General features: G+C 73.2%; 55 protein-coding genes and 2 pseudogenes (1 of these 57 running past the window's edge). 29 read left to right on the top strand and 28 right to left on the bottom strand.

Annotated elements, in window-relative coordinates; genetic code table 11:
- The 8 genes from LG634_RS09240 to LG634_RS09205 all read right to left on the bottom strand — a co-directional run.
- Positions 1-2287, bottom strand: the 5' portion of a protein-coding gene (locus LG634_RS09240) for a fumarate reductase/succinate dehydrogenase flavoprotein subunit (protein ID WP_264202913.1). It extends 434 nt beyond the left edge of the window; 2287 of the gene's 2721 nt are visible here — the first part of the coding sequence; it begins with the start codon at positions 2285-2287; the stop codon falls past the left edge of the window.
- A gap of 62 nt (positions 2288-2349) precedes the next feature.
- On the bottom strand, positions 2350-3108 hold the full coding sequence (locus LG634_RS09235; protein WP_372482396.1) for an ABC transporter ATP-binding protein: 759 nt from the start codon (positions 3106-3108) through the stop codon (positions 2350-2352).
- Entirely contained in the window at positions 3105-4028 is a 924-nt protein-coding gene (locus tag LG634_RS09230) for an ABC transporter permease (RefSeq protein ID WP_226733184.1), read from the bottom strand. The genes LG634_RS09235 and LG634_RS09230 overlap by 4 nt, the downstream gene beginning before the upstream one ends.
- Entirely contained in the window at positions 4025-5383 is a 1359-nt protein-coding gene (locus LG634_RS09225) for an ABC transporter substrate-binding protein (protein WP_226733183.1), read from the bottom strand. Before LG634_RS09225 ends, LG634_RS09230 begins: the two co-directional genes overlap by 4 nt.
- A 14-nt stretch (positions 5384-5397) precedes the next feature.
- Complete coding sequence (locus LG634_RS09220) at positions 5398-5625, bottom strand: 4Fe-4S dicluster domain-containing protein (RefSeq protein WP_226733182.1); 228 nt, start codon at positions 5623-5625, stop codon at positions 5398-5400.
- 132 nt (positions 5626-5757) lie between these two features.
- On the bottom strand, positions 5758-6525 hold the full coding sequence (locus LG634_RS09215; RefSeq protein WP_226733181.1) for a GntR family transcriptional regulator: 768 nt from the start codon (positions 6523-6525) through the stop codon (positions 5758-5760).
- Between the two features lie 170 nt (positions 6526-6695).
- Complete coding sequence (locus LG634_RS09210) at positions 6696-7229, bottom strand: AMIN-like domain-containing (lipo)protein (RefSeq protein ID WP_226733180.1); 534 nt, start codon at positions 7227-7229, stop codon at positions 6696-6698.
- A gap of 172 nt (positions 7230-7401) precedes the next feature.
- Positions 7402-7818, bottom strand: a complete 417-nt coding sequence (locus tag LG634_RS09205; RefSeq protein WP_226733179.1) for a hypothetical protein — start codon at positions 7816-7818, stop codon at positions 7402-7404.
- Between the two features lie 371 nt (positions 7819-8189).
- Here LG634_RS09205 and LG634_RS09200 point away from each other — a divergent pair, with 371 nt between their 5' ends.
- The gene (locus tag LG634_RS09200; RefSeq protein WP_226733178.1) at positions 8190-8738 is read left to right on the top strand and encodes a hypothetical protein; all 549 of its coding nucleotides are present in this window, start codon (positions 8190-8192) and stop codon (positions 8736-8738) included.
- A gap of 21 nt (positions 8739-8759) precedes the next feature.
- Here LG634_RS09200 and LG634_RS09195 read toward each other — a convergent pair whose 3' ends face one another.
- A complete protein-coding gene (locus tag LG634_RS09195; protein WP_226733177.1) occupies positions 8760-9179 on the bottom strand; it encodes a VOC family protein in 420 nt (139 codons plus the stop codon).
- Positions 9180-9363: 184 nt separating this feature from the next.
- Between LG634_RS09195 and LG634_RS09190 the strand changes: the two genes are divergently transcribed.
- From LG634_RS09190 to infA, 3 genes are all read left to right on the top strand, one after another.
- Complete coding sequence (locus tag LG634_RS09190; protein WP_226733176.1) at positions 9364-10407, top strand: hypothetical protein; 1044 nt, start codon at positions 9364-9366, stop codon at positions 10405-10407.
- Between the two features lie 175 nt (positions 10408-10582).
- Positions 10583-11413 carry a S1 family peptidase gene (locus tag LG634_RS09185; protein WP_372482395.1) on the top strand — a complete coding sequence of 277 codons (831 nt, stop codon included), beginning with the start codon at positions 10583-10585 and terminating at the stop codon, positions 11411-11413.
- Positions 11414-11564: 151 nt separating this feature from the next.
- Complete coding sequence (infA, locus tag LG634_RS09180) at positions 11565-11789, top strand: translation initiation factor IF-1 (protein WP_226733175.1); 225 nt, start codon at positions 11565-11567, stop codon at positions 11787-11789.
- Here the strand turns inward: infA and LG634_RS38550 are convergent.
- Both LG634_RS38550 and LG634_RS09170 read right to left on the bottom strand, forming a co-directional pair.
- Positions 11777-11997 (bottom strand): annotated as a pseudogene (locus LG634_RS38550) (CocE/NonD family hydrolase C-terminal non-catalytic domain-containing protein); the annotation flags it as partial. The gene infA and the pseudogene LG634_RS38550 overlap by 13 nt on opposite strands.
- A 47-nt stretch (positions 11998-12044) precedes the next feature.
- The gene (locus tag LG634_RS09170; RefSeq protein ID WP_226733245.1) at positions 12045-12710 is read right to left on the bottom strand and encodes an HSP18 transcriptional regulator; all 666 of its coding nucleotides are present in this window, start codon (positions 12708-12710) and stop codon (positions 12045-12047) included.
- A 138-nt stretch (positions 12711-12848) separates the two neighbouring features.
- Between LG634_RS09170 and LG634_RS09165 the strand changes: the two genes are divergently transcribed.
- The 4 genes from LG634_RS09165 to LG634_RS09150 all read left to right on the top strand — a co-directional run bounded on the left by LG634_RS09165 (position 12849) and on the right by LG634_RS09150 (position 15659).
- The gene (locus tag LG634_RS09165) at positions 12849-13283 is read left to right on the top strand and encodes an Hsp20/alpha crystallin family protein (protein ID WP_226733174.1); all 435 of its coding nucleotides are present in this window, start codon (positions 12849-12851) and stop codon (positions 13281-13283) included.
- Between the two features lie 136 nt (positions 13284-13419).
- Positions 13420-13815 (top strand): DUF2267 domain-containing protein, encoded by a 396-nt coding sequence (locus LG634_RS09160; protein WP_226733173.1) that lies wholly within the window; start codon positions 13420-13422, stop codon positions 13813-13815.
- 60 nt (positions 13816-13875) lie between these two features.
- The gene (locus tag LG634_RS09155) at positions 13876-14319 is read left to right on the top strand and encodes a DUF2267 domain-containing protein (RefSeq protein ID WP_226733172.1); all 444 of its coding nucleotides are present in this window, start codon (positions 13876-13878) and stop codon (positions 14317-14319) included.
- A gap of 59 nt (positions 14320-14378) precedes the next feature.
- Positions 14379-15659 carry a cytochrome P450 gene (locus LG634_RS09150; RefSeq protein ID WP_226733171.1) on the top strand — a complete coding sequence of 427 codons (1281 nt, stop codon included), beginning with the start codon at positions 14379-14381 and terminating at the stop codon, positions 15657-15659.
- A gap of 7 nt (positions 15660-15666) precedes the next feature.
- Here the strand turns inward: LG634_RS09150 and LG634_RS09145 are convergent, their stop codons facing one another.
- On the bottom strand, positions 15667-17472 hold the full coding sequence (locus LG634_RS09145) for a thiamine pyrophosphate-requiring protein (protein WP_226733170.1): 1806 nt from the start codon (positions 17470-17472) through the stop codon (positions 15667-15669).
- Between the two features lie 173 nt (positions 17473-17645).
- Between LG634_RS09145 and ku the strand changes: the two genes are divergently transcribed.
- On the top strand, positions 17646-18602 hold the full coding sequence (ku, locus tag LG634_RS09140; RefSeq protein WP_226733169.1) for a non-homologous end joining protein Ku: 957 nt from the start codon (positions 17646-17648) through the stop codon (positions 18600-18602).
- A 97-nt stretch (positions 18603-18699) separates the two neighbouring features.
- The gene (locus LG634_RS09135; RefSeq protein WP_226733168.1) at positions 18700-19119 is read left to right on the top strand and encodes a CBS domain-containing protein; all 420 of its coding nucleotides are present in this window, start codon (positions 18700-18702) and stop codon (positions 19117-19119) included.
- Positions 19120-19145: 26 nt separating this feature from the next.
- Here the strand turns inward: LG634_RS09135 and LG634_RS09130 are convergent, their stop codons facing one another.
- The gene (locus LG634_RS09130; protein ID WP_226733167.1) at positions 19146-19733 is read right to left on the bottom strand and encodes a hypothetical protein; all 588 of its coding nucleotides are present in this window, start codon (positions 19731-19733) and stop codon (positions 19146-19148) included.
- 208 nt (positions 19734-19941) lie between these two features.
- On the opposite strand from LG634_RS09130, the gene LG634_RS09125 reads away from it, so the two are divergent.
- Positions 19942-20601, top strand: coding sequence for a UdgX family uracil-DNA binding protein (locus LG634_RS09125; protein ID WP_226733166.1), 660 nt, complete (start codon positions 19942-19944; stop codon positions 20599-20601).
- 163 nt (positions 20602-20764) lie between these two features.
- Here LG634_RS09125 and LG634_RS09120 read toward each other — a convergent pair whose 3' ends face one another.
- Positions 20765-22312: an FAD-dependent oxidoreductase gene (locus LG634_RS09120; RefSeq protein ID WP_226733165.1), complete on the bottom strand. Its 1548-nt coding sequence runs from the start codon at positions 22310-22312 to the stop codon at positions 20765-20767.
- 184 nt (positions 22313-22496) lie between these two features.
- Between LG634_RS09120 and LG634_RS09115 the strand changes: the two genes are divergently transcribed.
- The 7 genes from LG634_RS09115 (at position 22497) to LG634_RS09085 (ending at position 29651) form a co-directional block, all read left to right on the top strand.
- Positions 22497-23501: an ATP-dependent DNA ligase gene (locus tag LG634_RS09115; RefSeq protein ID WP_226733164.1), complete on the top strand. Its 1005-nt coding sequence runs from the start codon at positions 22497-22499 to the stop codon at positions 23499-23501.
- A 157-nt stretch (positions 23502-23658) separates the two neighbouring features.
- Positions 23659-25893 carry a catalase gene (locus LG634_RS09110; protein WP_226733163.1) on the top strand — a complete coding sequence of 745 codons (2235 nt, stop codon included), beginning with the start codon at positions 23659-23661 and terminating at the stop codon, positions 25891-25893.
- 89 nt (positions 25894-25982) lie between these two features.
- Positions 25983-26669, top strand: a complete 687-nt coding sequence (locus tag LG634_RS09105; protein WP_226733162.1) for a HemK2/MTQ2 family protein methyltransferase — start codon at positions 25983-25985, stop codon at positions 26667-26669.
- Complete coding sequence (locus tag LG634_RS37805) at positions 26653-26940, top strand: CDGSH iron-sulfur domain-containing protein (RefSeq protein ID WP_372482394.1); 288 nt, start codon at positions 26653-26655, stop codon at positions 26938-26940. The genes LG634_RS09105 and LG634_RS37805 overlap by 17 nt, the downstream gene beginning before the upstream one ends.
- On the top strand, positions 26940-27983 hold the full coding sequence (locus LG634_RS09095) for an iron-containing redox enzyme family protein (protein ID WP_226733161.1): 1044 nt from the start codon (positions 26940-26942) through the stop codon (positions 27981-27983). Before LG634_RS37805 ends, LG634_RS09095 begins: the two co-directional genes overlap by 1 nt.
- A complete protein-coding gene (locus tag LG634_RS09090; protein WP_226733160.1) occupies positions 27980-28930 on the top strand; it encodes a YihY/virulence factor BrkB family protein in 951 nt (316 codons plus the stop codon). Before LG634_RS09095 ends, LG634_RS09090 begins: the two co-directional genes overlap by 4 nt.
- Positions 28931-29153: 223 nt before the next feature.
- Positions 29154-29651 carry a hypothetical protein gene (locus LG634_RS09085; RefSeq protein WP_226733159.1) on the top strand — a complete coding sequence of 166 codons (498 nt, stop codon included), beginning with the start codon at positions 29154-29156 and terminating at the stop codon, positions 29649-29651.
- A 27-nt stretch (positions 29652-29678) separates the two neighbouring features.
- On the opposite strand, the gene LG634_RS09080 is transcribed toward LG634_RS09085, so the two are convergent.
- From LG634_RS09080 to LG634_RS09070, 3 genes are all read right to left on the bottom strand, one after another.
- A complete protein-coding gene (locus LG634_RS09080) occupies positions 29679-30668 on the bottom strand; it encodes a helix-turn-helix transcriptional regulator (RefSeq protein ID WP_226733158.1) in 990 nt (329 codons plus the stop codon).
- A 117-nt stretch (positions 30669-30785) separates the two neighbouring features.
- Complete coding sequence (locus LG634_RS09075; RefSeq protein WP_226733157.1) at positions 30786-31634, bottom strand: hypothetical protein; 849 nt, start codon at positions 31632-31634, stop codon at positions 30786-30788.
- 155 nt (positions 31635-31789) lie between these two features.
- A complete protein-coding gene (locus LG634_RS09070) occupies positions 31790-32131 on the bottom strand; it encodes a HopJ type III effector protein (protein WP_226733156.1) in 342 nt (113 codons plus the stop codon).
- 223 nt (positions 32132-32354) lie between these two features.
- Between LG634_RS09070 and ligA the strand changes: the two genes are divergently transcribed.
- Positions 32355-34409, top strand: a complete 2055-nt coding sequence (gene ligA, locus LG634_RS09065) for an NAD-dependent DNA ligase LigA (protein ID WP_226733243.1) — start codon at positions 32355-32357, stop codon at positions 34407-34409.
- 66 nt (positions 34410-34475) lie between these two features.
- Here the strand turns inward: ligA and LG634_RS09060 are convergent, their stop codons facing one another.
- A complete protein-coding gene (locus LG634_RS09060; protein WP_226733155.1) occupies positions 34476-35099 on the bottom strand; it encodes a DUF6000 family protein in 624 nt (207 codons plus the stop codon).
- A 619-nt stretch (positions 35100-35718) separates the two neighbouring features.
- On the opposite strand from LG634_RS09060, the gene LG634_RS09055 reads away from it, so the two are divergent.
- The gene (locus tag LG634_RS09055; RefSeq protein WP_226733154.1) at positions 35719-35967 is read left to right on the top strand and encodes a protealysin inhibitor emfourin; all 249 of its coding nucleotides are present in this window, start codon (positions 35719-35721) and stop codon (positions 35965-35967) included.
- A gap of 15 nt (positions 35968-35982) precedes the next feature.
- Here the strand turns inward: LG634_RS09055 and LG634_RS09050 are convergent, their stop codons facing one another.
- Positions 35983-38262, bottom strand: a complete 2280-nt coding sequence (locus LG634_RS09050; protein ID WP_226733153.1) for an MMPL family transporter — start codon at positions 38260-38262, stop codon at positions 35983-35985.
- A 293-nt stretch (positions 38263-38555) separates the two neighbouring features.
- Between LG634_RS09050 and LG634_RS09045 the strand changes: the two genes are divergently transcribed.
- The 5 genes from LG634_RS09045 (at position 38556) to LG634_RS09025 (ending at position 42834) form a co-directional block, all read left to right on the top strand.
- A complete protein-coding gene (locus tag LG634_RS09045) occupies positions 38556-39755 on the top strand; it encodes a sensor histidine kinase (protein ID WP_226733152.1) in 1200 nt (399 codons plus the stop codon).
- Positions 39752-40468: a response regulator gene (locus LG634_RS09040; RefSeq protein WP_226733151.1), complete on the top strand. Its 717-nt coding sequence runs from the start codon at positions 39752-39754 to the stop codon at positions 40466-40468. Before LG634_RS09045 ends, LG634_RS09040 begins: the two co-directional genes overlap by 4 nt.
- Before the next feature lie 31 nt (positions 40469-40499).
- Positions 40500-40811, top strand: coding sequence for a hypothetical protein (locus LG634_RS09035; protein WP_226733150.1), 312 nt, complete (start codon positions 40500-40502; stop codon positions 40809-40811).
- On the top strand, positions 40808-41179 hold the full coding sequence (locus LG634_RS09030) for a hypothetical protein (protein WP_226733149.1): 372 nt from the start codon (positions 40808-40810) through the stop codon (positions 41177-41179). Before LG634_RS09035 ends, LG634_RS09030 begins: the two co-directional genes overlap by 4 nt.
- A 146-nt stretch (positions 41180-41325) precedes the next feature.
- Entirely contained in the window at positions 41326-42834 is a 1509-nt protein-coding gene (locus LG634_RS09025; protein WP_226733148.1) for a DUF4246 domain-containing protein, read from the top strand.
- Between the two features lie 72 nt (positions 42835-42906).
- On the opposite strand, the gene LG634_RS09020 is transcribed toward LG634_RS09025, so the two are convergent.
- Complete coding sequence (locus LG634_RS09020) at positions 42907-43569, bottom strand: M15 family metallopeptidase (protein ID WP_226733147.1); 663 nt, start codon at positions 43567-43569, stop codon at positions 42907-42909.
- A gap of 52 nt (positions 43570-43621) precedes the next feature.
- Positions 43622-43990 carry an HGxxPAAW family protein gene (locus LG634_RS09015; RefSeq protein ID WP_226733146.1) on the bottom strand — a complete coding sequence of 123 codons (369 nt, stop codon included), beginning with the start codon at positions 43988-43990 and terminating at the stop codon, positions 43622-43624.
- 146 nt (positions 43991-44136) lie between these two features.
- On the opposite strand from LG634_RS09015, the gene LG634_RS09010 reads away from it, so the two are divergent.
- A complete protein-coding gene (locus LG634_RS09010; protein ID WP_226733145.1) occupies positions 44137-44616 on the top strand; it encodes a MarR family transcriptional regulator in 480 nt (159 codons plus the stop codon).
- A 194-nt stretch (positions 44617-44810) separates the two neighbouring features.
- Here LG634_RS09010 and LG634_RS09005 read toward each other — a convergent pair.
- Both LG634_RS09005 and LG634_RS09000 read right to left on the bottom strand, forming a co-directional pair.
- Positions 44811-45296 (bottom strand): annotated as a pseudogene (locus LG634_RS09005) (YbaK/EbsC family protein); the annotation flags it as partial.
- A 98-nt stretch (positions 45297-45394) separates the two neighbouring features.
- Entirely contained in the window at positions 45395-46132 is a 738-nt protein-coding gene (locus LG634_RS09000) for a hypothetical protein (RefSeq protein WP_226733144.1), read from the bottom strand.
- A gap of 290 nt (positions 46133-46422) precedes the next feature.
- Between LG634_RS09000 and LG634_RS08995 the strand changes: the two genes are divergently transcribed.
- Positions 46423-46911, top strand: a complete 489-nt coding sequence (locus LG634_RS08995) for an SCO4225 family membrane protein (protein WP_226733143.1) — start codon at positions 46423-46425, stop codon at positions 46909-46911.
- 40 nt (positions 46912-46951) lie between these two features.
- Here LG634_RS08995 and LG634_RS08990 read toward each other — a convergent pair whose 3' ends face one another.
- Positions 46952-47293, bottom strand: a complete 342-nt coding sequence (locus tag LG634_RS08990) for a hypothetical protein (protein ID WP_226733142.1) — start codon at positions 47291-47293, stop codon at positions 46952-46954.
- Between LG634_RS08990 and LG634_RS08985 the strand changes: the two genes are divergently transcribed.
- On the top strand, positions 47206-48234 hold the full coding sequence (locus tag LG634_RS08985) for a CPCC family cysteine-rich protein (protein WP_308072380.1): 1029 nt from the start codon (positions 47206-47208) through the stop codon (positions 48232-48234). The two genes, LG634_RS08990 and LG634_RS08985, sit on opposite strands and share 88 nt — an antisense overlap.
- 22 nt (positions 48235-48256) lie before the next feature.
- Here LG634_RS08985 and LG634_RS08980 read toward each other — a convergent pair whose 3' ends face one another.
- A complete protein-coding gene (locus LG634_RS08980) occupies positions 48257-49333 on the bottom strand; it encodes a tetratricopeptide repeat protein (protein ID WP_226733140.1) in 1077 nt (358 codons plus the stop codon).
- Positions 49330-50751: an ATP-binding protein gene (locus tag LG634_RS08975; RefSeq protein ID WP_226733139.1), complete on the bottom strand. Its 1422-nt coding sequence runs from the start codon at positions 50749-50751 to the stop codon at positions 49330-49332. The genes LG634_RS08980 and LG634_RS08975 overlap by 4 nt, the downstream gene beginning before the upstream one ends.
- 182 nt (positions 50752-50933) lie before the next feature.
- On the opposite strand from LG634_RS08975, the gene LG634_RS08970 reads away from it, so the two are divergent.
- Entirely contained in the window at positions 50934-53537 is a 2604-nt protein-coding gene (locus tag LG634_RS08970; RefSeq protein WP_226733138.1) for an FG-GAP-like repeat-containing protein, read from the top strand.
- A 59-nt stretch (positions 53538-53596) separates the two neighbouring features.
- Here the strand turns inward: LG634_RS08970 and LG634_RS08965 are convergent, their stop codons facing one another.
- The gene (locus LG634_RS08965; protein WP_226733137.1) at positions 53597-54064 is read right to left on the bottom strand and encodes an SRPBCC family protein; all 468 of its coding nucleotides are present in this window, start codon (positions 54062-54064) and stop codon (positions 53597-53599) included.
- 106 nt (positions 54065-54170) lie between these two features.
- Complete coding sequence (locus tag LG634_RS08960; protein WP_226733136.1) at positions 54171-55547, bottom strand: FG-GAP repeat domain-containing protein; 1377 nt, start codon at positions 55545-55547, stop codon at positions 54171-54173.
- Between the last annotated feature and the right edge of the window lie 44 nt (positions 55548-55591).

Raw genomic sequence — 55591 nt, 5'->3', positions numbered from 1 at the left:
CCGCCGCCAGCTGCGGCACCGCGTCCACGGAGACCAGGCCGCGGACGGCGCAGGTGCGGACCTCGACGTCGGGGTCGGCGAGCGCGGCGGCGTACACGCCGGCATCGCCGAGCCGCAGCGCCCGCAGGACGTCGAGCACCGCGGCCCGGACGGCGGCGTCGTCGACTCCCAGGGCCGTCCGCAGCCCGTGGCCCAGTTCTGCCTCCGCAGGGAGCACTTCCACGAGTTCTCGCAGCGCGGCCGCGGCGGCCGTCCGGACGCGCGGTGCCGCGTCCTGAAGGCACCGGGCGAGCACGGGCCCGGTGCCCGCAGGCGCGGTCTCGCCGAGGACCGCCACCGCCGCCGCCCGCACCGCCGCATCCCCGTCCTCCAGGTAGGGCACGAGCGCATCCAGGCCCGGGGACTCCTCCGCGAGGGAGAGCAGACGCAGGAGGGCGGGGCTGGGCGCCGAGACGTCGCCGGCACCGGCCGGCGCAGGCACCACGGGTGCGGCAGGGCGGGCGGCAGGGACCGCGTCCCGCGGCCCGGCCGTCGCCACCGGGACCAGTGCCACCTCGCCCAGCAGGCGCTCCGGTCCCGCCACCGGCGTGAACTCCGGCACCGGGACCGCGTACGGCTCCACGGGTCGCGCGGTGAACACCATCGCTCCCGAAGCCGACTTGCGCAGGTCGAGATGGTGCAGCCAGTCCGCGTCGTCCCGCCGGGGATGGTCCGTCCGCTCGTGGTACAGGCCCCAGCGGGACTCCGTACGGGCGAGCGAGGACCGGGCCGCCATCTCCGCGCAGTCCCGGATGAAACCCACCTCGGCGCACCGCATCAGCTCGTGCGCCGTCCGCGCCCCCATGCCGGCGATCTCCCTCGACATGCGGGTGAACGCCTCCACCGCCAGGGACAGCTTCGCGCCCGTCTTCGGCGGCGCCACGTAGTCGTTGACGAACCGCCGCAGTTTGTACTCGACCTGCGGCTGCGGAGGCCCGTCCGGATGGCGCAGTGGCCGGTAGACGAGCTCGTGGGCGGCGGCCAGCTGGTCCTGCGGCAGCTCGCCCTCGTAGGCGGTGTACTGCGCGGCGTCCTCGCCGGCAAGGTCGCCGAAGACGAAGGCGCCGATCATGTAGTTGTGCGGGACGCAGGCCAGGTCGCCGGCCGCGTAGAGCCGGGGCACCGTGGTGCGGGCGTGCGCGTCCACCCGTACCCCCGAGGCGGAGTGCCCGCCGCACAGCCCGATCTCCGAGATGTGCATCTCGACGTCGTGGGTGCGGTAGTCGTGGCCCCGGCCCTCGTGGAACGTGCCGCGGGTGGGCCGTTCCGTCGTGTGCAGGATCGATTCGACGCCGGCGATCGTCTCCTCGGGCAGGTGGCTGAGCTTGAGGTACACCGGTCCCCGGTCGGAGGCCAGTTCGGCGGCGAACTCGGCCATCATCTCCCCGGACCAGTAGTCCGACTCCACGAACCGCTCGCCGTGCCGGTTCACCTGGTAGCCGCCGAACGGGTTCGCCACGTACGCGCAGGCGGGCCCGTTGTAGTCCTTGATCAGCGGGTTGATCTGGAAGCACTCGATCCCGGTGAGCGCGGCCCCCGCGTGGTACGCCATCGCGTAGCCGTCACCGGCGTTCGTCGGGTTCTCGTACGTCCCGTACAGGTAACCGGAGGCGGGCAGCCCGAGCCGGCCGCAGGGCCCGGTGGCCAGGACCACCGCACCCGCCCGTACGGTCACGAACTCCCCGGTGCGGGTGTTGAACCCGGCCGCGCCGACCGCCCGGCCGTCGTCCGGGTGGGTGAGCACCCGCACCGGCATCACCCGGTTCTCGATGCGGATCCGCTCCCGCATCTCGCGCCGCCGCAGCTGCCGGTAGAGGACCTTCTTGACGTCCTTGCCCTCGGGCATCGGCAGCACGTACGACCCGGAGCGGTGCACCTGGCGGACCGCGTACTCGCCGTGCTCGTCCTTCTCGAACTTCACCCCGTACGACTCCAGGCGCTGCACCATCGCGAAGCCGCGGGTGGCGGTCTGCCGGACGGCCGACTGGTCCACGATGCCGTCGTTCGCGCGGGTGATCTCGGCGACGTAGTCGTCGGGCTCGGCCCGGCCCGGGATGATCGCGTTGTTCACCCCGTCCATGCCCATGGCCAGCGCACCGGAATGCCGTACGTGCGCCTTCTCCAGCAGCAGTACCCGTGCACCGCGCCCGGCCGCGGTGAGCGCGGCCATGGTGCCGGCGGTCCCGCCGCCGATCACGAGGACGTCGCAGGACAGTTCCCTCGCGTCGGCGAGGGAAGGGATGGTCAGGGGAGCGTCCACCAGGGTGTCCACGGGGGGATGCCTTTCGGATGGTTCCGGAGGGGTTCGTTCTAGAGCGAGTCGAGGATGTGGCGCCGCAGCGCGTTCGTGCCGGGGTCGTGCTGCGCGTCGCGCCGGCGCGGGTGCGGTACGTCGAGGACCTCGCCGGTGCCCGGCAGGGCTACCCGGTCACCGAGGTGGAGGGCCTCGTCCACGTCGTGGGTGACGAAGACGACGGTCGCTCCCGTGCCCCGCAGGATGTCCACCAGCAGGTCCTGCATCCCGGCGCGGGTGTGGGCGTCGAGCGCACCGAACGGCTCGTCCATCAGCACCGCACGGGGCCGGCCGGCCAGCGCACGGGCCAGCTGGACCCGCTGACGCTGGCCGCCGGACAGGTGCTGCGGCAGCTTGCGGGCGTGCCCGGCCAGACCCACCCGGTCCAGCCACTCCGCCGCGGCCGCACGCCGCTCGGCGCGGGGCACCCGGCGGATCGCCAACGGCAGTTCCACATTGGCGCGGACGGTACGCCAGGGCAGCAGGGCGTCCTCCTGGAAGACCAGCGCCCGGTCGGCGGAGGGCCCGGTGACCGGTACGCCGTCCTGGGTGACCTGCCCGTCCAGCGGGGGCAGCAGACCCGCGAGGGTGCGCAGCAGGGTGGACTTCCCGCAACCGGACGGCCCGACCACGGCCAGGAGTTCGCCCGGAGCGATGCGCAGCGTGACGGTGCCGGGCAGCGCCACCCCGTCGGCATGGCCGAGCCGTACGTCCTGGAGGGTCAGCGCGGCACCGGTGGCCGGGGGCGCGGCGAGCAGACGAGCGGAGGTGGTCACGGGACCGGCTCCTTACGGGGAACGGCGGCCGGGGCCGCGGAACGGTCGGCGGAGATGCCGTCGGAGGCGGCTGCGGCGGACTTCCCGCCGCGCGCGGCAGCACGGCTGCCGCTGCGGAACGCGGCCGGACGGCTCCTCCCGGAGGCCACCCGTCCGGCCGGACGCGGCAGCCAGACGGTGGCCCGACGGCCCGCCAGCTCCACCGCGGTCGAGGTGAGCCATCCCAGCGATCCGATGGTCACCATGCCGACGAACACCCCCGGGTAGTCGACGACGGTGTAGTCCTGCCAGGTCCGGTACCCCACCCCGTACTCGCCGGAGATCATCTCTGCGGAGATCACGCAGATCCACGAGACGCCCATGCCCACGGACAGGCCGCCGAAGACGCCCGGCAGGGCGCCGGGCAGCACCACCGAGAACAGCACCCGCAGCCGGCCGCCGCCCATGGTCAGCACGCCCTCCTCCCACACCGGACTCAGCGCCCGGACCGCGTGCCGAGTCGACACCACCACCGGGAAGAAGGCGGCGGTGAACGTGATGAACACGATGCCCTGCTCGTTCGTCGGCAGGAGCAGGATGGCCACCGGAACCAGCGCGATGGCCGGCACCGGCCGCACCACCTCCACCAGCGGACCCAGCAGGTCCGCGGCCCACCGCGACCGGGCGATCGCCGTGCCCAACGCCACCCCCAGCACCGCGGCCAGCAGGAAGCCCAGCACGATCCGGCGGAGGCTGTGGCCCAGATCCTGCCAGTACGCGGCCGTGCCGAGCCGGTCGGCCAGCGCGGAACCCACCTCGCCCACCGTCGGGAACTGCTCGAACCGCAGCCACAGACTCACGTCCCACGAGGTCAGCAGCTGCCACAGCCCGAGCGCCGCGCCCAGCGCGGCCACGCGCAGCAGCCGGCGCCCCGCCGTCATGACGCGAGCCCCACGGCTTCCGCGTAGCGGACGACGCGCGCCCCCGCGTGCGCGCCGACGTACCGCTGCGCACTGGCCGTGGTGACGAAGGCCCGCAGCTCGGACCCGTCCGCCACCCACACCGCCTTGTCGGCGAACCACAGGGTGCCGGTCAGCGCGTCCGGCACGTACGCCGCCCGCACCTGAGCACCCTTGGCGGCCTTCAGCAGCTCCTTGGGACTGTCGAACGTACGGGTGGTGGCCTGGCCCTTCAGCCACAGCTCGGGTCTGGCCGCGCCCGCCGGGGGATACGCCGGGGCCTGCACGGCGCGCTTCAGCGGCTCCGGGTCGACGAAGGCGTCCACGTCGACGTCGCCCACCAGCGCCGCCGACTTGAGCACCGGCACGTCCTGCTTCAGTGCGGCGATCAGCTCCGGGCGGAGCGCCGGGTCGAAGGTGGCGATGCCGTTGGCCCCGTTGTAGAGGTAGACCACTTCCGCCGGCAGCCCGGTCTCCTTCGCCACCGACTCGGCGGCTGCGACCGGCTGCTCGCGGAGGTAGTCCGTGGCCCGCCGCTGCGCCTTCAGGAAGTCGTCCAGCACCCCGGCCCGTTGCTCGGCGAACTTCTCCCGGACGGTGACGCCGTGGAAGGTCGGAAGGTTCAGCTCCGCTCCGTCGTACAGGGCGGTGGCGCGCCCTTCGAAGGCCAGCTGGCCGGGCCAGGCGACGAACTGGGAGAGCGCGTCCACGCTGCCGGCCGTCAGGGCCGACGCCCCCACGCTGGGCTGCTGGTTGAGCTTCTTGACGTCCTTGCCGGCGTCGATCCCCGCCCGCTGGAGAGCCCGTACCAGGGTGCCGTCGGCGGCTGAGCCGACGCTGGTGGAGACCCGTTTGCCGCGCAGGTCGGCCAGGGAGCGGAGCGGCGAAGAGGGCGCGGTGACCACGGTGTTCAGCCCGCCCCGCAGGTTGTATCCGGTGACCGCGACCAGCCGGGTCGGCTGCTTGAGCTGCTTCCCGCGGGCCGCATTGATCAGCAGCGGGAAGTCGCCCATCGAGCCGATGTCGACCTTCCCGGCGGTCATCTGTGCGGTGATCGGGGCGCCGGTCGCGTAGTCCTGCCAGTCGACCTCGTACGTGGTGCCGTCCCTCTTCCCGCGGGCCTTCAGCTCCTCCTCGAAGTAGCCCAGGGAGCGCAGCAGGGTGCCGGCGGTGACGGTGTTGATGGTCTTCGACTGGTAGCCGACCGTCACCGTGACCGTCTTCGGACGGGCCGTGCCGTCCGCGTCGGCCGACGTGCCGCAGGCGGCGAGCAGCGGGAGCAGCACGGCGAGGGGGACGAGCGGGCGGCGTCGCAGGTGGGGTCTCTGCTTGTTCATCGGAGTTCGGCCTTTCACCGGAGCAGGTAGGGCATGTTGACGGTCACCGCGCCGGTGGGGCAGCGGGCTGCGCAGGGGCCGCAGTACCAGCACTCGTCCACGTGCATGTACGCCTTGCCGTTGTCCTCGCGGATCGCGAGGGAGTCGAGCGGGCACATGTCGACGCAGAGCGTGCACCCGTCGATGCACCGGGATTCGTCGATGGTCACGGGCACGTCGGCGCGCTGGGGAACAAGGGGCATGACGGTCTCCAAGGCCCGGCAGGGCGGCATGAGGGGAGGGTGGGAAGGGGGTGGGAAGGGTGGGCAGCCCGGGAATCCGGGGAGCCGGGAAGCAGGGCGCCCGGGAATCGGCACCCGGGTCCCGAGCACTCGTCAGAGGGAGCGGTGCAGCACGCCGTTCATGGTGATGCGGTCGCCACGGAACCGGATGAATTCCAGGTCCACCGGCCGGCCGTCCTGCAGGCAGGTCAGGCGCTCCAGCATGAGTACGGCGGCCCCGCGCGGAGCCTGCAGCACCGCCGCGGAGTGGGCGTCGGCGTTGACCGCCTCCAGCGTGATCTCGGCATGGCCCAGAGGGCGCCCCGTCAGCGACTCCAGCAGCCGGAAGACGTCGGTGTTCTCCAGGTCGCAGCCGAGCAGCTCACTGCCCACGTCCATGGGCAGGTAGGACAGGTCGAGTGACAGCGGCAGGCCGCCCAGGCGGCGCAGCCGCTCGATACAGAGCACGTCGCTGTGCTCGGGAAGACCCAGCCGGTGCGCCACCGGACCCGGGGCGGTGACGGGTCCGACGGCCCGGACCTCGTTCGTCACCCGGCCGTGCTCGTGCAGCGTCTCCGCCAGACCCTGGAGGCGGTCCAGTCCGTGCCGGAACTTCTCACACACCACCACGGTGCCCACCCCCGGCTGACGCTCGATGAGCTGCTCGCCGCGCAGCAGGTCCAGCGCGTGCCGGACGGTGTTCCGGCTGGTCCGGTGGTCGGCGGCAATGGCGTCCTCCAGGGGCAGGACACCGCCCGGGAACCCGCCCGCCAGGATCTGGTGGCGCAGCAGATCCGCGACCTGGCGGGCCCGGTCCGCCCGCAACCGCCGACGGCGCGCGGCGGCGAGCGGTCGGGCGGCGGAGGCGGATTCAGCGGGCATGGGAGGAACGTACCGGCAGCGCCACCCCGATGGTGTTGCCACAGTATTGCGCCACCACCCGCCGCCCGCACACCTCCCTGACCTGCACTTTCGCGGCGGGAGGGGCGACTTCCGCCACGGCCCCGCCCACATGCCGGACAGGGGCGCCGCCGACGGCGGCGCCCTGCCCGTCAGCGGTAGACGTCCACGACCAGGCGGTTGGGGTTGGTCAGGGTGAAGACGCGGTGGCGGGTGTGGTCGCCGAGGGCGAGGCCGAAGGAGTAGTAGCCCTCGTAACCGCCCAGCATGGCGTAACCCTTGATCGCAGGCAGTTTGAGGGGCTGGGTGGTGGCGCCGGTGAACGAGTTCGCGCCGGTGGTCGTGTAGTTGTTGACGCCGAAGAAGTCCAGGGTGAGGAAGCGCTTCCCGGTGAGCGGGACCGGCTTGGATTCGCCGCTTCCGCCGTCGTTGTAGCTGAGGCCGCCGTCGCCGATGTGCTCCGTCCACGTCGGCAGATTCGGGCCGCCCAGGTCGATGACCAGCCGGTCGTACGTGTCGTGTGTGGCGGTACGGACGCCGAGGAAGCAGGCGCTCTCACAGGTGGTGGCCACGGCCGGGGCCGCCGGGGCGGCGGCCGCGGCGGGCACCGTGGCACCGAGCAGGCAGACGGCCAGTGCGGCACCCATGGCGACCGACCGGGCACGCGGGGGGAGAGACGTCTTCATGAGCAAGATCCTTCCGGGTGGTTCGGGATGTGATGGTGTGGAGTGATGTCGTCCGTGCGAGCGGGAGAACGACCGTCCGTCGTCCGCGGAGGAGGACGCGGGCCCCGGTCGTCGCCGGGGCCCGCGCCACTCGTCCTCCTGCCCGCTTGCCCGCCGGACGTACGGGCGGTCGCTACGGCGTCGTGTTCACCGTGAAACCGGACGCCAGGTCGTCGCAGTGTCCGACCCGGGTCGGGCGGTTGTCGGGCCCGTCGCCGATGAGCGGGACGGGCGGGGCGATGCTCCAGGGGTTGTTGCCGCCGCTGCCGCGCGCCGCCACATCGCACGTGCCGAAGGCGTTGCCGCCGCCCGGCTCGGACAGCGTTGCGGTCGTCTGCCACGCGTACCCGTCGCGCTCCCGCGCGGTGAGCAGGTGGAACCCCCGCGCATCGCCGCTGGTCGTCCAGGCCGTATCCCCTGACCTTCGGTAGTCCGCCCCCAGTACGGCCGTGCGCTGCGCGTCCGGCCCGGCGGCCCGGCCCTCGGCCCAGGCCGACGCCGGTACGAGCCCGCCCAGCACGACGCCCGCGGCCAGGGCGGCCAACGGCACCCGCGCTCTCCTACGTGATCTCAACACACTTCCCTCGACGCGTTCTTCGGTCCCACCGGACGGTGCGACGGCGCATTCGGCGAAGGCGGGGACCATCGGTGGCAGCAGCCCCGGAAGCCCCGCTCGGCAGCGAGCGCCTGACCATTGAAAACGCCGGAAGAGCTGCGGCAACGCCTGGGACGTCCCGGGATCTCCCCCGGGATCTCCCACGGGACCGGCGGGACCGGTGGGACCGGTGGGACGCCCCGGGACGCCCGGGAACCGCCCGGCCGCGGGACGGCGGACCGGGCGGAAGCAGGCCGTCCCACCGGCCGCGGCCCGCCGTAGGATCAAGGAAACGCATCCCCCGGACCCGAAGGAGCGGTACGACCATGGCGATCGACAGGCCGGGCAGGCCGGAGGACCTGCCCTCAGCCGAAGTGCTCTGGGCCCGCTGGGCCTTGGTCGCCGAGCTGGAGGCCACCCCGGAGAACGAGGGCCGCGGCGTCCACCGCACCGGCACCTGGCTCGACGAAGAGGGCCTGCACCTCGACGACTGCGGCTGCACCTGGTGGACCTTCGCCCCGATGGGAGAGGGCCGTTACGTCCTGTACGGCGAGGACGAGTCCAGCGGCGTCAAATGGCACGAGCCGCGGATCGACATGCTGGCGCAGGCCCCCGACTGGCTGCCCCACGACCGTCTCCGGGAACTCCTCGAAGGCTGGGAACTCGGCTGCGTCTACTGGTACGAGAACGGGACGTGGTCCCGCGCCCCCTACCCGGACGACCTGGAGGACGACGGCCTCGACTGCGGCATGAGCCGCTTCGTGGTCCGGGAGAAGACGCTCGCCCTCCTGACCGGTGCCGACCACCCCCGGCGCCTCTCGCCGGCCGGGGCGTCCGACCGGCTCACCGCCGCGGAGTCCCTCGCGTCGCGGTGACGGGCCCGGGCGGGCGCCCGGTCAAAGGACCAGGTCGTCCTGGTCGTCGAAGATCCAGCCGTCCTCGTACAGCACCTCGAAGAGGTGGCCGTCGGGGTCGGTGAAGTACCCGCTGTGCCCCCAGGGGTTCGGGCCGGCCGGGCGGGTGACGGTCGCGCCCAGCCCGGCGGCCTTGGCCATGACCTCGTAGACCTCCTCGGCACTGCGGGCCACGTACGCCAGCGCGAAGCCGGCGAAACCACCCGGCTCCCGGTCGGCCAGCCCGGCATCGGCCGCGAAGGCCGCACGGGACTGGAACGCGATCGCCACCCCGCCCAGTTCGAACAGCGCGAACCCGTCCGATCCCGCCGTGGACCGCCGCCAGCCCAGCGCTTCGTAGAACGCGACCGAAGCGGCGACGTCGCGCACACCGAGCAGGATCAGATTGAGCCGCTGCCGCATGTCGTCGTCCTCCTGGGAACCGGCGTCCGGCCCGCCATCCTGCCATGCACCCTCCCGGCACCACCATGAGCGGTCCGGATGCCGGTACCCGCAGGCCCTTACCTCCGGGGTAATCGCGTGCCCACGCGCCTGACCTGCATGGTTGTCCCACTCAAGCGGACAACGGGAAGAAGAGGTAAGGGACATGTACCGGTTCGTGGGTCGGCGTGGTGCAGTGGGTGCGGCCGTTGCGGTGCTCGCCGTGGGGGTCTCCACCTCCGCCGCGGCATTGGCGGGTGCCGGCGGGTCCGGCCCGGGCGAGTGCCCCGACGTCCGGGCGAAGGTCGAGCGCCTGGAGGGCAGGATCACCCCGAACGCCTGCGCGTTCATGCAGCGGCAGATCGCGTTCGGCGAGATGCCCACGGGCACCCCGCCGGCCCCGGGCGACCTGACCCACCCGCGGGTGCGGGCGTACCTCGACATCTTCGACGAGGACGCCTCCCTCTGGGAGGCCGGCGGTGACGCGCAGCACGGCCGGAGCACCATCGGCACCTCCATCACCGGCTCCCTCCGCCTCGTCCCCGACCTGCGCTACCGCGGGACGGACGTGGTGGCCGACGGCAGCACGATGATGTTCGGCCAGTGGAACGAGGTCACCCTCAAGGGCCGTACGGTCGCCTACCCGCAGATCGCCCGCAACCTCCTCGCCGACGACGGCAAGACCCTCCAGGCACGCCGCTACTACGACCGCCACGTCCTGTTCCGCGACACGGTCCCGACCGCCCCGCAGGGCCTGTTCGACGGTGTCGCCGACGTCGACGCCGGCGCCGCCCCGGCGGGCGGGGGCCGCCGTGCGGAGCGGTTCCGCGCCGACGAGATCCCGGCCCGGCTGGCGATGTGGAACGGCGAGGACGCGGCCGGTCTCGTGGACCGCCTCGGCAACGCGCACCTTTCGGGTCCGGGACTCGACGCACCCCTGCGGACCGCCGCCGGCAAGCGGGCCTACCTGGAGCGGCTCTTCGCGGCCGCCGACGTCCGCTTCAAGGCCGGCCAGGTCGCCTTCGGCCGCACCACCACGTACGTCGAGTGGCACGGCACGGCCACCACCGCGAAGGGCGGCACCGTCCGCTTCGGCATCGTGGAACGCTTCGGTCCGGGCGGCGAGTGGGAACTGTACTTCGACACCCTTCCGTTGATCGCCGACCAGGACACGATCAAGGCGCTGTTCCGCGAGCTGGCCACACCGTAACGACGGGTCCGGGGGCCCGTGCGTACGGGCGATGTCGGGTTATCCCCCCGTGCCGGGGCCGGGTACCCGGATGGCCCGGTGGATCTTGAACGGACAGGCTGGGACGTATCCGACGCACGGAGCTGCGGCCAGGAGAGGCCTGCGGACGTGCACACCCACCAGCGATGGAGCCCCTGTGTTCAACCGGAAGCCGACCTCTGCCACGCCGCTCCACCGACGCGCGGCACGTGCCACCGCCGTCGGTGCCCTCGCCCTGGCGGTCTGCGCCTCGGCGATGACCGGCAGCGCCGGAGCGATCGTCAACGGGGTTGATGCCACGGAGCGTTACCCCTTCATGGCGTCGATCCCGGAGTGGGCCCCGAAGCACGGGCTGTACGACGGCTCCTGCGGCGCGGTGCTCGTCCACCCCCGGTGGGTGCTGACCGCGGCCCACTGCGTGCAGGGCGACGGCCTCGAACTGGACGGCATCGTCCGGATCGGCAGCGAGCACCGGAAGTCGGGCGGAACGGTCCGGTCCATCGAGCGCACGGTCGTCCACCCCGGCTACGTGAACGGCGGCGGCGAAGGCCCCAACCGCCACGACATCGCGCTGGTGCGCCTCGACCGCGCGGTCGCCCGGCAGCCCGTCCCCCTCGCGGCGCAGCCCGGGCGCCCGGGTACCCCGACCCGGATCCTGGGGTTCGGCAGCACCTCCGACAGCGAACTGAAGTTCGCGGAGCGGCTGCAGGAGCTGGACACGCGCCGGGGCGCCGAGGCCGAGTGCGCGCCGGGCTACGCGGACCGGACCCGGCTGTGCACGATCAGCCGGGTACCCCGGGCCATGGCCTGCTTCGGCGACTCCGGCGGGCCCCAGCTGCGCAAGGGCCGGCACGGCCGCTGGGAACTCGTCGGCATCACCTCGGGCCCCGGCGCCCCGGGAGTCGACTGCTCGGCCGGGCCGGGCCTCTACGCGAGTGTGCCCGCCTACGCCGACTGGATCCGCACGACCGTCCGGCGCACCTCCTGACGGGCGGCGCGGCCGGGACCACGGCGGCCGGCGGACGAAAACCGGTTGGGCGGGACACCGCAGGTCGCTAACGTGCGGAGCGGGCCACGGCCGCCGGTCACCCGATCGCCGGCCGTCCCGCACCCACTCCTTGATTCCGGAAAGAGACACATTGACGAAAACGGCAAGCGGTCTGGAAGTCGAAGGCACCGTCGTCGAGTGCCTGCGCAACGCCACCTTCAAGGTGGAGCTCCCGAACGGCCATCAGGTACTCGCGCACATCAGCGGCAAGATCCGCAAGCACCGCATCAGGGTGCTCCCCTTCGACCGGGTCCTCGTCGAAGTCAGCGCGTACGACCTCACCCGCGGCCGGATCCTGTACCGCTACCGGACCTGACCGGCAGGCCCGCTGCCGTGGGCGGGCAGCGTAAGCGCCGAGCCGGCATGGAGCGTGATGCGCACCGGGGTGAAGCCGGTGGCGTCGGCCCGTGATTGCCGTTGCCGGGGTTGCGGGCATACCGCGGATGGGCGCCTCCGCTAATCTGCCAACGGATCCGGTGGCCGACGGCGAACCGGTGGGCCGTCGCGCTCATCGGTACCTCAACCGCCTGATCGACGGCCTCGACACCGACTGATCCCGAGGCCCCGCCGGTCAGTTGCCGCGCTGGTCGTGGGTGTCCCGGCGGAGGCGGTCGGTGTGCTCGGTCATGGCGTCGATGCGGTCCGCGAGGTCGGCGTCCTGGGCGCGCAGGTGGGCCCGGCTGTCGGTCAGGGGGCGGACGAGGCGGGCCGCGTCGTCGTCGGCGAGGGCGAGGTTGAGGTCGTCGACAGCCCCCTCGGCGCCGGCGGGAAGGCCGGTCAGCGCGGTGACCTGGCCGGCGAGCCGGCGCAGGTCGGCCGCATTGTCCCGGGCCCAGGCGCTCACGCTGCGGTCGGCGGCGCGGGAGGTGCGGGTGGCTTCGACGCGCTGCTCGCGGGTGGAACCGGCCGCTCCCGGGCGTCGGCGCAGGTAGCGGCGTTCGGCTGCCTGACGGCTGGCGACCCCGAGCGGGCCGGCCAGGTCCGCCCAGCTGGCCCCGCGGTCGCGGGCGGCTTCGATCAGAACGCTCTCCCAGTCGGCGAGCTCTTCGCGGACCACGCGCAGCAGGAGGAGTGCGGCGAGCGCGGCGGAGCGGTCGGAGGCCGGATCCGGTGTCCCGGTCGCGGGACTCGCCCCCGAGGACGCCTGGGCCTCGCGTACGGCCCGCCCGATGCCCTCCAGGGCCGCGGCTGCGGCCGGGAAGGACACCTGGGGAGCCGGTGTTCCGGCCTCTTCCATGGAGCTCATCCTCACGTCGTTGCTGTCGTCATCGTTTGGATGACGAATTGCTTGTCATCGATTGGATGACATGTTACAACGGAAGCACGTTGAAGCGCATTGGCAGTTTCTGCCTGAACCAACTGGAGGTGTTTCGCGATGTTGATGCGCACCGACCCGTTCCGCGAGATGGACCGCATCGTCCAGCAGCTCTCTGGCACGTCGGGCACGTGGTCCAAGCCGTCCGTGATGCCGATGGACGCCTACCGGGAGGGCGATGCGTACGTGATCGCCTTCGACCTTCCCGGAGTCAGCACCGAGGCGATCGACATCGACGTCGAGCGCAACATGCTGACGGTGAAGGCCGAGCGCCGGCCCGCGCAGAGGTCCGACGGTGTTCAGATGGAGCTCTCCGAGCGGCCCCTGGGCGTCTTCTCCCGCCAGGTCATGCTGGCCGACACCCTCGACACCGAGCGCATCGAAGCCGACTACGACGCCGGTGTCCTGACCCTGCGGATCCCGATCTCCGAGCGCGCCAAGCCCCGCAAGATCGCCATCCGCGGCGACTCCGGCCGCAAGCAGATCTCCGGCTGACGGCGCCCGCAGAGCGGCGGGGGCGGGGAGACCGACCCCCTCCGGCGCCCCGCCCCCGCGCCCCTGCGCCCGCACTGCCGTCCCGCCGTCCTGCCGTCCCGCCGTCCACACTCCGTCCCCCGGAGGTGATGACCCGATGCCGATACGCGCGGACGCGTTCCTGGCGCACGTCCAGGAGGCCGGGGAGTACCGCACCCGTGCAGAGGCCGAACGGGCCGCCCGCGTCGTCCTGGCCCTGCTGGGCGCACACCTGGCCGGCACCGTACGCGCCGAACTCGCCGCTCGCCTCCCCGAGACGTACGCCCTGATCCTGCTCAATCCCCTCCAGGCCGCCGAGCCGCTCTCACCCGAACGCTTCGTCCGCGCGGCGGCGGCCTGGATCGAGGGAGCCACCGAGGCAACGGCCCTGTGGGACGTCGGCGCCGTCCTCTCCACCGCCGCCGCGGCCGCCGGCGACCGGCTGACCCACGAGGTCCTGCTCCAGCTCCCGCCCGGCTACGACGCCCTGTTCGGCCGCCCGCCGTCCACCTGACGTGGGCGAGCCGCGCCCCACCACCCACACCGACCCGTACCGAGAAAGGCCATCGCAGTCATGTACCACCAGCCCCGACCGGCAGGGCGCTCCGCTGCCCCGACGTTCGACGAGATGCTGGCCCGCGTGCGCTACGAAGGCGCCTATCCCACCCGTGACCGCGCCGAGGAAGCCGTCCGCAACGTCCTGGCCGCCCTGGGCCGTCAGATCACCGGCACGGAACGCGTCGAACTCGCCCGACTGCTGCCCGTCGAAGCCGCACTCGTCCTGACCGCCCAGATCCCCGCCGCCGAGCCGCTGACCGGCTGGGGCTTCGTCAAGGACCTCGCCGCCCGCACCGGCGCCGGCCCCGCGGTCGCCCGCTGGGACACCGGCGCCGTACTGTCCGTCGTGTCGCGCCTGGCCGGCCCCGACCTCCTCGCCCGACTCCTCGACCACCTGCCCACCGGCTACGCCCTCCTCTTCGGCCAGGCCGAACTGCCCCGGCCGAGCTACGCCGCCTGACGCCGAGCCGTCCGGGCGGCGCCGGGCATGCGCACCCGGCGGCCGGGTAGCCGCGGTGCATGACACTGCTCGACCGCACGATTCCGTTGCTGCTGCGCGGTTACGCCTGGCTGCCCGCGCAGCCCCGTGATGCCGCCGGGCTGGTGCACACCAGGCTGCTGGGGAAACCCGCGGTGGCCTTCGGCGGGCCGGACGCCGTGGCCTTCTTCTACGACGAGGACCACGTGCACCGGCAGGAAGCACTGCCCGGACCCGTACTCGACACCCTGTTCGGGCGCGGGGCCGTGCACACCCTCGACGGGCCGCCGCACCGGGTCCGCAAGTCCCTGTTCACCGGCATGCTGATGGACGCCGAGGAAAACGGGCGGCTCACCGACCTGGTGCTGCGGCACTGGCGCGAGCAGGCCGCCGAGTGGGCTGAGCGCGGCCCGGTCGTGCTGTTCGACGAAGCGGCCGTGGTACTCGCCGCGGCCGTGGGCGAATGGGCGGGCGTGCCGCTCGCCGCGCCGCTCGCCCGCGGTACCGCCGAGGACTGCGTGGCCATGGTCGACGGTTTCGCAGCCCCCGGGCCGCGCCACGCGCGGGCCCGCCGCGCCCGCGCCCGTCAGGAGGCACGGCTCGCCGGGACCGTCACCCGGTGCCGGTCGCGGGACACCGCAGCCGTGGGAGCGGACTCCGTTCCGGCGGGCCGTTCCGGCGGCCAGAGCGGTTCCGGAACGGTCCTGGAGCGGATCGCCCGGCACCGCGACGCCGACGGACACCTCCTGGACCCGCACACCGCCGCCGTGGAACTGCTCAACGTCATCCGCCCGACCGTGGCCCTCACCTGGTTCGTCACCTTCGCCGCACACGCCCTGCACCGGGAACCGGCCCTGCGGGACGAACTCCGTGCCGCCGACACCCCCGCCCACGAAACCGCCTTCGCCCACGAAGTACGCCGGTTCTACCCGTTCGCCCCGTTCACGGCGGGCCTGGCGGCCGCCGACCTGGACTGGCACGGCCGGCCGATCGCGAAGGACACCCTGGTGCTGCTCGACCTCTTCGGCCAGAACCACGACCCCGAGCTGTGGCCGGATCCGTACCGCTTCGAGCCGGCGCGCTTCCTCGGACACCCGCCGGCCCGTGACGCACTGGTCCCGCAGGGCGGCGGAGACCCCCGGCACGGCCACCGCTGCCCCGGGGAGGACATCGCGGTGCGCGTCCTGGCCGCTCTGTGCACCGAGCTGGCCCGGACCGAGCTCCGGGTGCCCGCACAGGACCTGCGGATCCTGCTCCACCGGGTTCCCACCCGCCCGCGCAGCGGCTTCGTCTTCACCCCACTGCCCGCCGCAGGCACCTGACGGACCCTCACTGCGGTCCGCTGCCCGGCAGGAACTCCTGCACCTTGGACCTGAGCCCCTGGCGGACCACCGAACCGCGGTCGCCGTCGCCGCGGAGCAGCGCCCCGGCAGTCGCCTTCGCCTGCGCGAACGTGGTGTGCGGGGGGATCGGCGGAAACGCCGGATCGGTGCGGAAGTCGAGCACGTACGGCCGGTCCGCCGCGAGCGCGCGCCGCCAGGCCGGCGCCACGCCGCCGGGTTCCTCCACCCGTTCGCCCGCCAGGCCGATCCCGACGGCGAAATCGGCGTACCGGACGTCGGGCAGCGACTGCGACTCCTCGAACTGCGGCGACCCCTCGAACGCCCGCAGATCCCACGTGACCTGGTTGAGGTCGCCGTTGTTGAGGACCGCGACGACCAGCCGCGGATCGGTCCACTGCCGGTGGTACTTCGCGATGGTGATGAGCTCGGCCATCCCGTTCATCTGCATCGCGCCGTCGCCCACCAGCGCGATGGCCGGCCGCCCCGGGAACGCGAACTTGGCCCCGACGGCGTACGGGACACCCGGCCCCATGGTGGCCAGCGTGCCGGAGAGCGTGCCGCGCATCGAACCGCGGATCCGCAGGTGCCGGGCGTACCAGTTGGCGACCGAACCGGAATCCGCAGCCAGCATCACGTCGTCCGGCAGCAGTGCGTCCAGCGCGTGCACCACCAGCTCCGGGTTCACCGGATCCGCCGCCACCTGCGCCCGCCGCTCCATCACCTCCCACCAGCGCTCGTTTGCCTGCTCGATCCCATCGCGCCAGCTCCGGTCGGTCTTCCGCTCCAGCAGCGGCAGCAGCCGCTTCAGGGCCTGCGCCGCATCCCCGACCACGTTGACCTCGAACGGATAGCGCAGCCCGACCAGCGACGGTTCCACGTCGATCTGCACGCCCCGGGCCCGGCCGAACTCGGGCAGGTACTGGCTGTACGGGAAACTGGAGCCCACCACGAACAGCGTGTCGCAGTCGCGCATCATCTCGTACGACGGCCGGGTGCCGAGCAGCCCGATGGAGCCGGTGACGTACGGATGGGTGTCGGGCAGCACGTCCTTGCCCAGCAGCGCCTTCGCCACGCCCGCCCCCAGCAGCTCCGCGACCTCCTCCACCTCGGCACGCGCGTGCCGCGCACCCTGGCCGATCAGCATGGCGACCCTGGCACCGGCGTTGAGGACCTCGGCGCAGCGGGCCAGGTCGTCGTCGTCCGGGACCGGCGCGTAGCGGCCCATGCCCTGGCTGGAGGGCACCATTTTGAACTCGTGCGTGGGTGCCTCGTACGGCAGGTCCTGCACGTCGGCCGGAAGGATCACGGCGGTGACGGTGCGCCGCGCGGCCGCCACCCGCATGGCCCGGTCCAGGACACCGGGCAACTGCTGGGGAACGGTGACCATCTCGCAGAAGTCGGAGGCCACGTCCTTGTAGAGGGACAGCAGGTCGACCTCCTGCATGTAGGCGCCGCCCATGGCGGTGCGGGCGGTCTGCCCGACGAGGGCGACGACCGGCACGTGGTCGAGCTTGGCGTCGTAGAGACCGTTGAGCAGGTGGATCGCGCCGGGCCCGGAGGTCGCGGCGCACACGCCGACCCGTCCGGAGTACTTCGCGTACCCGACGGCCTGCAGGGCCGACATCTCCTCGTGCCGTGACTGGACGAACATCGGCCGGTCGCCGGCGCGGACCCAGGCCGCGAGGAGCCCGCCGATGCCGTCACCGGGATAGCCGAAGACGTGCTCCACCCCCCACTCGCGCAGTCGCTCCAGCACGTGATCGGAGACCTTCGCCGCACTCCTCGCGCTCATGCCGAACCCCGTCTGCCGCCGGTCCGGCCCGCGGGGTCCGGGAGCCGGGGGCGCGGAAGGCACCCTGTCAGGCGTCTGACCCCCGGCACGCCGGGCAAACACCCGGCGGGCCGCCGTTTCCGGCACGCGCGGGGCGGGCAGACGCCCTACTTCGCAGCAAGGCGGTGATCAGCATGGCCAGACCCGTCTGGACCGGCGTACTGAGCTTCGGGCTGGTCAGCGTGCCCATCGGGATGTACACCGCGACCGACAGCCACACCCTCCGCTTCCACCAGCTGCAGCGCGGAACCTCCGACCGGATCCGCAACCGGCGCGTCAACGAACGCACCGGCAAGGACGTCGGTCCCGACGACATCGTCAAGGGCTACGACACGGGCGGGGAGTACGTCCTGGTCGAACCCGCCGAGCTCGACGACATCGCGCCGGGCCGGTCCAAGGTCCTGGAGATCGCCGGCTTCGCCGACCTGGACGAGATCGACCCGGTCTTCTTCGACCGGACCTACTACCTCGGCCCCAAGGGCAAGGAGTACGCCAAGGTGTACGCCCTGCTGGAGCGGTCCCTCGCCAGGACCAACCGCGCCGGTGTCGCCACCTTCGTCATGCGCGGCCGCGAGTACCTCGTCGCCCTCAAGTCCGAGAACGGCATCCTGACCCTGCACACGCTGCACTGGGCCGACGAGATCCGCGACCCCCGTCAGGAGGTCCCCGACCTGCCCGCCGCCTCGGCCAGGACGAGCGCGAACGAGATGAAGATGGCGGAGCAGCTCATCACCGCGCTCGGCATCGACTGGGACCCCGAGGCCTTCCACGACACCTACCGGGAGAAGGTCACCGCCCTGGTCAAGGCCAAACAGGCCGGCGAGACCGTGGAGAAGGCCGAGCTCCCGGCGGAGGCGACGAACGTCATCGACCTGACGGAAGCCCTGCGCGCGAGCATCGAAGGAGCCCGGGGTGGAGGCAAGCGCTCCGCGAAGGGGCGCAGCCGCGCCGAGCCCGGGAAGTCCGCACTGGAGTCGCTCACCAAGGCCGAGCTGTACGAGAAGGCGGCCTCCGCCGGCATAGCGGGCCGCTCCGGCATGAACCGCCGGGAACTCATCGACGCCCTCACGCGCGGAGCCGAGGCCGCCTGACCGGACCGGACCGGACCGGACCGGCGCCCGCCCGGTCGTTTACGCCGCGCCGGCCCGGGCAGCGGCGGCGACGGAGGCCCGCGAGAGGGAGGAACCCATGTCCGAGAAGATCCGCGAAGTCATGACCGGGCGTCTGGTCACCGCCGCACCCCAGCTGTCGGTGGCGCAGGCCGCCCGCCGCATGCGCGACGAGGACATCGGCGACGTCCTCGTCGTCGACGACGGCCGCCTCAAGGGCGTCGTCACCGACCGCGACCTCGTCGTACGGGTGCTGGCCGAAGGCAAGGAACCCGAGGACACGACCGTCGCCGACGTGTGCAGCGAAGCAACCGTCACCATCGGCCCGGACGACGACGTCGACAAGGCCGTCGAGCTGATGCGCACCCATGCGCTGCGCCGGCTGCCCGTGGTCGAGCAGGACCGACCGGTGGGCATCGTCTCCCTGGGCGATCTCGCCATGGACCGCGACAGCACGTCCGCCCTCGCGGACATCAGCGCCGCCGCGCCGAACGCGTAGTCCCCCGTCCGCCGGTGCCGCAGGCTTCAGTCGACGTGGGGCTCGTCGGCCCAGCGGACCACGTGGTCCCTCCGAGGACGGTCGGCATTGGCCCGGTCCACCCGCTCCGCATCGAGCGGCTGCCCCGCCGCACCACTGCCGGTCCGCGACGGCACCCCGGGCGGGCGGCCGTGCTCGTCCACCATCCGCCCCTCGTGCGGGAGCAGCAGCCGCTCCCGCCCGGCCTCCCCGCCGGAGTCCACAGACTCCCCGGGCGCCTCGGGCATCGCCGCGCGCACCACCCGCTGGGCCTCCTCGGCGTCGGCAGCGCGGACGGACACGGCCACTTCGCGGAACGGCGCACCGGCACCCAGTTCCATGCAGAGCACGGGCCCGCCCGCCTTCAGAGCGACGAACTGCTCGCCGTCGGCCGCCTGCCGGACCCCCACGCACCGCCCCGGCGCCCACCGGCCCCGCCCGGCCTCACCGCGGAGCGCGCGCCACCAGTTGGTCTCGATCCGGACGCCGCGCACCGTCGAGGCCGGCACGCGGATCTCGCGCCGCCGCGCCGGCAGCCATTCCCCAAAGCCCAGCCGGACGACGACCTCGTCCCCTTCCACCGTCACCCGTGACATGGCGTACTCACCACCGTTCCCATTTCCGCTTTCGGGCCCCCGGCCGGTCGTCGCCGCGCCGTCGCCGGCACGGCACCGGCGGGAAGGCCGGCCACGACCGTGCGCCTACCCCGCTCGCCCGTCCGGAACCCCACGCCCGGCCGTCCGCAGCCCCGCCGGTCCTCTGCGCGCCCCGTTTCGCCGGAGCCGCTCCGGGCAGCGGCCTGGCGTGTACGACGCGACTCCCTTCCTGCCGCAACGCGGCGGACTGCCCGGCCTTCGGAAGGCGGCGGCGGACTGCCGGGGTTGCCCGCTGTACGAGAACGCCACCCAGACCGTGTTCGGGGCGGGCACCGGCCACGCCCGCCTCTTCCTCCTGGGGGAACAGCCCGGCGACCAGGAGGACCTGCGCGGCGAGCCCTTCGTCGGCCCCGCCGGGCGCCTGCTGCGCCGGGCTCTGGAGGAAGCCGGGCTCGGCGACGAGCAGCCGTACGTCACCAACGCCGTCAAGCACTTCAAGTTCACCCGATCCGGCCCGGGCAAGCGCCGCATCCACAAGGCACCCAGCCTGCGCGAGATGACGGCGTGCCGGCCGTGGCTGCTGGCCGAGCTGCACCTCGTCTCCCCGGACGTCCTGGTCCTCCTCGGCAGCACGGCGGGCAAAGCCCTGTTCGGCAGCTCTTTCCGGGTGGGCGAACACCGGGGTGTACTGCGCCCGATGCCCGACCTGAACGGTGGGGCACCGGGAGTCGGCGGGGCTGCCGACGCACCGCGCGGCCGGCTGCTGGCGACCGTCCACCCGTCCTCGGTGCTCCGTTCCGGCGACCGCGAGACGGCCTTCCGCGGCCTGGTGGCGGACCTGGCGGTGGCGGCGGGCGCCCTGGGCTGAGCACGCCCGCGTCACCCGACCACCGGCCCCGGCGCGCGGCGGACCGCCGCCTGTGGGAGGGTCCAGCTGTGAGCCGCGGTGGCTCCGCCATGAGAACAGGACCCGGCCGGGCCCGTAGTCACCTCGGCCGGGTCCTGGCGCGCGACGGCCGTCCGACGTCACGTCACAGGAGGTCGCCCGGATCCCGCCGCTCCAGCGGGCTCAGTGCCGGACCTTGCAGGACGGTGCCGTCGATGCCGAAGCGGGAGCCGTGGCAGGGGCACTCCCAGGTGCGTTCGGCGTTGTTGAATGCGACCAGGCATCCCATGTGGGTGCAGACGGCGGACACGGCGTGCAGCCCGCCCTCATCGTCGCGGTGCACGGCACAGGCCCCGCCGCCGGCGCGCACCACCGTCGCCCCACCCGGCCGCAGGTCCCGCACGGGACCGTGCGTGCCGTCGCCGAGCGCGTCCAGACGGTCCTTGACGAAGTGCCTGCCGGTGTCCCACTGCGCCTTGAGGTACGACGGTGCGGTCCGTACGACGGAACCGAGACGGCCGGGGTCGTAGAGGCCCGCCCACCGCTGCGGAGCCCCGGCGACGAGCGAGGCGACGAGCGCCCCGGCCATCACCCCGCCGGTCATTCCCCAGCCGGCGAAGCCGGTGGCCACGTACACGTTCCCGCCGCCCATCGGCAGCCTGCCGACGAGGGGCACGTCGTCCGTGGCGCTGTTGTCCTGCGCCGCCCACCGGTGGGAGACCGTCACCCCGGGGAACTGCTGCTCCGTCCATTCCTCCAGGCGGGCGTACCCGGCCCGGGTGTCCGCCCCGGTGCCCGGCGCGAACACCTCCCCGGTGACGATCAGGAGCCGGCTGCCGTCCGCGAGCGGCGCAGTGCGCACCGAGCGCTTGCCGCCCTCCCGGGTGATGAACATGCCGCCCGGGTCCCGGTCGGCGGGCAGCGGCCCCGCGACCACGAGATCGCGGTGCTGGGTGAGCCGGGTGGCCAGGACGGCGTGGTCGAAGACGGGATGGTGGGTGGCCACGACGACGTGCCCGGCGGTGACCGTCGCCCCGCCCTCCGTGGTGAGCCGGCAGGGATCACCGTGCGAGAGGCCGGTGACCCGGGTTCCCTCGAAGACCCGGCCCCCGTGCGCCACGATGTCGGCCACGAGACCGCCGAGGTACTTGAGCGGATGGAACTGCGCCTGGTCCTCGACCCTGACCGCGCCGGAGACGGGGAAGGGCAACCCGGTCTCGGTGACGAACGACGCGTCCAGACCGGCGGCCCGCGCCGCCTCGGCCTCCGCCCGCAGCGCGCCGACGCCGTCGGGCTGCCTCGTGTACGTGAGGGCGGGGCGCGTCTCGAGTTCGCAGTCGATGCCCAGCCTCCCCGCCACCTCGAAGACGTGCCGCAACGCGGCGCTCTGCGAATCCGCGTAGTCGCGGGCGGCGTCCTCACCGTGCCTGCGGCGCAGCATGTCGTACACGGAGGTGTGCAGGACGGTCAGCTTTCCCGTCGTGTGCCCGGTGACACCGCCCGCGACGCGGTCCGCTTCGAGCACGATGACGCGCAGCCCCGCCCGGGCGAGTTCCCAGGCGGTGGACAGCCCCGCGATACCGCCGCCGACGACCGCGGCGTCCGCCTCGGCGTCCTCCGCGAGGGGGGCGAAGGACGGCAGGGCGGCCGTCTGCATCCAGTAGGACCCTCCGGGGTCGGGACGTGAGTTCATGCTCGGCACGTGCCCAGGGATCCGAGCCTGATGCGCACCCGCTCCCGGGGTCCGCCGACGTGCCGGCCCGCTTCCCCGACGGCTCCCGGCCGGACGGGCTGCCGGGCCGGCGGGCACGTCGTTTGCCGGCAGGTGACCGGGGGCAGCCGCTGCACGACCCCATGGGCAAGGAGGCCGCAAGAAGGTGACGCTGCAGCCGCCCGTCGCGCCGATGCTCGCGCAGGCCGTGGAATCGGTGCCCGGCCCGAGCGTACAGGGAGAACTGGCCTTCGAGCGGAAGTTCGACGGCTGTCGGGCGGTGCTGTTCACCTCCGCGGGAGCCGGGGACGGGCTGGTGCTGCACACCCGGCGCGGTGCACAGATCCAGAGCCGGTTTCCGGACCTCGTCGCCGGCGCCCGGCAGCTGCCGCCCGGTCTGGTCCTCGACGGAGAACTCGTCGTCTGGGACGCCGGCACCCGCAGCCTGTCCTTCGCGGGCCTGCAGCAACGCACCGCGGCCCGCGGCCGCACCGCTCCGCGCGGACTCGCCCCGTCCCTGCCCGCCTTCTTCATCGCCTTCGACCTGCTCCAGCAGGACGGGACCGAGCTGCTGCGCCACCCCTACCGGCAACGCCGGCTCCGGCTCGAACGGCTCTTCGTCGACCACGGCCTGTCGGCCCCGTGGACGCTGTGCCCCATGACCACGGACCTGGTCGAGGCCGAGGAGTGGCTGGAGGCCGCGACGGACCTCACCGGGGTCGAAGGGATCGTGGTGAAGGCGATGGACCAGCCCTACCAGCCGGGACGGAAAGGCTGGTACAAGCTCCGGCGCCGGGACACGACGGAAGCCGTCATCGGCGCGATCACCGGCTCACCCGCCCGCCCCCGGCTCCTCCTCCTCGGCCGCCGTGACCCGCAGGGCCGTCTCCTCCCGATCGGCCGCACGGCCCCGCTGCGTGCCGAGGACGCCCGCCTGGTCGGCGGCAACCTCAGGCCGGCCGCGGACGACCACCCCTGGGCCGGCATGCGGTTCACGTCGGCCTGGGGCAGCCCGGAACCCCTGACGGTCACCCTGGTCGACCCCGAACTGGTCGCCGAGATCAGCACCGACACCGCGGTGGACCTCAGCGGCCTCCACCGCCATCCCGCCCGCTTCAAGAGACTGCGCCTGGACATGGCGGCCGCGGACGTGGCCCCGTTCGCAGCCTAGGTACCCGGGCCGTCCGATCGTTCTTCCCGGCGGTCCCGGCTCCCCCCGATGGTTCTTCCGGCCGGATCCGGGCACGCGCCCCATGTACGTGCCACACCCGGCCGGGACCTGCGGGCCGTGGCCGCAACATCCAGCCGACCCGTCCTTGGGAGACGACATGACGAAGCGCAGCGCGGCGGCACCGGGGCCGGGGGACGGCCCTGTGCCGGGCGAGCCGGGACCTGTCCCGCCGGCCGTGGCGGAGCCGACCGAGCCCGTGGCACCGCTGCCGGCCAAGCCGGACCAGGAAGGGCCCGAGACGGTGAGCCCGACCGGCCAGGCCACCGGAGCCGGCCAGGCGCGCGTCGCGCAGAGCGGCGCCCACCTCACCACGGCCCAGGGAGCCAGGCTGTACGACACCGACCACTCCCTCAAGGCGGGGGCGCGGGGGCCGGTGCTGATCCAGGACCACCACCTCCGCGAGAAGATCACCCACTTCGACCACGAGCGGATCCCGGAGCGGGTGGTGCACGCACGCGGAGCCGCCGCACACGGGGTCTTCCAGGGCTACGGCACGGCCGGCGAGGTGACCCGGGCCGCCTTCCTGGCGAAGGACGTCGAGACGCCGGTGTTCGTGCGGTTCTCGACCGTGCTCGGATCACGGGGCTCGGCCGACACCGTGCGCGACACCCGCGGCTTCGCGACCAAGTTCTACACCGACGAAGGCACATTCGACCTCGTCGGCAACAACATCCCCGTCTTCTTCATCCAGGACGCGGTCAAGTTCCCCGACGTCATCCATGCCGGCAAACCGCACCCGGACCGGGAGATCCCGCAGGCCCAGAGCGCGCACGACACCTTCTGGGACTTCGTCTCCCTGCACACCGAGGCCACCCACCACACCCTGTGGAACATGTCCGACCGGGGCATCCCGCGCTCCTACCGCATGATGGAGGGATTCGGCGTCCACACCTTCCGCCTCGTCGGCCCGGCCGGCGGCACGGCCCTGGCGAAGTTCCACTGGAAGCCGAAGCTGGGGGTGCACTCCCTGGTCTGGGAGGAAGCCCAGCTGATCGGCGGCATGGACCCCGACTTCCACCGGCGTGACCTCTTCGACGCCATCGAATCCGGTGCGTTCCCGCAGTGGGAGCTGGGAATCCAGGTGTTCCCGGACACCCCGGAGCAGACGTTCGAGGGCATCGACCTGCTGGACCCCACCAAGATCGTCCCCGAGGAGCTGTCCCCCGTCCAGCCCATCGGGCTGATGACCCTGAACGCCAACACCAGGAACTTCTTCGCGGAGACCGAACAGGTCGCCTTCCACCCCGGCCACCTCGTCCCCGGGATCGACGTCACCGACGATCCGCTGCTGGCCGGCCGGCTCTTCTCGTACCTCGACACCCAGATCAGCCGCCTCGGCGGACCGAACTTCGGCCAGATCCCGGTCAACCGGCCGCACGCCCCCGTCAACGACATGCTCCGCGACGGCATGCACCAGACCGCCGTCCACACCGGCGTCGCCCCCTACCGGCCCAACAGCCTCGACGGCGGCTGCCCCTTCCTCGCCGGCGCCGACACCGGCGCGTACATCGAGGCACCGGTCACGATCCCCGAAGCGGCCAAAAGGCGCGAGGCGCCGGCCTCCTTCTCGGACCACTTCAGCCAGCCCCGGCTCTTCTGGCTGAGCATGACCCCGCCCGAACGGGCACACATCATCGCCGCCTACACCTTCGAACTTGGCAAGTGCCACGAGCCGGCCATCAGGGAACGCGTGCTCGGCGTCCTGGCCAACATCGACCCCGACCTGTGCGCGAGCGTGGCCGAGGGCCTCGGACTGCCCGCCCCGGAGGCCACCGTCCCGCTCGCCGCAGCCGACCCCAGCCCGGCCCTCTCCCAACTCGGCGCCACCTGGCCCATCGACGGCCGGACAGTCGGCATCGTCACCGATGGGACAGCCGACCCCGACGGCGTACGGAACGCCCGGCAGGCCGTCCTCGACGCGGGCCTGGTGCCGCTCGTCGTCGCCCCGACCGGAGCCGACCTCGACCCGGACGGAGAGCCCGTCGCCGTACAGCGCACGTTCGCCACCGCCCGCTCCGTCGAATTCGACGCCCTGCTGTTCGCCGGCGCCCCCGAGCCGGGCTCCGACGCCCGCGGCGCCCGGGACGCGAAAGCCGGCGTCCCGGAGCCGGCGGGAACCGACCCCCGCGTCCTGCTCCTGCTCACCGAGGCCTACCGCCACGGGAAGGCCCTCGGCGGCTGGGACGGCGCAGACCGGCTCTTCGCGAGTGCCGGCATCGCCACGGACGGCCCCGGGATCGCCCTCGGCGACAGCAGCGCGGCCGTCGTCGAGCGGGTCGGCGCCGCCCTCTCCGAGCACCGGGCCTGGGGCAGGTTCCCCGCCGGCTCCTGAATCCGCAACCGGCCCCCACGGACCCGGCCCGCGCACACCGCGCCGGACGCCCCGCATCCGCACACCCCACCCGATCCAGGAGGCACGCGATGTCGAGTACGGCCCTGACCTCGGCCACGCTCCGCCCGGGGCTCGTAGCCCTGCCCGGCGTCTACCGGCCGCAGCCGGACACCCGCCTGCTGGCCGCGGCACTCGCCAGGGAAGACCTCGGACCCGGTACGGACGTCCTCGAAATCGGCACCGGAACCGGCGCGCTGGCCCTGGAGGCCGCACGGACGGGGGCCGCCGTCACGGCCGTCGACGTCTCCTGGCCCGCAGTGGTGACCGCCCGCATCAACGCCCTGCGCCGCCGCCTGCCCCTGCGCCTGCTGCACGGCGACTTCGCGGCCCGCACCGCAGGACGCCGCTTCGACCTGGTGGTGACGAACCCGCCGTACGTGCCCGCCCCCTCGGACCGGCTGCCGACCCGCGGCCCGCAGCGGGCATGGGACGCCGGACCCGACGGGCGCAGCGTCATCGACAGGATCTGCGACGCCGCCCCCGCCCTGCTGCACCGCCATGGCGTGCTCCTCATGGTGCACTCGGTGCTGTGCGGACCCCAGCAGACCCTGGACCGGCTGCGGGAAGCCGGTCTGTCCGCCGACGTCACGGACCGCGCCCGCGTCCCCTGGGGCCCGGTCCTGCGCTCGCGTCGGACCTGGCTGGAACAGCAGGGCCTGGCGGCGGAATCCGACGATTGGGAAGAACTGGTGGTCATCCGTGCCCGACACCTCTGACATCACCCCGCACCCCACCGCACCGGCCCCCGCCGCGCCCCCTGCACCCTGTCCGCGGCCGGCCCGCCGGGTGGCCCTCGACCCCCAGGGCCCCGTCCTCGTCGAGGGTCCGGTCGAGATCGTCCTGGACGACGGCACCGTCGCCCGGTCCGACCGCTTCATGGTCGCCGTGTGCACCTGCCGCCGCAGCCGCACGTACCCCTGGTGCGACACCAGCCACCGGGCCCGCGAACGGAAGCAGCCCGCCCCGCACGAGAAGAGGAAGCCCTGATGCCCGCTCCCGGCCCGCATCCGACACCCCCCGCCGCCGGACCCCGCCTGGCCGAGGGACGCGGCAGCCTCTCCCGCGCCCTGGTGACGGCGCTGCGGCGCGGCGGAGCACCGCAGTACGGCGCCGGGTCCGTACCGGAGGCCGACCCGTGGGGCGATGACCTCCAGCTCGCCCTCTACCTCCTGTACGAACTCCACTACCGCGGCTTCGACGGCGTTCCCGACGAACGGGAATGGGACCCGGACCTGCTGCGGCTGCGCGAAGCCCTGGAGACGCACTTCCTGCGCGCGCTGCGCAGCGAACTCTCCGACGCGCCCCGGACGGTCGAGGACGCCTTCGCGCCGCTGCTGGTGGAGCCGGCCGACCTCTCCGGCAGCCTCAGCCACCGCCTCGAAACCACGGGGGAGCCGTGGCAGCTGCGCGAGTACGCCGCCCTCCGCTCCCTCTACCACCTCAAGGAAGCCGACCCGCACGCCTGGGTCATCCCCCGGCTCACCGGCCGCGCCAAGGCCGCCATGGTCGCCATCGAGTACGACGAGTTCGGCGCCGGCCGGCCCGACCGGATCCACGCACGGCTCTTCGCCGACCTGATGGCCGACCTCGGCCTCGACACCGGCTACGGCCGCTACCTGGACCACGCCCCGGCACCGCTCCTCGCCACCGTGAACCTGATGTCGCTCTTCGGACTCCACCGTGCCCTGCGCGGCGCCCTCGTCGGCCACTTCGCCTGCGTGGAGGTCACCTCCTCGCCCGGCTCACGGCGCCTCGCCAAGGCCATGCGGCGCTGCGGGGCCGGCTCTGCAGCCGAGCACTTCTACGCCGAGCACGTGGAAGCCGACGCCGTCCACGAACAGGTCGTGCGCCGGGACGTCGTCGGCGGCCTCCTCGCGGACGCACCCGGCCTGGAGGCCGACGTCGCCTTCGGCTGCGCCGCGACGCTCCTGCTGGAGGAGCGCCTCGCCGGCCACGTGCGCCGCGCCTGGGACCAGGGGCGCAGTGCGCTGCGCAGGCCGCTGCCCGCCCCGGCCGGGGCGGGCGCATGAAGGCGCCGCGGTCGCCCTCGGAGCTGACGAAGGACTCGTGGAAGGCGGTGGTGCGCGGCACGCTCAAGGAGTTCAAGGAGGACGAGCTCCTCGACCGGGCCGCCGCCCTGACCTACTTCGGGGTGCTGGCCCTCTTCCCGGCCCTGCTGGTGCTGGTCTCCCTGCTCGGCATCGCCGGAGATGCGGCGACCGCACAGGTCCTGGACAGCGTGCAGAAGCTCACGCCCGGCTCCGCGAGCGAAGTGATCACCGATGCGGTCCGGCAGCTGCGGGACGACGCCGGCATCGGCTCGGTCCTGGCGGTCGTGGGCCTGGTCGTCGCGATCTGGTCGGCCTCCGGCTACGTCGCCGCGTTCATCCGCACGTCCAACGCCGTCTACGACGTGCCCGAGGGCCGGCCGCTGTGGCGGATCCTGACGCTCCGTCTGGCGCTGACGGTCACCCTGATGGTCCTGGCGGTGGCGGGCGCCCTGATCGTGGTGTTCACCGGCGCGCTGGCGAGGGAGGCGGGCACGGCCCTCGGTGTGGGCGACACCGCCATGACCGTGTGGTCGATCGCGAAGTGGCCGGTCCTGGTCCTGCTGGTGACGACCATGATCGCGATCCTGTACGGGGCGGCCCCGAACGCGAAGGGCCGCGGCTTCCGGTGGATCACCCCCGGGAGCTTCCTGGCCCTGGTGATCTGGATGGCCGCCTCCTCGGGCTTCGCCTTCTACGCGGCGCACTTCGGCTCGTTCAACAGGACGTACGGCACCCTCGCCGGCGTGATCATCTTCCTGGTGTGGCTGTGGATCACCAACCTGGCCGTCCTCCTGGGCCTGGAGTTCGACGCCGAGCTGGTGCGCAGGCGGGCCGTCGCAGCCGGTCTGCCCGAGGACGAAGAGCCCTACGTGGAGCCCCGGGACACCCGCACGTGGAGCGAAGAGGACCGCCGCCGCCCGGAGTGAGCGCGTCCGGGGACGCACCGCGGGGGAGGGCCGGGGCTGCGCAGGCCTTCGTTTCGCGGCTGTTCCCGTCCGCGTCCTCTTCGTTCCCGGGGCTGTGGGGTCAGGCGGGCACGAGGCACGCTTCTGTGCGGGGCGGCAGGCCGGACCGGCACCGCCCTCCGCCTGGCCGTATCCGCTGTCAGGTCCGGTTCCCTCGCCCGACCCGATCGGAAGCGGCATCTCCATGGACTCGTACGGCACGCCCACCCCACGGCCGCTCCCGGGCATGGACGCGCGGATCGAGGTGCTCCTCCTGGAGGCCGAGGCCCAGCTGCGGCAGGGCGCGTGGGAGGTGGGCCCGTCGGACGCGGAGCTGGCCCGGCGGACCGCCGACGGCCTGGCAGAGGCCGTCGGCCCCGCCGCCGCGCAGGAGGCGCTGCCGGTCATCGAGCGCCTGGAGCACCTGCGGGAAGCCCTGTCCTGCCTGGCCCTCGGCACGGCCCGCACCCACGGACAGCTGGCCTGGCTGCTGGCACAGGCCAGTGCCTCGTTCGTGCCCGTCCTGCGGTGGCGTTCCCTGGCGGTGGACGTCCGGCACTCGTTCGGCACGGTCCTGCCCACGGCCGCGGAACTCCGGGACGCAGAGCGGGCCGTACGCCGTCTGCACGGCACCCTCACCCTTGTAGGGGCGAGCCGCGTCGCGGGGCACGCCGGCTCCGGCGAACCGGACCCGGTGGCCTGACCGGTCCCGTCCGGGTCGAATCCGTGATCACGTGGAGCGTCCGGTGGAATCGCGGAGCGTCTGCCCGGGAGTACGGCCGTAGGCCTGGCGGTAGGCGGCGGCGAAGCGGCCCTGGTGGAGGAAGCCCCATCGGGCCGCGACGGCGGTCACGGTGACCGGGCTGCCCGGGTCAGCCGCACACAACTCCTCATGGGCGTGGGACAGGCGCACCCGTCGGAGATGGGCCAGCGGTGTGGTGTCCAGGTGCCGGCGGAAGGCGTACTGCAGCGCGCGGGGCGTGACGGAGGCCGCCTGCGCGATGTCGGCCAGGGCGATCGGCCGGTGGGCGGACTCCTCGATGAAGGCGACGGCCCGGCGCACGGTGGCGGGGGCGGCGTCACGCCCGTCCCCGGGAGAGGACGGGTGGCCGAGCGGCTCGATGAACAGGGACAGGGCCATGGCCGCCAGCAGCCGCGTCGCCGCGTCCAGCAGCAGCTCGTCGTCCGGACCGGCGGCGGTCAGCACCTCGGAGGCGACGTAGTCGACCGTGCGCCGCCAGCGGGCGGCGTCCTGCGGCGGCAGGGGCCGGAGGCCTGTCAGCCGCGGCCGGGCGTCCTGCGGTGCGAGCCCGGTGACGCGGTGCAGCGTCGGCCAGGCGATTGCGACGGCCCGGAGTTCGGCGTCGGCGAGACGGCCCTCGTAGGGCAGGCCGGGATGCGACGCGACCATGACGTCACCGGCGGCGGCGCGGGTGGTGTCCTTGCCGCAGGTGCGGGCGAAGCGGCCCGCCCGTACCTCGGTGACCGCGAGAGTGCCGAGCGGCTCGCTGGTGTACCGGCACGGGGCGGCCAGCCTCAGCACGCTCACCGCCACCGGACCGACGGCATCGCGCCGGTACAGGAACGAACGTCCGGGGGGCGGGGCACCCATGCGCAGGCTCGTCCCGTGGGCGGACCGCATCCACGCCGCCGCCTCGTCCAGCTCCCGGGTGTACAGACGCTCGGCCGTCCTGCCCGTCGTCGCCGGCGGATGCTGCATCGACCACGCTCCTCCTCTGTCCGACGCGGCCAGCCTACGGGCGCGCTGCCGGAGCGATGCGGCCTTTCGGACAAGGCGCCCACCGCATCCGCACCGCCGTGTGACGCTGCTTCCCGCTCAGCCGTACGCCGGGAGCGGGGCGCTCGCGTTGGCCGCGAACTCGGCGTAGCCGGCGATCTCCGCGGCTTGCGACCGAAGCAGCATGCGCACCGGTGCAACTCCCGGAAGGTCCGATATGAATTCGAGGTACATGTCCAGATCGTCCTTCAGGGCAGCGAATGCGTCGGCGGAATCCGTGAGACCGACGAGCAGCTGCCGAACGCCGTCGACTCCCAGCTTCTCGTCCTCGTGGAGACGGTCGATCGGGAGCTGCGACGACTGCATGTGGTCGAAAAGCGTCGAGTAGTGGTCCTTGGCCGTCATGTAAGCCTGGTTGATCCCGCCGAGAATGGCGTCCTGCGAGGCGGCGAAATCCAGCTTCCGCCACGCCTTGGTGGCACTTGCCCCGGCCTTCTCGCGCAGCACGTCCTTCTCGACGTACCAGTTCTCGGTCCGCAGCATCACCGCGACGAACTCATCCCGCGTGATGTCGCGACCCGCGGCCTTCAATTCCTTCTGGACCGCTTCGTAGCGCTGCTCGGCGTTCTTCGTCCGCTCCGGAGGGATCGCGAAGCCCATGTGCCGGTAGAACCCCTGCTGGTCGAGGGCGACCGTGCCGGTGGAAATGACGTCCGTCGCATCGGTGCTCGAGGCGAATGCGTAGAGGAGGAGCGCCCCGAGACCACCACCCCGTTCGGTGATGATGGTCTTGAGGTGCTTGAGGTTGTCGTTCTTCATCGCCACGGCCGTTCCGACGCCACGCCCGTAGAAGTCCGTCAGGAGGTATTCGTGACCGTCGTAGGAAAGGCGGATGAGGTAATCCGGTCGCCCCGGATCTCCCGTGAAATAGTACTCGTTCGGCTGCACGGCTGCCCCGTTCTCGGAATTCGGTTCGACATCCGGTCCTCATGACCGGCACGGCCGAGAATTCCATGGCCGGGCACTGCTCCGCTGCGCACGGAAGGACACCCCCGGGGGCACCTCTTCGGGCAGCCCCGGCGAACCGCTCGCCGGGCTCCCGTTCAGCTCTTGCGGGTCAGCGGCTGCGAAGTGAACGTCACGCCGGACAGGCCGTGGGCCATGAGGCTGCGGATGTTCGCGTGGTCGGTGCCGTCCGGGGTCGCCAGCACGCTGCGGTAGTGCTCGCCGAACGCCAGCAGCGCTTCCCGGTCGCTCAGCCCCTCCAGCAGGGCCAGGCCCAGCGTCTTGCAGGAACCCTCGTTCGTGCCCGCGGCGTTGTCCACGTCCCCGTTGCGGAACGCCTGCGGCCGGTACGCGTAGTGCTCGGCGACGAAGGCCAGGGTGTCGGCGAACTCGTGCTCACCCGACGCAAGGCTCGTCCGCAGCGAGTCGAGATCGGTCATGTCGGTCCTCCCGGGTCGTACGGACGACCCGGTTGCCGTCCGTGACCGGGCGACAGTACCCGCTCGCGGCCGGCCGGCAGGAATCGCGCCACATGCCGGAACGGCACGGCGCTTCCCCAGGTCACGGGCCGCACCCGGACACCCGTCCGACCCGCCGGGCGGACCGGTTTCGGCCACGCACCGGCGCTGCCGGGAGGGGGCGTTGTCAGTGCCGGGCAGCATGATGACCTGCATGACGGACAACACAGCCCTGCTCTCGCCCGCCGCCTACACGGAGGCCGTCACGACCGCCCTGGCGGCTTCGGCCGCCTACTACGGCGACGGGACCACCCCTCTCGGTGACGACGAGTACGACGCGCTGCTGCGCGCCATCGCCGCGTACGAGGAGGCCCACCCGGACGAGGCGCTCGCCGAGTCGCCGACCGGGAAGGTCGCGGGCGGCGCCGTGCAGGGCGACGTGCCGCACTCGGTGCCGATGCTCTCCCTCGACAACGTCTTCGACGCCGACGAGCTGACCGAGTGGGCCGCAGGGCTGGAACGGCGGCTGGGGCGTCCCGTGGCCGGCTGGTGCGTGGAGCCGAAGCTCGACGGCCTCGCGGTCGCCGCCCGCTACCGCGGCGGCCGGCTCGTCCAGGTCCTCACCCGCGGCGACGGCCTCGCCGGCGAGGACATCACCCACACTGCCGACGCCGTCCTCGGCCTGCCGCCGGTGCTCACCGAGCCGATCGACGTCGAACTGCGCGGCGAGGTGCTCCTGACGACCGCCCAGTTCGAGGAGGCCAACCGGATCCGGCTCGCCCACGAGGCCACGCCGTTCGCGCACCCGCGCAGCGGAGCCGCCGGCACGCTGCGGGCCAAGGACCGGCCGTACCGGATCGAGCTGACCTTCTTCGCCTACGGCGCGATCGGTCTGGACGACCTCGGCCACCTCGCCCTGCTGGAGCGACTGGCCGTGCTCGGCGCGAACACGGCCGCCGGCACGGCCGCCGCGCCCATGCGCCACGACACCGTGGAGCAGGTGCAGGAACGTATCGACGTGATCGCCGGCCTGCGCGCGGACCTTCCGTTCGGCATCGACGGCGTCGTCGTCAAGGCCGACACCGCCGAGGACCAGCGCCAGGCCGGCAACGGCTCGCGCGCCCCCAGGTGGGCGGTGGCCCGCAAGCTGGCCGCCGAACACAAGGTCACGCGCCTGCTGGCGGTGGAGTGGAACGTCGGCCGGACCGGGATCATCGCCCCGCGCGCGGTCTTGGAGCCCGTGGTCATCGACGGCGTGACCGTCACCTACGCCACGCTGCACAACCCGTCCGACATCACCCGTCGCGGGCTGATGGTCGGCGACCAGGTGTTCGTCTACCGGGCCGGCGACGTGATCCCCCGGGTCGAGGCACCGCTGGTCGACCAGCGCACCGGCGCCGAGACCCCGATCGTCTTCCCCGAGGCGTGCCCCCGCTGCGGCGACGCGATCGACACCTCCGAGCAGCGGTGGCGGTGCGTACGCGGCCGCAGCTGCCAGGCCGTGGCCTCGGTGATCTACGCGGCCGGCCGGGACCAGCTCGACATCGAGGGCCTCGGCGGCACCCGCGCGGTCCAACTGGTGGAAGCCGGGCTGGTCAAGGACATCGCCGACCTCTTCACGCTGACCCACGAGCAGCTCCTCGGCCTGGAACGGATGGGCGAGACCAGCGCCGGCAACCTCCTGACCGCGATCGAAACCGCCCGCGGGGCCGCGCTCAACCGGGTGTTCTGCGCCCTCGGCGTCCGCGGCACCGGACGCACGATGTCCCGCCGGATCGCCGCCCACTTCGGCTCGATGGCCGCGATCCGCGCCGCCGACGCGGACACCCTGGCCGGCGTCGACGGCATCGGCACCGAGAAGGCCCGCGTGATCGCGGCCGAACTCGTCGAACTCGCCCCGCTCCTCGACAAGCTCCAGGCCCTGGAGGTCGGTACGCAGGTCACCGAGCCGCAGCAGCCCGCGGCTGCCGAGGGCGACGACACCGAGCAGCCGGCGGGCGGCCCGCTGACCGGCGAGGCCGTCGTCGTCACCGGCTCCATGAGCGGCCCCCTCGCGGCGCTGTCCCGCAACGAGATGAACGAACTCGTCGAGCGCGCCGGCGGAAAGGCCTCGTCGTCGGTCTCCAAGCGCACCACCCTCCTGGTGGCGGGCGAAAAGGCCGGCTCCAAGCGCACCAAGGCCGAGGAACTGTCCATCCGCATCCTCACCCCCGAGGAATTCGCCACCCTGGTCGCCGACTTCCTGCCCGGCGCCGAGTGACGCAACGCCGGAGCGAGCAGGCCTGGCTCCGCACCTGCGCAACGGCGGCCCGTCGGCCCGGGAGGGTCAAAGCCCGGTACTGGCCGAGGTGTGCAGGTCGGTGCACTCCGTGGTGAAGGCGCAGAGTTGTGCCACGATCCGGCGGTACTCGTAAGGGTCCCGCACGCTGTTCGGCGTGGTCTCGGTCCAGCGTTGCCACAGGCCGCCGGGGGCGAGGTACGGGGCCGCCCGGTCGGTACCGAGGACGGCGTCGAGGTGGAGCAGGGTGCTGAGCGCGTGCGTCTGGTCCCAGACGAGGTCCGGTTGCGGCAGGTGGCGATCGAGGTAGCGGCACACCAGGTCGGCGTCCGCGCTGGTGCCGAAGGTGGCCAGGGCGTGGCAGAACGCCCCGCCGTAGGGGCCGCCGCCGGCCACCAGGAGTTCGCCGATGCGGCCGCGGAACTCGGTCCTGCCGGCCACGGCGATCAGCCAGCAGGCGGTCCTGCGCTCGCGCCACCCGCCCTCCAGGAGGATGCCGAGTTCAGCGGGAGTGATCTCCGCGGCCGCCTGAGCCAGCTCCCTCATGAACAGTTCGCGCTCGGGCCCGCGCAACTGCAGGGAGCTGCCGCCCAGCCGCATGTACCGCCGACCGGGCGCGACGAAACGCCGGATCAGAACCATCAGCTCCGGGTCGGTGCGGGGATCGCGCATGGCTGCATCCTTGCCCGGCGACGCCCCGGACACCAGCGCTTTACGGCCGGGACATCCGCGACGTCAGGTGGCCGGGCCGGGGGCCGGAAGCGGCCCCGGCAGGGGGCCCGGCGGCGGGCCGGGCTGCGGGCGGGGGCCGGGAGGTTCGGGATCGGGACCGGGCTGCGGTGGCGCCGGGGGCACCGGGTCCGGACCGGGCGCGGGTACGGGCCCCGGCAGCGGGCCGGGCTGCGGGCCGGGTCCCGGCCCGGGAGCCGGAGTGGGGTTCGGGGGGACGGGGTCCTTGGGGGGCTGGGTCACGGTTCCTCCTTCGCGCACATCGCCCCGGGCCACCGACGGGGCCGGCGACCGGGACCGTACGTACGCAGCGCACTCGACGGGTCCACGGGCGCGCCTGCCCGCAAACGGCCCGCTCATCCGCCGCCCGGCATATCGGCCCTGCGCACGACGGGCCGCCCGGCCACCGCCCGGCGTGGTCGTCTCGGCCGGAAGGCGGCGGTTTCCGGCCGTTCCGGCCCCGGGGAGGGCCCGGCGAGGGAGCGGACCGGAAACCGGGGCAGGCGCGAGGGCGGTGACGACGGACCGTCGCCACCGCCCTCGCGATTACGGAGGCAAGGCCATGCTGATCACCGTCACCCGGTCCGGCGGCTTCGCCGGTGTGGAGAAGACCCGCTCAGTCGACACCTCCGCCCGTACGGACGCCGCGCAGTGGGAGGAGCTCGCCCACCGGGCGCTGGCGCCCGCGGCCGACGGCTTCCACTACCGCATCACCGTCGGCGACCAGGTCCTCGACGTCCAGGACCCGTGCCTCTCGGTGGCGCAGCGGGCGCTGATCCGCGCCGTCCTCGGGGAAGGGGGAGGAGCCTGAGCCGGGCACCGGGCGTCAGCCCCGCGGTCCCGCCGGCGTACGTTCACCCCGCTGCGCCCGGTCCGCCGGTTCTCCGGCCGGACCGGGCGCCGCCGGGCCCTCCGCCGCAGCGGTGGGGAAGCCCTTGGCGGCCGGCCCCGGCTTCCGCTCCGAGCCCGGGCGCAGCGGCCACCACAACCCCCGCCCGAGGAGCACCGCGGCCCCCGGGACCAGGACCGACGACAGGACGAACGCCGACAGGAGGATGCCCAGGGCCGTCGCGAAGCCGATCTGCCGGGTGGACGGTGCCGCGTTCACGGCGAGGCTGCCGAACGAGGCGGCCAGGACGATGCCGGCGGTCGCGATGGCCGGGGCCGTGTGCCGCACGGCGCGCGCCACGGCCTCCCGCGCCGTGCCCGGGCGGGCCATCTCCTCGCGGATGCGGTCGCTGATGAGGATGTTGTAGTCCGTGCCGAGCGCGACGACGAAGAGGAACAGGACCAGCGGCAGCACGAAGTTCACACCGGGCTCTCCTCCCGCGTGCTGGAAGACGAGCGCGGAGGCGCCCAGCGTCGCCGCGAAGCACAGGCCGACACCGGCCATGAGCACGAGCGGTGCGAGGACGCTGCGCAGCAGGACCAGCAGGATGACCGCGATCAGCGCGGCGGCCACCGGGAACACGCGCCGCAGGTCCTGGTCGACGGCGGTGGAGACGTCGGCGAAGACCGCGGCGGTCCCGCCGACGTGGACGGTCAGGTCGGCGGGCGCCTCGGCGGCCGCAGCGGCCCGTACCGGACCGGAGACCAGATCGCGGGCCCGCTGCGTCTGGGAGTCGGCGTCGAGGTACAGGTCGATGCGGGCGGCCTTGCGGTCCGGACTGAGCACCGGATCGCCGACCTTGCCGACCCCCTCGACGCGGCCGAGCGCCCGCGGCAGGTCGCCGAGCGCGGCCGGGGTGAGCGGGCGTCCGTCGCGGGCGGTGACGTAGACGTTCGCCGGGTCGGACACCCCGGCCGGCAGGACGCGGGCGATCTCCGCGGCGGTTGCGGCCGCCGGGGTGTCGTGGCCGCCGCTCGCGGTGCCGAAGTCCATGCGGATGCCCTGCAGTCCGGCGGTGAGCGCCCCCAGCAGGGCGACGGAGCCGAGGGCCAGGGCGAGCGGCCGGCGGGCGACGAGCCTGCCGAGGACACCGGCCGCGCCCGGGCGGGGCGTACGGGTCAGGGCGCGGGAGGGCCAGAACATCCGGCGGCCGGTGACCGCGAGCAGGGCCGGCATGAGGGTCAGCGAGGCCAGCAGCATGACCAGCACGGAGACCGCCACGGCCGGGCCGAGCACCCGGAACTGGCCGAAGGACGCGATGCCCAGGGTCGCGAACGCCGCCACGATCGTCAGGGCCGCCGAGGTGACGGCCGTGCCGACACGGGCGCTGACCCGGGCCGCCACCACGCGCGGCGGCAGGCCGGGGTGCGCCCGCAGCTCCTCGCGGAAGCGGAACAGGAGGAAGAGCAGGTAGTCGACGCCGATGCCGATGAGGACGACCCCGATCAGGCCGGGCGTGGACGTGTCGAGACGGATCCCGGTGAGCAGGGCGGTGCCGACGACCGCGCCGGTGGCGGCGCCGCCGACGACCGAGACCGCGAGCAGCGGCAGGAACGCGGCGAACACGCTGCGGAACACCAGCACGTGGATCAGCACGATCAGCCCGGTCATCGCCAGCCCGACGGCCTTCTGCGTGGGCGCCTCGGCATCGGCCGTGTCGACGGTGTCGGCGAGTCCGCCCGTGAACCCCGTCCGCAGGCCGCTCCCGGCGAACTCGGCTTCCGCACGGTCGCGGAACGCCCGGTACAGGTCGTGCAGCCCGGGGTCGGCCGAGTTGCCCTCCAGGCGTACGGACAGCAGGGCGAAGCTGCCGTCCGGGGCGGTCATGGCCGGGCTGACCGCGGGGGTCTGCGAGTGGTCGAGGGTCAGGAACGGCGGCGTGTCCTTCGGCTCGGGCATCGCCACGCGGCTGCTGCCGAGCCGCGCGGCGACCTCCCGTATCCGGCGGTGCTCGGCCGCGGTGAGCGGCTTGTCGTCGTCGCGGCCGACGAGGACGGTGACGTGGTTCTGGTCGGGCCGTACGCCGAAATGCTCCTCGGCGATCCGCAGGGCGGCGGCCGAGTCGTACGTGCGGGGGAGGAAGTCCCCGCCGGCGGGCTGAGTGACGCGGTGGACGAGCGCCTGGCCGAGGATGGTCAGGGCGATGCCGAGCACCGCCCACAGGGCGATGACCCGCCATGGGTTGCGGGTGGCGAATCCGGTCAGGGCGCGGATCACGGAGGGGCCTCCGGGGGTCGGTCGATGGTGGGCCGGCCGGGGCTGCGCTGCTCTGCTCCCGGCCGTTCTCGGTCTCCAGCTCATCAGCGCGCCGGGGGCCGCTCGTCGGCGCCGCGGACGAGATCGCGGGTGGGAGCACGGGACCGGACCGCCGGAGGCCTGGGAGCCTGCTCCCAGACGCGGACCCCACCCGGGGCGGGCGCCCGGCGGCCGGGCGCGATGGGAGAATGGGCCACCGGACGGGCCGGAGGAATCGGAACACAGCGGCCCGCCGGAGGGGGAGGACGAACCAGATGCCGTGGACGCGCAACGACGCGCTCGTCGCGGTCGGCGCCGCGGCCGTGGACCTGACCGGCTACTCGCTCGCCAGCCAGAACGACCTGGGGCGGGTCCCCGTCCTCGGCTGCCTGCTCATGCTGGTCTCGGCCCTGCCGCTGCTGGCCCGGCGCCGCGCCCCGCTGGCCGTCCTGGCGGCCGTGCTGCTGGCCGGGCTGGCGCTCAACCTCAGCGTGCCGATGGAGCAGCACTTCAACGCCGCGCTCATCGTCGCCCTCTACACCGTCGTGCGGTCCACGCGAAAGGCGGTCGCGGCGGTCTCCGTGCTCGCGGGTGTGACGGTGCCGCTCGTGGGCCTCGCGACGTGGCCGCCGTCGCCGCTCGGCCTCGCGGGCAACGCCGCGGGCGGTGCCGTCGTCGTGGCCGCGGCGCTGGTGATGAACCGCTGGCAGCGCGAGATCGAGGCGAACCGCCGCCTGCTCGCCGACCGCGCCGTCGCCGCCGAACGGCGGCGCATCGCCCGCGAACTGCACGACATCGTCGCGCACCACATCACCACCATGCAGCTGATGGCCGGCGGCGCCCGCGCCAACCTGGGCGGCGACCCGGAGGTCGTCAGGGATGCCCTGGTGGAGCTGGAGGGCTCCGGCCGGATGGCGCTGCGCGAGATGCGGCAACTCCTGGACGTGCTGCGGGCGGACGACGAGGCGCAGGTGGCGGGCCCGGCGGGCCCGGCGGCCGGTGCGGGTGCCGTCGCCGGGGGCGTGCCCGAAGCCCCGCAGCCGGGCATCGGCGACCTTCCGCGGATCGTCGCCGAGTCGTCCCGGGCAGGCTTGCCGACGTCCCTCGACATCAGGGGCGAGGCACGGGAACTGCCGCCGAGCGTGGCGCTGGCCGTGTTCAGGATCGTGCAGGAAGCCCTGACGAACGCCCGCAAGTACGCGGGCGGCGCACGGGCGTCGGTGGTGCTGGAGTACGAGGGGGAAACCGTGCGGGTGGACGTGGCGGACGACGGCGCGGGCACCGGAACCGGAACCGGAACCGGAGCCGGAACCGGAGCCGGAACCGGAACCGGGCCGGGATACGGCCTCGTCGGCATGCGCGAACGCGTCGCACTGCACGGCGGGACCCTGGACGCGGGCCCCGTCGCCGGCGGCGGCTTCCGGGTGGCCGCCCGCCTGCCACTGGCCGGCGCCGCGCACGGGCGGGCGGCGTGAACGCCACGGCGGCGGACGGCCGGACCGGTACGCCCGCCACCGCCGCGCCCATCCGGGTCCTGATCGCCGACGACCAGCCGCTGGTGCGCCGCGGGCTGGCGCTCATCCTCCGGCCCGACCCGGCGTTCGAGGTGGTCGGCGAGGCGTCGGACGGCGCCGAAGCCGTCGAACTCGCCCGCCGGATCCGCCCCGACGTCGTCGTCATGGACATCCGCATGCCGGTCCTCGACGGCGTCGCCGCCACCGCCGCCCTCGCAGCCGAACTGCCGGACTGCCGCGTCCTCGCCCTGAGCACCTTCGACATGGACGAGTACGTGGTGGCCGCCCTGCGCGCCGGCGCCTTCGGCTTCCTCCCCAAGGACGTCTCCCCGGAAGACCTGGTGGCGGCGCTCCGCGTCGTCCACACCGGCGAGGCGGCCGTCGCCCCCCGCCTCCTGACCCGCCTCATCTCCACCTACGTACGCCACCCCGCCCCCCGGCCCGCGCCACCGGACGACGCCCCGGCGACGGACCTCACCACGCGCGAGGCGGAGGTGTGGCGCCTGATCGCCACGGGCCTCGACAACACGGAGATCGCCGCCGCCCTGGACATCAGCCCGTCCACGGTGAAGAACCACATCACCGCCCTCTTCGCCAAACTCGCCGTCCGCGACCGCGCCCAAGCAGTCATCGCCGCCTACGAATCCGGCCTCGTACGCGCCCCCACCACCTGACCCACCCGCGACACGGGTGTGTCAAGTGCGGTTGCGGTTGCGGAACGGGTGCGGCAGGCTGCTGGCCATCACGGAGTCCCCCCGCACCACCCGCGTGATCCTGTCCCCCGACGAAGCCGCGGAGCTGGACCGACTCACGGCGGCCGTGACCGAGCACGCCGAGGCACTGGAGCGAGCCCGCACCGCGTTGGGGTTGGCCGCCGGACGCATCGCGTCCCGCTACGACCGCGGCGGACCCGCCGCAGTCGCGGTGAAGGTCGGCTGGTCCCGTCAGCACGTGTCGACCCTGGCAGCCGCCCATCGCGCCCAGGCACAGACGGCCGACGCGGCGGAAGCGGCATGAGCACGGCCCCCGAACCCCCCTCCGAGCCGGCCGGCCCGCAGCCTCCGGCGACGGCGGAAGAACTGCGCGCGGCTCTGGCCCGGCCGGCTCCGGACGCCGTACCCACCTTCGATGCGGAACGCGCCACCGCCGTAGCCCGCGCCCGGGAACAGGTCAGCTCCGCACCGATGCGCCGGTTCCTGCGCCAATGGGCCCTGTACGTGGCCATCGAGCGCCATCCCGACCTGGCCGCCCGCCTGCGCCTCCTGGAGGACCGGGCCGCCCGTGCCGCCACGCCGGCCGAAGCCGCTGCGATCGCCGCGGAGATCGGCCACATCCTCGACAAGGCTGCGGCAGAAGCCGGGATCCCCTTCGGCGGAGACCGGTGACCGGCTGGCAGTGGGAGTACGACCCGAACGCCGATGAGGTCATCAAGGGCCTGCCCGCCCACGTCACCGCCGGGCGGCTGCCGGGCTGTCGGTGGGGCGGGCTATGTTTTGCGGGCACTGCACACCGACCGTGAGGACCATCAGTAGTGACCGGCCTGTCCGCTTTCCCGCTGCCCTTCCAGAGCACCCGTTCCACGGCGTTCACGACGCCCCGGACGCTGCGGGAGCTGCAGATGATGCAGTGCAGCGCGCAGTTGCGCGCCAAGCCCGCGTGGTCCGACAAGATGAACGACGCCGAGATCGTGGCCCGGTGGACGCAGGAGGCGACGGCGCAGGGCATGACCGAGGCTCAGGTGCGTTACGTGCTCGCCGAGCTGGCGCACTACGCCGCGCTGCGGGACGAGGCCACCGGCATCGAGGTGTCCGCCGTCGACGGCGTCTGGCATTCGGACGCCCTCGTCGACGAGCAGCTCAGGACCCGGCTCCGCGAGGCGGTCCGGGTCCTCGAAGAGGTCCCCGAAGCGGACCGCGACTGGCACCCCGGATCCGACGGCCAGGTGCTGGACCTCGTGCACCCCTCCCTGTTCTGCCTGGTGCGGGAGGCGAGCGGAGGTCCCGAGGAGGCGTGGCAGAACCCGACGAAGAGCTACGCGAAGTACGAGTTCTCCGAGCGGTTCCAGTGGCTGCCCACGGACGTCGAGGTCGGCGAGGACGGAGCCGTCGCCTTCCGTTCGTACGTCAACAACGTCCACCCCGAGGAGCACCGCGCGCTGGAGGCCGTCCTGCCCGACCTGTTCGCGCGCCTGCGCCCGCTGTTCGAGAACGTGCTCACCGACCTGCGGCACCCGCGCCCCCTGCGGATCGAGGCCGACCCCTACGGCTGGTACGACACCGAGCCGGAGTACCCGCACAGGCAGTCCTTCCCCGACAACGACTCCTACATGGAGGCCCGTGCCGTCTGGAGCGACGCGTACGACGAGTGGTTCGAGAACCGCCGTCCGATCGTCCCGGACGCCCCCGAGTTCAGCGTGCCCGCCCCGCCCGACGACTCCGCCCGGGTCGACCTGCGCGGCCGCAGCCTGCAGGTCATCGTCAAGCTCGCCACCGTCCACCTCACGCCGGAGAAGCCCGAGTACGCCGGCGGTTCCTGGCACGTCGAGGGCATGCTGAACGAGCGGATCGTCTCGACCGGCATCTACTACTGGGACAGCGAGAACATCACCGAGAGCCGGCTGGGGTTCCGCGCCGCCCTCGACGACCCGGACTACCAGCAGAACGACGACACCGGGCTGCGCGAGGTCTACGGCCTCGAAGACGAGAACGCCCTGAACCAGCCGCTGGGCTCGGTGCCGACCCCGGCGGGCCGCTGCCTGGCGTTCCCGAACGCCCTCCAGCACCGCGTCGACGCCTTCCGCCTCGCGGACCCCACCCGCCCGGGCCACCGCAAGATCCTCGCGTTCTTCCTGGTCGACCCGACGCAGCGGATCGTCTCGACCTCGGACGTACCGCCGCAGCAGCCCTGGTCCGACACCTCGACCATGACGCTGGAGCAGGCCAAGGCGTACCGCGAGGAACTCATGCAGGAGCGGAAGTTCTTCGTCGACGAGCACAACGAGCAGCTCTACGAACGCGAGTTCTCCCTCTGCGAGCACTGACCCGCAGGCGGGGCACCGACCGGGTCGCCGCCGTCGACACACGGCCGCGACCCGGGGCCCCGGCCGTGGGGGTCAGACGGGCGAGCCGAGGTCCTTCGGGCCGTAGAGGGCGGCTGCCGAGTCTGTCGCCAAGGCCCAGTAGCGGTCACCGTAGGACCAGTGCCACCACTCCGTGGGGTAGTTCACCAGTCCTGCCGCCGTGAGCACGGAGCCGAGCAGCCGGCGGTTGGCGCGGGCCTCCTCGCTGATGCCGGGCGCATCGGTGTAGCAGGCGCCCGCGCTCTCCTCGGGGTCCGCGTTCATCCGCGTGCCCAGGTCGAGTTCGCGTCCGTCGGTGTCGGCGAGCGTGAGGTCGACCGCCGCGCCGGCGCTGTGCGGGGCGATCTCGGGGGGTGACACGTACCGGCTGGCCGACGAGTGGACCTGCTCGGCCGACCAGTCGGGATGGGCGGCGCGCAGCTGACCTGCGTACTCCTCGAAGTACGTCCGCTGGAGGGAGGGGGGCCGGTATCCCTCGACGAACAGGAGCCGCAGGCCCTGCGGAAGCAGGTCCTGGGCCTTGATCAGTCGCTCCAGGACGCCTTCCCGCAGGTGGGCGAAGGCGCTCGCCGGGTCCTGCTTGCGGGTGTCCACCAGCAGCAGCCCGCTGCGGCGGACATCGACGAGGGGTTCGCCGCATTCGGTGACGGGTATGGCGGCCACCTGCGGGTCCGACATCAACACGATCTTGGTCATGAGCTGATCATGCCGCAGGCGCGGCGAGCGCATCCGGTCCGGCGGGATGTGTTCAGCCCGCGAGGGATACGGCTCGCTCCTCGGCGCCCGGCACGGAAACGGCGGCGGTGGCGCCCGGGGCCCTGCGGCCTGCGGCCCGGCAGCCGGTGCAGCCGGGGTGGCCGGTGCGGGCGGCGGTGTCGCGGACCCGCCAGGACCACTCCGCCTCCGGGCGCGGACCGCTGGGCTTGCCCCAGCCGGCGAGGTGCAGGGCCCAGGTCAGCAGGAGGGCCGCGACGGCGAGGGCGGCGCCGCCCCAGAGACCGTGGGTCCAGTCCAGGCAGAAGGAGGCGCCTGCGACCGTGGCGGCGAGGATGCCGACGGCGGTCCCGGTCCAGCCCGCCACCGTGTGGCCGAGGTCGACGTGGCCGTGTGCACTCATGGTGTGGCTCCCGTTCGCAGGAGCGGCCAGGCAGGATGAGGGTCCGGGCGCGGCGCTGTGCGCGGCGCCCGGGGAAGTGCCAGGCTGCTCGTCGCGAGATCTCTTATCTCACGAGCTAAGTAACTTAGATGCTAAGGAGTCTTTGCGTGCAGGGCAAGTCCCGCCCGGTGGCCACGGCCGCCGAGGCGATCCAGCGCATGGACACGTTCGTGGCCCTCGGGATCGTGGGCCAGCAGGAGGTGGCCCAGGCGCTCGGGCTGAACGTCACCGACCTCACCTGCCTGGGGCACGTACTCGGAGCGGGTGAGGACCCCCTCTCGGCCGGGGACCTGGCCGAGCGGGCGAACCTCACCACCGGTGCCGTCACCGGCGTCCTCAACCGGCTCGAGAAGGCCGGGTACGCCGAACGCCGCCCGGACCCGGCGGACCGGCGACGGGTCCGCGTGGTGGCCGTACCGGAGGCGGCGGCCCGGCTCGTCTCGCTCTACCAGCCCTTCTACGAGCGGCTCGGCGCACTGTTCGCCGGCTACACGCCCGAGGAGACCGCGGTCATCGCGGACTGGTTCACCCACGCCGCAGAGGCGGCCCGGCAGCACCTGGAGTCGCTGCGCTCGGGCCGCCTCTGAGGACGCGCGGGTCAGACCGCGGGCGGGGGCGGGTGCCGGTACGGGGGCGATGCCGGGTCGGGGGGCCGAGGCTCCTATCCCCGGGCCGCCTCAGCCCCGTATCCGTCACCTCTCCGCCTCCGCTCTGGTTCCGCTGCGGCTGCCTCCGGCTCCGGTCCCGCCTCCGTCTCCCTCTCCGTCTCCGTCTCCGGGCCGACGGGAAGCAGCCGTCCGCCCGTGATCCGGACGAGTTCCGCGGCGGTGGTCGGAAAGACCGTGTGCGGGGTTCCGCCGGCGGCCCAGACCTCCGCGTAGTCGAGCAGGGCCGTGTCGACCAGGGTGGGCAGCGGTGCGGGGTGCCCGACGGGTGCCACCCCGCCGATGGCCTGCCCCGTGGCCTCCCGTACCTGCTCGGGCGTGGCCCGGCGCAGCGCCCCGCGCCCCCACCGGGCGGCGAGGGCCGCGGTGTCCACCTGGTGCCGCCCGCTGGTCAGCACCAGCACCGGCTCCCCGTCGGAAATGAACACGAGGCTGTTGGCGATCGCCCCCACCTCACACCCCAGCGCCTCGGCCGCCGCGGCAGCCGTCCGCGCCGACTCCGCCAACTCGCGTACGCGCCCTCCGGCCCCGGCCGCGGCAAGCGCCCGAGCCACCTCCCGACTACGCACGGGCAGGAACGCCTCGCTCTCCCCGGTTCCCATGACCGACTCCTTCCTGTCGCTCTCTCCACCATCGGTGCAACGATCGAAGGACACGAACGCCCAGGCCGTGCCGGGCCTTTCGGGCGACTGCGGCACGGTCAGAAGCCATTCCGGAGCCGCTTGCGCAGGGGCGAGCGGGTTGCGTACACCTCCTGCAGCCGTGCTCGTGCGCAGCGCATCAGTTCCGCACGGTACGCCTGCCATTCGGGTGTCGTCTCGACCTGCGCCCGGGTGTCCAGTCCGTCGATCAGGGCGCGCCACTCGGCGTGGTACACGAAGCCGGGGAGGGTCGGCGACGGCCAGGGCGGTGCGGTGGACGTCGTGGGCGGGGCGAGCCGCGGGAAGGGTTCGGGGAGCGGTTCCCCGCGCCAGGCGGCCAGGGTCCGCTCGACTGTCGAGCGGTGGTCACCTCCCGGGGCGAGCGCCGTCAGCCCGGGCGCGATTCGCTCGACCTCGCGCCAGGTCTCCTCCGGCCAAGGCCCCAGCCCGTACGTCCCGGTCAGTACCGCACGCTGCCGCTCGACCACTGCCTGCTGGACCGCCATGGCGAAGACGTACACCACCCGCGGCAAGTGCCGAGCGCGGGAAACCTCCTGCACGTCGAAAGGCCGCCAGCACCAGAACCGGTACGGCCGGACCCGCCTGGTGCTCTCCACGACGCACCGGTAGCCGAACGGACTCTCGTGATCATGGTCCGGGCTGCGCTCGGTGACGTGGACGATCTCCGCAAGCCGGAACCGGCGCACGCGCAGCCCGGGAACCGGACACCACCATCGCGTCACGGCAAGCCACCGGCCGTCGAACACCAGCCGCGCCCCCGGACCCCGAAGCACCACCCGTTCCACCGGCCGGTCCAACTGCACTCCCCGCCACCAGAGTTACGTCGACCAGCACCCTCTCACCCTTCCAGCGGGGGCAACAGCACTGCGAGTCAACGCCGTCCGCCGAGCCCCGAAGCGCAGACGCACGACGTACACGTCGCCCAGGTGGCAGGCGGGCATGCCGTGCACGACTCTGACCGGGTACTCGGGACCGAGCAGGATGAGTAGACGTACTCAGGTGGCGGTCCTCGGCAGCTTCGAGACTGGGCGCAGGTCGAACGAAGCGGAACGGAACGGGGAACGTCATGGTGCGGCGCTGGTCGAAGCCGGAAATGTGGGTGCCGGGCGGGTACCTGGCCCTGGTGGCCGCGATGCTGGTCTACGTTGAGGTCGGCAGCCGGGTCGGGGACATCGGGTTCTTCGGGGTCTGGCCGGTCCTGGCCACCGCGCCGGTCAGCCTCCTGCTGCTGGGCACCTTCGGGCCCGCGGCGGACGTCCTGGAGGAGTCGGCCCCGGTCGGCGGGCCGGTCTACGAGGGTGCGCAGCCGCCTCCCGAGCCGCTGCCCGCGGAGTTCGTTCCGGAGCCCGCCGTGCCCCCTTCGGACTGGGTGGCACCGGACACGTCCGCCGTCACCGGGCTCGACATCTGGTCCGACTTCGGCTTCCACGGCGCGGTCCTGGTCGGCGCACTGGTCAACGCCGCGGCGATCTGGGCCCTGCTCCGCCACGTGGCGCGACGGCGCGGCGCCAGAAGTGCGCAGGTCATGCCTCATGGCGCGGCCGTCAGCGGATGAGTGAGCGGACCTTCCTGCCAGAGCGGCCCCATGAGGTCGCTCACCGGCCGGGCTCCGCCTTCCCTGCTTCGCGCCGAAGGTGAGCGGCCTGTGTGAGCAGCTGCGTGGCTTCGGCGTTCGTCGTCGCGCCGGCTGCCCGGTTTTCCAGGTCGTGGATGTGCCGGTCGAGCGCGGGATCGCGGACGATGGCGAACTCGGCCCACCACTGGGCGAGGAACGCCGGTACCGCGGCGATGTCGTGCGCGTCGCCGATGGCCCACTTCCAGTGGGTGTCGAAGTCGGCGAGGAGCTGCGGTGTGTGCTCGGCGATCGCGGCGAGCAGCGCCTTCGTGTTCCGCTCGGGCATGGGAGGGATGCCGGACGGCCTGGGTGCGGTCGTCATGCCGCCTCCTCCTCGGTCCCGGTGGCCAGGGCGGCCTGCGGGGCTCGGGTGCGGGGCTTTTCGATGCTGCCATAAATAGGCTTCGGGCCGGAAGCGACCGCCCCCGAAGAACCGATTCGCCACCATCCGGAGGCACGGACCAGACTGGCCCGGTGGATACGCGTCGCCCCTGCCCCTGCTGTGGTCATCTCGTCTTCGATGTGGAAGACGGGTGGCCCGGTTCCTACGGCATCTGCCCGGTCTGTGCCTGGGAGGACGACCCGGTGCAGTTCCGATGGCCGTTCAGGGCGCAGGGAGCCAACCGGTGGTCGCTCGCCGAGTCCCAGCAGAACTTCCGGGCCTATGGTGCCTGCGACCAGCGGGGTCGGCGGTTCGTCCGGCCGCCGGCGGATGACGAGCCCCTCGACCCGGCGTGGCGCCCGATCGACCCGGCCACCGACTGGTTCGAGGATTCCGCGGACGAAGAGCGCCGTCCGTGGCCCGATGACGGCGCAGCCCTGTGCTGGTGGCTCCCCTCCTTCTGGGGTGTTCCCGAAGACCCCTCCTACGATCCGGACTTCGAGCTGGTGATCGACGTCGGTGCGGTGCGCAGCGAGCGTGATCTCCACGGCGTCCTCAAGCGGGAGCTCCGCTTCCCGTCGTTCTACGGGATGAACTGGGACGCGTTCCGGGACGCGGTCACCGGCCTCGTCCCGATGCCCGAGCGCCTGCGTTTCGTCGGCTGGGCCGAGCTGGAACTGCACGTACCGCAGGCTGCGACGATGCTCAGGGAGCAACTGAAGCGGTACGGCGAGACCGTCCAGGGCTTCGGCGGCGGCCTGCACCGCACCACGCCGGACGGCCGGACCCCGGCGGTCGCCACCGGCAGCGACCTCGTGCTCTGGACCCGCTCCCAGCGGACCGGGCAGGCCCCGCAGGCCGAGACGAACGACCGGCGATGAGCACCAGCCGCCGATCACCCCGTCACCCCGTCTTCCTCCGGTCGTACGCCATCGTCGAAAGCGACGCCACCAGGCCCGTCCAGAACAGGACCCCCGGCACCTCCCGGTCCGTCCACGGGATCTGGGAGATCAGCAGGGCGCAGAGCATCGTCAACGCGGCCTGGGCCAGCACGATCCGGGACCAGGGGCCGCGGCGTACGAGGGAGCGGATGTTGAGCTGCACTCCGGTGCGCAGGCGCCGGTAGCGCAGCAGGGCGCCGAAGCCCCAGACCGCGGCCATGATCGTCAGTACCCAGAGCCGGTTGCCGAGCGGTACGGGGAGCTCCCGCAGGATCGGGTCCTTCGACGTGGCGAAGAGGTCGATCATCGTGCCCGCGGCCGCCAGGCAGACCAGCGCGAGCCAGCGCGTTCCGCGCAGCAGGCGGTAGGTGGCGTGGTCGAGGCCGTTGTGCAGCATCGGGGACTGCGGTGCGCCCGCCAGGCCAGAGGAGTACAGGTCCGCGGCCTGGGCGGCGGTGACGTCCGGGCCGCTGGCCATCGCGTCGGTGTACATGGCCTGTGCCGTCTTGTTGGACGGGTCCAGGCGCAGCCATTCGGACAGGGCCTGCTTCGCGACGTCCTGACGCTGCGTGCGTACGGCTGCGAAGCACACGGCCTGGTGGGCGTCGGGTTCCTCCGGGGCGAGGCGCACGGCCTCACAGGCCGCGTCGTACGCCCGTTCGTGATCGGCGGGCGGGACCGTCGCGTAGGCGACGAGCACGCCGGACAGCGCGAAATGCGAGGTCCACACGCCGGGCGCCCTGCGGACGGCCTCCTCCGCCGCCGCCCGGGCCTCGGGCTGCCTGCCCAGACGGAGCAGCACCCGGGACAGCAGGATGAGCCCGCCGACGTGCCCGGGCACGATCCGGAGCATCTCCGTGGCCGCCTGCTCCGCGAGCTCGTACTCGCCGAGTTCCTCGTGGGCGACGGCGAGCATCTGCCAGGCGAAGTCGTCGTCCGGTTCCTCGGCGAGGTGGGGGGCCAGTACGCCCTTGGACTCCTCGTACCGCTCGGCCGCCTGCAGCGCGCCGGCGCGCGCCACCACCGGGTTCTGGCTCACAGCTTCCGCCTCTTCTTCAGGTACGTCACCAGGTCGTCGTACATGCCGCCCTCGTTGGCGAACATCGCCACGTTCCGCGCCGCCGCGAACCACGGCTCGGTCGAGGGGACCACCGACTTCGCGGCGTCGAGCAGGTCCTTCGTCCCGATCATGCGGATCCGGCCGGTGCGCACCGAGTCGAGCAGCGCGCTCTCGGCCGCCGACTCGCACACGTGGGCCAGGTCCGCGCCCGAGAGGCCGTCCGTCACCTTGACGAGACGTCCCAGGTCGACGGCCTCGATGGGACGTTCGCGCAGGTGGTAGCGGAGGATCGCCTCGCGCGCGGTGGCGTCGGGCGGCAGGACGAGCAGCGTGCGGTCGAGCCGTCCCGGACGTCGGAGGGCGATGTCCACGTCCCAGGGGACGTTGGTGGCGGCGAGGACGAACACGCCTTCGTTGGCGGCGGAGTCGATGCCGTCGAGCTCGGTCAGGAGCTGGTTGACGGTGTTACGCATGCCGCTGTGCTGCGTACGGCTCCGCTTGGCGCCGAGCGCGTCCAGCTCGTCGAGGAAGACCACGCAGGGCGCCTGGCGGCGGGCGGTCTCGAAAACCTCGTGCATGTTCCGCTCGGAGTTGCCGATCCACATGTCGAGGACGTCGTTGACGGACACGGACAGGAAGCTCGCGCCGAGCTCGCCGGCGACGGCGCGGGCGATGAAGGTCTTGCCGCAGCCGGGCGGACCGTAGAGGAGCAGGCCGCCGCGCAGGCTCTTGCCGTACAGCTTGCGCAGTTCGGGGTTGCGCATCGGCGCGAGGAACGCGGCTTCGAGGCGGTCCTTGACCTCCTGCATGCCGCCCACGTCCGCGAGCCGTACGACGCCGGGTGCGGACACCTCCCAGGCGTCGGCGTCTCCGGGATCGCCGCTGCCGTCGGCACGGAGCGGAGGCTCGACGAAGCGGGGCTCGACGATGCCGTCGACCTCCTGCTCGGCCGCCCGCCAGTCGAACCCGGCGGGGCGGGACGGCTCGTCGTCGGCGACGGTGTCGGCGACGACCGTCTCCGCGAGAGCCGACGATGCGTCAGGAGCCGATGATGCGTCAGGCACCGACGATGCGTCAGGCGCCGCCGGTTCCACAGGCGCCCGCGGGTCCAAAGGCGCCCGGGACTCCGCAGGCGCCCCCGGTTCCACCGGCACCCCCGCCCCGGCGGACGCGGCCGGCACTCCCATCGCCCGTACCATCAACTCCCGCGCCGCTCCGTCCCCCGGAGCGTGCTGCAAGGCCACCGCGGCCTCCGTCACCGCCGCGTCGTGCAGTCCCGCGGACAGCAGCAGCTCGGCGAGGTGCAGCCGCAGGGGCACGTCCCCGGGCGCAGCGGACACGGCTGTGCGCAGGCTCTGGATGAGCGGGGATTCAGGGGCGGGAGACTCTTCCGGCATGATCCATGTCTACGCGGGACCGCCGACGGGAGTCCAATCGGGCTGGTGTGCGGTGGATCACCTCTGCGGCTGCGCCGGCAGGGAAGCCCCGGAAAGAATTCGATCTTTCCTTGCAACCTTCTGCCCCGCTCGCCGGTCGGACCTTCCGAGCAATCAGACAACACGGGGGAAGGATCGTGCACATGAGGGTTGAGACCCGTACAAGTGGGCGTCTCGCGGCGGCCGTTACGACGGTCGCGCTCGTGGTCTCGGGCGGCGCGCTGCCGTCGCTGCTGACCGCTGCGACGGCGTCCGCGGCCACCGCCGCGGCCTCGGCCGGCGGTGTTGCGGCGGCTGTGGCCGGGCCGCAGCTGGGGTGGGAGGGGAGCACGGTGGTGGGCAGCGCCGTCAAGGGCAGCAAGTCGCTCGCCATCGCCTCCGACGGTTCGGAGGTGGCCGTGTGGTCCGACGAGCCGGGGCAGCGGAAGGACCCGGCCACGGTCTGGGCGGCGGTGCGCAGGCCGAACGCCGAGGCGTGGGGGCCGGCGGTGCAGCTGGCCGCGACCGAGGCGGCCACCTCGGGCATACGCCTGGTCGCTGGTGACGACGGTACGGTCACGGCTCTGTGGGGCGTGTCCCCCAAGCAGCCCGACCTGTACGGGGACCCCGCGGCCCGCCTCTTCGCGGCCACCCTGTCGACGGCCGGCGGCACCTGGTCGAAGCCCGCGGAACTGGTCGGCTTCAAGGACGCGCTGTCCGTGTGGGACATCGACCTCGCCACCGGGCCGGGCGGCTCGTACACGGCCGTGTGGAGCCATCGCCCGCGGGGGAGCGCCAAGGACGCACCCTTCTCGGTCGCCACGGCGACGCGGGCCGCCGACGGCACCTGGTCGGCACCGCAGACGATCACCACGCCCGCCGAGGGCGGTTCCGCGGCCGACTCCCGTGTCGCGGTGGACCACCAGGGCACCGTCCACATCGCCTTCCTGCAGACCGGGGCCACGGCCGGTGCCCCGACTGTGGTCACCGTGGTCAGCCGCACCGCGGGCGGCGACTGGGGCGCTCCCGTGCCCGTGGCCGAAGGCGAGCACATGGAGCGGGTGACCATCGCGGCCGGACGGGGCGGCGCCCTCGCCGTCATGTGGGAGCAGAACGACGGCGGCCGGTTCGACGACGGCACGGTCCGCCACATGACCACCAGTGTCCGCCCCTCGCCGACCGCGCCCTGGGGACCGGCCCTGAAGGTGCCGGCGGGCAAGCTCGGCAATGTCGTCACCAACTCGCAGCCGCTCGTCGGTGCCGACGGCGACGTCACCCTGGTCTGGGACGAGCCGGTGCGGTGGAACTCCCGCGACGGGGAGTGGGCGAACGAGGCGTACACCTCGACCCTGCCCGCCGGTGCGCAGGCGTGGCCCGCCCCGCAGAGCCTGTCCGGGCCGACCGGGCACAGCTGGTCCCACTCGGCCATGGGTCCGGACGGCACCGTGCGCGCGCTGTGGGCGGACCTGGAAGCCGGAAAGCTGTTCAGCTCGGCCCGCACCGCGGCCGACGGCACCTGGAGCCGGGCCAACAGCGTGCCCGGGCCCGGCTGGGACAGTGCGGCCCGCATCGCGGCCGGTCCGGGCGGCACCGCGTCCGCCCTCGCCGGCCCCAGCGCCGGCAAGCTCCTGGCCACGCGGACCACCGACGCCCCCGACCTCGCCCTCACCGCCTCCACCGTCCCCACCACGGCGGCCCTCGCCGGGACGACCGCGACGAGCAAGGCGTGGACCCCGTCCTGGCAGGTCAACCGGCCTGCCGGCCAGTGGTCGCTGACGCTTGCCGACCCCGCGGGCCGGGTCGTGCGCACGCTGACGCAGGCCACCGCCGCGAGCACGTTCAAGCCGGTCTGGAACGGCCGCACCAGTGCCGGCACCCCGGCGCCGAACGGCCCGCTGACCTGGACCCTGAAGGCCACCGCCGTCCGCGGCCCGGAGGCCGTCACCCTGGCGTCCGGCACGCTCACCGTCACCGGCGGCGCGGCAGTCCACCGCGACCACGGCGCCAAGGCGGGCAGCCCGGACGGCACCGGCGACCTCTTCCAGACCACCGCCTCCGGTTCCCTCCGCATCGCCTACGGCAACCGCGCCACCGGCAACTTCAGCGGAAGCAGCACCACGACCGGCTGGCCCAAGGGCTTCCGCCCCGTCCCCTTCGGCGACACCGACGGGGACCGCTGCAACGACACCCTGGTCCGCCTCGCCACCGGCGAGATGCGCCTCTACACCCCCGTCTGCGGAGCCGCCCTCAAGCCCACCACCAAGCACAAGGTCCTCGGCAAGGGCTGGAACACGTACGACCTCCTCACCTCGCCCGGCGACGTCAACAAGGACGGCCGCCCCGACCTGCTCGCCCGCGACCCCAAGTCCGGCGGCCTGTACCTCTACACCACCACCGGCAAGGGGATCCTCGCCCCCCGCGTGCGCCTGAGCACCACCGCGGGCGAGTACAAGAACATCATCGGCGCCGGCGACCTCAACGGCGACGGGACCGGCGACCTCCTCCTCGTCAACAAGTCCGGGGACCTGCTGCGCAGTTACGGCCTCGGCAACGGCACGTTCGGGCCCCGCGCAACCCTCGTACCCAAGTGGGCCGGTTCCTTCAACGCGGTCGTCGTCCCCGGCGACCTGACCGGCGACGGCCACGCCGACCTGGTCGCCCGCGACACCGCCGGCACCATCTGGCGCTGGAACGGCACCGCCAAGGCCACCTTCACCACCCAGACCCGCCTCGCCACCGGTTGGCAGGTCTACAACGGCATCCGGTAACCACCTCTGACGGGCCGTCGCGGGCACCTCCCGCGACGGCCCCACGGAGCGCCGGGCGGTCAGGCCGGGTGGTGGTCGGGGACGGCGTTGAGCTCGATGCCGTGTTCGAGGAGGGCCTTCATCGCGCACAGGGCGGTGGTGAACCCGCCCACCGTGTCGTTCACCCAGCGGACCGTGTCGTCCCCCGAGCCCACGAACCCGGTCTCCGTGGCCTCGACGAAGGTCGCCTGCGCCGTCCGCGGGGTGAACTTCAGCTCGACCGTGGTCGGCTGTTCGTAATTGCCCCACTCGAAGCGGATCAGACGTCCCTCCTCGACCTCCAGGACGCGGACGTCGGCCGACGCCCCGTAGGTCTCCCATTCCCAGCGCAGCTCGGCCCCCGCGGTCATGGGCCCGCTGCTCTTGCTGTACCAGAACCGGGACGTGACGGCCGGATCGGCGAAGGCCTCGAAGGCCTGGGCCGCGGGCCTGCGCACCAGCATGCAGGCGTACGCGGGGGGGGAGTGTGTGAGGTGTCCGTTCTCCATGCGCACGATCATGCCCCGCCGCGGGGCTCCTCCGGCGGATGCGGTCCCGTACCGGCAGCCGGGTGCCGGTACGGGACCGCTTGCGTGCGCGAGAGGCCGCGCGGGCTCAGAACACGAGGGTGTAGATGTTCCAGCCGTGGCCGACGGTGGCTTCCTTGCGCGGCGCTGACTCGTCGGAGCCGAGCTTCGCGGGGTGGCCGGGGAAGGCGACCATGGTCCTGCCGCCGAGGCGCTTCTCCAGGACGAGGGCGTCCTCGAAGGTGTCGCCGTTCGAGTAGCCGACGCCGTGGATGCTCTCGATCTCGTTCCAGCCGCCGCCGACCTTCACCCGGGTGGCGAAGGGCTTGGTGGCACTGCTCGACGGCTTGGCCTCGTACGTCCACAGCACGCCGGCCTTGTCGCGGGCCAGCAGGCCGTGGGTCGGGCCGGACGGGGTACGGGAGGCGAACCCGGCGAGCTGCGTGTACCGGTCCCAGCCGCTGCCGGCCTTCACCCGCGCCTTGAACGGGGCCTTGGGCTTGCCCGTGCCCCGGAAGAGCCACAGGTCGCCCGCGCGGTCGCGCGCGACCAGGTCTTCGATCCGGTCGCCGGTCACGTCGCCGACGCCCTCGATGCTGTTGTATGCCTGCCAGCCGGGGCCGATCTTTACCCGCGGCTTGAACGGCTCGACCGTGCTGCCGGAACCGCCGTACCACCACAGCACGCCCGCCTTGTCGCGGGCGACCGCGTCGCCGCGGCCGTCGGCGGTGAAGGAGGACAGCGCCGTCACGGTGTCGTACACCTGCCAGCCCGGCCCCACCCGCACCCGGTGCTTGAGCTGGCTCGCCTCGGCGCCCGTGGTCTCGTACCGCCACATCACCCCGGCCTTGTCCACCGCGTGGAGGGCGGCGCGCTGGGATGCGGGCCGCTGCGGGTCGCGGAAGTAGAGACGCGCGTCGCCGGTGGCCAACAGCCTGCCCGAGGAGTCCCGCACCTCGGCGGTGCCGCGGAGGTCGCCGATGCCGGCGGCGTGGGCGGCGGCGCTCACCTTGGCGACGTGGTTCAGCGGGCCCGACGCCGGGGCCTTGCCTTCGGGCAGGTCGAAGAACAGCTTGCCCTGCTCGGGGGTGTCGACCTCCCCGGCCCGCCAGGCGCACGGACCCGTCCTGGCGGGCAGGCCGACGTAGCACTCCGCCGTGAGCAGCGGGGCGATCCGCTCGGCCGTCCAGCCGCCCGGCGGCAGCTTGTCGAACACGACCCGCGTCCGCACGGAACCGCGGGTGCCCGCGGGCAGCGTGGCGTCGAGCCCCACCCCGCCCCACTGGTAACCCGAGTCGATGAAGCTGATGCCCCTGGCCTGGACGACGGTACCCGGCGCCGCCGAGGTGCCGGCCCGAACGGCGCCGTCCGCGGCACCCGCCTGCGGCACGGCGAGGGCGAGGGCGGTGACGGTGGCCACCCCGAGAGTGGTGCGCCGGAGGGCGCGGTGCTGCCCCTGGCTCAAGAATTCCCCCTGGTGTTGAGATGTCCAACGAAGATCATCGGAAA

Source organism: Streptomyces bambusae, from assembly GCF_020532645.1.
GTDB classification, from domain to species: Bacteria; Actinomycetota; Actinomycetes; order Streptomycetales; family Streptomycetaceae; genus Streptomyces; species Streptomyces bambusae.
Note: the sequence above shows the minus strand (reverse complement) of the source record. Positions and strands in the feature narration are given on the sequence as shown.

Bases quoted from the DNA above. Each gene is read 5' to 3' on its own strand.
- LG634_RS09230 (WP_226733184.1), bottom strand. From the start codon at position 4,028: ATGACGGCGGGGCGCCGGCTGCTGCGCGTGGCCGCGCTGGGCGCGGCG.
- LG634_RS09225 (WP_226733183.1), bottom strand. From the start codon at position 5,383: ATGAACAAGCAGAGACCCCACCTGCGACGCCGCCCGCTCGTCCCCCTC.
- LG634_RS09220 (WP_226733182.1), bottom strand. From the start codon at position 5,625: ATGCCCCTTGTTCCCCAGCGCGCCGACGTGCCCGTGACCATCGACGAA.
- LG634_RS09215 (WP_226733181.1), bottom strand. From the start codon at position 6,525: ATGCCCGCTGAATCCGCCTCCGCCGCCCGACCGCTCGCCGCCGCGCGC.
- LG634_RS09210 (WP_226733180.1), bottom strand. From the start codon at position 7,229: ATGAAGACGTCTCTCCCCCCGCGTGCCCGGTCGGTCGCCATGGGTGCC.
- LG634_RS09200 (WP_226733178.1), top strand. From the start codon at position 8,190: ATGGCGATCGACAGGCCGGGCAGGCCGGAGGACCTGCCCTCAGCCGAA.
- LG634_RS09195 (WP_226733177.1), bottom strand. From the start codon at position 9,179: ATGCGGCAGCGGCTCAATCTGATCCTGCTCGGTGTGCGCGACGTCGCC.
- LG634_RS09190 (WP_226733176.1), top strand. From the start codon at position 9,364: ATGTACCGGTTCGTGGGTCGGCGTGGTGCAGTGGGTGCGGCCGTTGCG.
- LG634_RS09170 (WP_226733245.1), bottom strand. From the start codon at position 12,710: ATGGAAGAGGCCGGAACACCGGCTCCCCAGGTGTCCTTCCCGGCCGCA.
- LG634_RS09165 (WP_226733174.1), top strand. From the start codon at position 12,849: ATGTTGATGCGCACCGACCCGTTCCGCGAGATGGACCGCATCGTCCAG.
- LG634_RS09160 (WP_226733173.1), top strand. From the start codon at position 13,420: ATGCCGATACGCGCGGACGCGTTCCTGGCGCACGTCCAGGAGGCCGGG.
- LG634_RS09155 (WP_226733172.1), top strand. From the start codon at position 13,876: ATGTACCACCAGCCCCGACCGGCAGGGCGCTCCGCTGCCCCGACGTTC.
- LG634_RS09150 (WP_226733171.1), top strand. From the start codon at position 14,379: ATGACACTGCTCGACCGCACGATTCCGTTGCTGCTGCGCGGTTACGCC.
- LG634_RS09145 (WP_226733170.1), bottom strand. From the start codon at position 17,472: ATGAGCGCGAGGAGTGCGGCGAAGGTCTCCGATCACGTGCTGGAGCGA.
- ku (WP_226733169.1), top strand. From the start codon at position 17,646: ATGGCCAGACCCGTCTGGACCGGCGTACTGAGCTTCGGGCTGGTCAGC.
- LG634_RS09135 (WP_226733168.1), top strand. From the start codon at position 18,700: ATGTCCGAGAAGATCCGCGAAGTCATGACCGGGCGTCTGGTCACCGCC.
- LG634_RS09130 (WP_226733167.1), bottom strand. From the start codon at position 19,733: ATGTCACGGGTGACGGTGGAAGGGGACGAGGTCGTCGTCCGGCTGGGC.
- LG634_RS09120 (WP_226733165.1), bottom strand. From the start codon at position 22,312: ATGAACTCACGTCCCGACCCCGGAGGGTCCTACTGGATGCAGACGGCC.
- LG634_RS09110 (WP_226733163.1), top strand. From the start codon at position 23,659: ATGACGAAGCGCAGCGCGGCGGCACCGGGGCCGGGGGACGGCCCTGTG.
- LG634_RS09105 (WP_226733162.1), top strand. From the start codon at position 25,983: ATGTCGAGTACGGCCCTGACCTCGGCCACGCTCCGCCCGGGGCTCGTA.
- LG634_RS09095 (WP_226733161.1), top strand. From the start codon at position 26,940: ATGCCCGCTCCCGGCCCGCATCCGACACCCCCCGCCGCCGGACCCCGC.
- LG634_RS09090 (WP_226733160.1), top strand. From the start codon at position 27,980: ATGAAGGCGCCGCGGTCGCCCTCGGAGCTGACGAAGGACTCGTGGAAG.
- LG634_RS09085 (WP_226733159.1), top strand. From the start codon at position 29,154: ATGGACTCGTACGGCACGCCCACCCCACGGCCGCTCCCGGGCATGGAC.
- LG634_RS09080 (WP_226733158.1), bottom strand. From the start codon at position 30,668: ATGCAGCATCCGCCGGCGACGACGGGCAGGACGGCCGAGCGTCTGTAC.
- LG634_RS09070 (WP_226733156.1), bottom strand. From the start codon at position 32,131: ATGACCGATCTCGACTCGCTGCGGACGAGCCTTGCGTCGGGTGAGCAC.
- ligA (WP_226733243.1), top strand. From the start codon at position 32,355: ATGACCTGCATGACGGACAACACAGCCCTGCTCTCGCCCGCCGCCTAC.
- LG634_RS09060 (WP_226733155.1), bottom strand. From the start codon at position 35,099: ATGCGCGATCCCCGCACCGACCCGGAGCTGATGGTTCTGATCCGGCGT.
- LG634_RS09055 (WP_226733154.1), top strand. From the start codon at position 35,719: ATGCTGATCACCGTCACCCGGTCCGGCGGCTTCGCCGGTGTGGAGAAG.
- LG634_RS09045 (WP_226733152.1), top strand. From the start codon at position 38,556: ATGCCGTGGACGCGCAACGACGCGCTCGTCGCGGTCGGCGCCGCGGCC.
- LG634_RS09030 (WP_226733149.1), top strand. From the start codon at position 40,808: ATGAGCACGGCCCCCGAACCCCCCTCCGAGCCGGCCGGCCCGCAGCCT.
- LG634_RS09020 (WP_226733147.1), bottom strand. From the start codon at position 43,569: ATGACCAAGATCGTGTTGATGTCGGACCCGCAGGTGGCCGCCATACCC.
- LG634_RS09015 (WP_226733146.1), bottom strand. From the start codon at position 43,990: ATGAGTGCACACGGCCACGTCGACCTCGGCCACACGGTGGCGGGCTGG.
- LG634_RS08995 (WP_226733143.1), top strand. From the start codon at position 46,423: ATGGTGCGGCGCTGGTCGAAGCCGGAAATGTGGGTGCCGGGCGGGTAC.
- LG634_RS08990 (WP_226733142.1), bottom strand. From the start codon at position 47,293: ATGACGACCGCACCCAGGCCGTCCGGCATCCCTCCCATGCCCGAGCGG.
- LG634_RS08975 (WP_226733139.1), bottom strand. From the start codon at position 50,751: ATGCCGGAAGAGTCTCCCGCCCCTGAATCCCCGCTCATCCAGAGCCTG.
- LG634_RS08970 (WP_226733138.1), top strand. From the start codon at position 50,934: ATGAGGGTTGAGACCCGTACAAGTGGGCGTCTCGCGGCGGCCGTTACG.
- LG634_RS08965 (WP_226733137.1), bottom strand. From the start codon at position 54,064: ATGGAGAACGGACACCTCACACACTCCCCCCCCGCGTACGCCTGCATG.